62 protein-coding genes and 1 riboswitch (1 of these 63 running past the window's edge) are annotated in these 57,671 nt (G+C 37.3%); of the genes, 45 read left to right on the top strand and 17 right to left on the bottom strand.

Going from position 1 to position 57,671, the window contains the following annotated elements; genetic code table 11:
* The 3 genes from gatA to Q0W04_RS00950 form a co-directional block, all read left to right on the top strand.
* Nucleotides 1–584, top strand: partial view of an Asp-tRNA(Asn)/Glu-tRNA(Gln) amidotransferase subunit GatA gene (gene gatA / locus Q0W04_RS00960; RefSeq protein ID WP_298499052.1) — the final stretch only. Its footprint begins 787 nt before the window's first position; only the last 584 of its 1,371 coding nucleotides appear in the window; its start codon lies beyond the left edge, outside the window; it ends in the stop codon at nt 582–584.
* 73 nt (nt 585–657) lie between these two features.
* On the top strand, nt 658–2,151 hold the full coding sequence (locus Q0W04_RS00955) for an AAA family ATPase (protein ID WP_298499049.1): 1,494 nt from the start codon (nt 658–660) through the stop codon (nt 2,149–2,151).
* Nucleotides 2,152–2,565, top strand: a complete 414-nt coding sequence (locus Q0W04_RS00950; RefSeq protein WP_298499046.1) for a hypothetical protein — start codon at nt 2,152–2,154, stop codon at nt 2,563–2,565.
* On the opposite strand, the gene ribB is transcribed toward Q0W04_RS00950, so the two are convergent.
* The gene (ribB, locus tag Q0W04_RS00945) at nt 2,566–3,249 is read right to left on the bottom strand and encodes a 3,4-dihydroxy-2-butanone-4-phosphate synthase (RefSeq protein WP_298499043.1); all 684 of its coding nucleotides are present in this window, start codon (nt 3,247–3,249) and stop codon (nt 2,566–2,568) included.
* Nucleotides 3,250–3,299: 50 nt separating this feature from the next.
* Nucleotides 3,300–3,432, bottom strand: a riboswitch (FMN riboswitch).
* 191 nt (nt 3,433–3,623) lie between these two features.
* Here ribB and Q0W04_RS00940 point away from each other — a divergent pair.
* Together Q0W04_RS00940 and Q0W04_RS00935 are read left to right on the top strand one after the other, a co-directional pair.
* Nucleotides 3,624–3,842 (top strand): hypothetical protein, encoded by a 219-nt coding sequence (locus Q0W04_RS00940; RefSeq protein WP_298499040.1) that lies wholly within the window; start codon nt 3,624–3,626, stop codon nt 3,840–3,842.
* Between the two features lie 53 nt (nt 3,843–3,895).
* Nucleotides 3,896–4,084 carry a hypothetical protein gene (locus Q0W04_RS00935; RefSeq protein WP_298499037.1) on the top strand — a complete coding sequence of 63 codons (189 nt, stop codon included), beginning with the start codon at nt 3,896–3,898 and terminating at the stop codon, nt 4,082–4,084.
* On the opposite strand, the gene Q0W04_RS00930 is transcribed toward Q0W04_RS00935, so the two are convergent.
* From Q0W04_RS00930 to Q0W04_RS00915, 4 genes are all read right to left on the bottom strand, one after another.
* On the bottom strand, nt 4,081–4,455 hold the full coding sequence (locus Q0W04_RS00930) for a DUF120 domain-containing protein (protein WP_298499034.1): 375 nt from the start codon (nt 4,453–4,455) through the stop codon (nt 4,081–4,083). The genes Q0W04_RS00935 and Q0W04_RS00930 overlap by 4 nt on opposite strands.
* Before the next feature lie 130 nt (nt 4,456–4,585).
* Entirely contained in the window at nt 4,586–4,888 is a 303-nt protein-coding gene (locus tag Q0W04_RS00925; RefSeq protein WP_298499032.1) for a heat-shock protein, read from the bottom strand.
* Nucleotides 4,878–5,348 carry a hypothetical protein gene (locus Q0W04_RS00920; protein WP_298499030.1) on the bottom strand — a complete coding sequence of 157 codons (471 nt, stop codon included), beginning with the start codon at nt 5,346–5,348 and terminating at the stop codon, nt 4,878–4,880. The genes Q0W04_RS00925 and Q0W04_RS00920 overlap by 11 nt, the downstream gene beginning before the upstream one ends.
* Nucleotides 5,345–5,467, bottom strand: a complete 123-nt coding sequence (locus tag Q0W04_RS00915; RefSeq protein ID WP_298499027.1) for a hypothetical protein — start codon at nt 5,465–5,467, stop codon at nt 5,345–5,347. Before Q0W04_RS00915 ends, Q0W04_RS00920 begins: the two co-directional genes overlap by 4 nt.
* A gap of 183 nt (nt 5,468–5,650) precedes the next feature.
* Between Q0W04_RS00915 and tfrA the strand changes: the two genes are divergently transcribed.
* On the top strand, nt 5,651–7,294 hold the full coding sequence (gene tfrA / locus Q0W04_RS00910) for a fumarate reductase (CoM/CoB) subunit TfrA (protein ID WP_298499024.1): 1,644 nt from the start codon (nt 5,651–5,653) through the stop codon (nt 7,292–7,294).
* Here tfrA and Q0W04_RS00905 read toward each other — a convergent pair.
* Together Q0W04_RS00905 and Q0W04_RS00900 are read right to left on the bottom strand one after the other, a co-directional pair.
* Entirely contained in the window at nt 7,287–8,579 is a 1,293-nt protein-coding gene (locus tag Q0W04_RS00905) for an amidohydrolase family protein (protein ID WP_298499022.1), read from the bottom strand. The genes tfrA and Q0W04_RS00905 overlap by 8 nt on opposite strands.
* A gap of 42 nt (nt 8,580–8,621) precedes the next feature.
* The gene (locus tag Q0W04_RS00900) at nt 8,622–8,831 is read right to left on the bottom strand and encodes a histone family protein (RefSeq protein ID WP_298499020.1); all 210 of its coding nucleotides are present in this window, start codon (nt 8,829–8,831) and stop codon (nt 8,622–8,624) included.
* A 202-nt stretch (nt 8,832–9,033) separates the two neighbouring features.
* Between Q0W04_RS00900 and hisG the strand changes: the two genes are divergently transcribed.
* Nucleotides 9,034–9,894: an ATP phosphoribosyltransferase gene (hisG, locus tag Q0W04_RS00895; protein ID WP_298499018.1), complete on the top strand. Its 861-nt coding sequence runs from the start codon at nt 9,034–9,036 to the stop codon at nt 9,892–9,894.
* 10 nt (nt 9,895–9,904) lie between these two features.
* Nucleotides 9,905–10,840: an aspartate carbamoyltransferase gene (gene pyrB, locus Q0W04_RS00890; protein ID WP_298499015.1), complete on the top strand. Its 936-nt coding sequence runs from the start codon at nt 9,905–9,907 to the stop codon at nt 10,838–10,840.
* Here the strand turns inward: pyrB and Q0W04_RS00885 are convergent.
* Together Q0W04_RS00885 and Q0W04_RS00880 are read right to left on the bottom strand one after the other, a co-directional pair.
* Complete coding sequence (locus Q0W04_RS00885; RefSeq protein WP_298499012.1) at nt 10,833–12,002, bottom strand: Cdc6/Cdc18 family protein; 1,170 nt, start codon at nt 12,000–12,002, stop codon at nt 10,833–10,835. The genes pyrB and Q0W04_RS00885 overlap by 8 nt on opposite strands.
* A 636-nt stretch (nt 12,003–12,638) precedes the next feature.
* Complete coding sequence (locus Q0W04_RS00880; protein WP_298499009.1) at nt 12,639–13,112, bottom strand: DUF2299 family protein; 474 nt, start codon at nt 13,110–13,112, stop codon at nt 12,639–12,641.
* A 66-nt stretch (nt 13,113–13,178) separates the two neighbouring features.
* Between Q0W04_RS00880 and Q0W04_RS00875 the strand changes: the two genes are divergently transcribed.
* On the top strand, nt 13,179–14,204 hold the full coding sequence (locus tag Q0W04_RS00875; RefSeq protein ID WP_298499004.1) for a cobalamin biosynthesis protein: 1,026 nt from the start codon (nt 13,179–13,181) through the stop codon (nt 14,202–14,204).
* On the top strand, nt 14,201–15,217 hold the full coding sequence (locus Q0W04_RS00870) for a cobalt-precorrin 5A hydrolase (protein ID WP_298499001.1): 1,017 nt from the start codon (nt 14,201–14,203) through the stop codon (nt 15,215–15,217). The genes Q0W04_RS00875 and Q0W04_RS00870 overlap by 4 nt, the downstream gene beginning before the upstream one ends.
* Before the next feature lie 10 nt (nt 15,218–15,227).
* On the opposite strand, the gene Q0W04_RS00865 is transcribed toward Q0W04_RS00870, so the two are convergent.
* Entirely contained in the window at nt 15,228–15,476 is a 249-nt protein-coding gene (locus Q0W04_RS00865; protein ID WP_298498998.1) for a UPF0147 family protein, read from the bottom strand.
* A gap of 65 nt (nt 15,477–15,541) precedes the next feature.
* On the opposite strand from Q0W04_RS00865, the gene Q0W04_RS00860 reads away from it, so the two are divergent.
* Entirely contained in the window at nt 15,542–15,799 is a 258-nt protein-coding gene (locus Q0W04_RS00860; protein ID WP_298498994.1) for a hypothetical protein, read from the top strand.
* On the opposite strand, the gene Q0W04_RS00855 is transcribed toward Q0W04_RS00860, so the two are convergent.
* Nucleotides 15,796–16,383 (bottom strand): class II aldolase/adducin family protein, encoded by a 588-nt coding sequence (locus Q0W04_RS00855; protein WP_298498991.1) that lies wholly within the window; start codon nt 16,381–16,383, stop codon nt 15,796–15,798. The genes Q0W04_RS00860 and Q0W04_RS00855 overlap by 4 nt on opposite strands.
* A 9-nt stretch (nt 16,384–16,392) precedes the next feature.
* Entirely contained in the window at nt 16,393–18,090 is a 1,698-nt protein-coding gene (locus Q0W04_RS00850; protein WP_298498988.1) for a DNA-directed DNA polymerase II small subunit, read from the bottom strand.
* 171 nt (nt 18,091–18,261) lie between these two features.
* On the opposite strand from Q0W04_RS00850, the gene Q0W04_RS00845 reads away from it, so the two are divergent.
* The 4 genes from Q0W04_RS00845 to Q0W04_RS00830 are packed head-to-tail and all read left to right on the top strand — an operon-like array spanning nt 18,262 to nt 21,740.
* Nucleotides 18,262–18,759, top strand: coding sequence for a hypothetical protein (locus Q0W04_RS00845; RefSeq protein ID WP_298498985.1), 498 nt, complete (start codon nt 18,262–18,264; stop codon nt 18,757–18,759).
* A 9-nt stretch (nt 18,760–18,768) separates the two neighbouring features.
* The gene (cobJ, locus tag Q0W04_RS00840) at nt 18,769–19,842 is read left to right on the top strand and encodes a precorrin-3B C(17)-methyltransferase (protein WP_298498982.1); all 1,074 of its coding nucleotides are present in this window, start codon (nt 18,769–18,771) and stop codon (nt 19,840–19,842) included.
* Between the two features lie 10 nt (nt 19,843–19,852).
* On the top strand, nt 19,853–20,455 hold the full coding sequence (locus Q0W04_RS00835; RefSeq protein WP_298498979.1) for a potassium channel family protein: 603 nt from the start codon (nt 19,853–19,855) through the stop codon (nt 20,453–20,455).
* Nucleotides 20,456–20,486: 31 nt separating this feature from the next.
* Nucleotides 20,487–21,740 (top strand): magnesium transporter, encoded by a 1,254-nt coding sequence (locus tag Q0W04_RS00830; RefSeq protein WP_298498976.1) that lies wholly within the window; start codon nt 20,487–20,489, stop codon nt 21,738–21,740.
* Here Q0W04_RS00830 and Q0W04_RS00825 read toward each other — a convergent pair.
* Both Q0W04_RS00825 and Q0W04_RS00820 read right to left on the bottom strand, forming a co-directional pair.
* A complete protein-coding gene (locus tag Q0W04_RS00825; protein WP_298498973.1) occupies nt 21,737–22,603 on the bottom strand; it encodes a TadE/TadG family type IV pilus assembly protein in 867 nt (288 codons plus the stop codon). The genes Q0W04_RS00830 and Q0W04_RS00825 overlap by 4 nt on opposite strands.
* On the bottom strand, nt 22,593–23,540 hold the full coding sequence (locus Q0W04_RS00820) for a hypothetical protein (protein WP_298498970.1): 948 nt from the start codon (nt 23,538–23,540) through the stop codon (nt 22,593–22,595). The genes Q0W04_RS00825 and Q0W04_RS00820 overlap by 11 nt, the downstream gene beginning before the upstream one ends.
* A gap of 170 nt (nt 23,541–23,710) precedes the next feature.
* On the opposite strand from Q0W04_RS00820, the gene Q0W04_RS00815 reads away from it, so the two are divergent.
* From Q0W04_RS00815 to amrS, 5 genes are all read left to right on the top strand, one after another.
* Complete coding sequence (locus Q0W04_RS00815; RefSeq protein ID WP_298498967.1) at nt 23,711–24,109, top strand: Zn-ribbon domain-containing OB-fold protein; 399 nt, start codon at nt 23,711–23,713, stop codon at nt 24,107–24,109.
* Nucleotides 24,081–24,989: a sirohydrochlorin nickelochelatase gene (gene cfbA, locus Q0W04_RS00810; RefSeq protein ID WP_298498964.1), complete on the top strand. Its 909-nt coding sequence runs from the start codon at nt 24,081–24,083 to the stop codon at nt 24,987–24,989. Before Q0W04_RS00815 ends, cfbA (Q0W04_RS00810) begins: the two co-directional genes overlap by 29 nt.
* Nucleotides 24,990–25,083: 94 nt before the next feature.
* Nucleotides 25,084–25,578 (top strand): sirohydrochlorin nickelochelatase, encoded by a 495-nt coding sequence (cfbA, locus tag Q0W04_RS00805; RefSeq protein WP_298498962.1) that lies wholly within the window; start codon nt 25,084–25,086, stop codon nt 25,576–25,578.
* A gap of 74 nt (nt 25,579–25,652) precedes the next feature.
* Nucleotides 25,653–26,579, top strand: a complete 927-nt coding sequence (gene thiL / locus Q0W04_RS00800) for a thiamine-phosphate kinase (RefSeq protein ID WP_298498959.1) — start codon at nt 25,653–25,655, stop codon at nt 26,577–26,579.
* Nucleotides 26,566–27,438, top strand: coding sequence for an AmmeMemoRadiSam system radical SAM enzyme (gene amrS / locus Q0W04_RS00795; protein WP_298498956.1), 873 nt, complete (start codon nt 26,566–26,568; stop codon nt 27,436–27,438). Before thiL ends, amrS begins: the two co-directional genes overlap by 14 nt.
* On the opposite strand, the gene Q0W04_RS00790 is transcribed toward amrS, so the two are convergent.
* Complete coding sequence (locus tag Q0W04_RS00790) at nt 27,435–28,664, bottom strand: DUF2264 domain-containing protein (RefSeq protein ID WP_298498953.1); 1,230 nt, start codon at nt 28,662–28,664, stop codon at nt 27,435–27,437. The two genes, amrS and Q0W04_RS00790, sit on opposite strands and share 4 nt — an antisense overlap.
* Before the next feature lie 100 nt (nt 28,665–28,764).
* Between Q0W04_RS00790 and hacA the strand changes: the two genes are divergently transcribed.
* The 5 genes from hacA (at nt 28,765) to mmp11 (ending at nt 32,985) form a co-directional block, all read left to right on the top strand.
* A complete protein-coding gene (gene hacA / locus Q0W04_RS00785; RefSeq protein WP_298498948.1) occupies nt 28,765–30,009 on the top strand; it encodes a homoaconitase large subunit in 1,245 nt (414 codons plus the stop codon).
* A 4-nt stretch (nt 30,010–30,013) separates the two neighbouring features.
* Nucleotides 30,014–30,493: a 3-isopropylmalate dehydratase small subunit gene (locus Q0W04_RS00780; RefSeq protein ID WP_298498945.1), complete on the top strand. Its 480-nt coding sequence runs from the start codon at nt 30,014–30,016 to the stop codon at nt 30,491–30,493.
* Nucleotides 30,468–31,475 (top strand): isocitrate/isopropylmalate family dehydrogenase, encoded by a 1,008-nt coding sequence (locus Q0W04_RS00775; protein WP_298498941.1) that lies wholly within the window; start codon nt 30,468–30,470, stop codon nt 31,473–31,475. Before Q0W04_RS00780 ends, Q0W04_RS00775 begins: the two co-directional genes overlap by 26 nt.
* 147 nt (nt 31,476–31,622) lie before the next feature.
* Nucleotides 31,623–32,039, top strand: a complete 417-nt coding sequence (gene ribH / locus Q0W04_RS00770; protein ID WP_298498938.1) for a 6,7-dimethyl-8-ribityllumazine synthase — start codon at nt 31,623–31,625, stop codon at nt 32,037–32,039.
* A 7-nt stretch (nt 32,040–32,046) separates the two neighbouring features.
* The gene (gene mmp11, locus Q0W04_RS00765) at nt 32,047–32,985 is read left to right on the top strand and encodes a methanogenesis marker protein 11 (RefSeq protein WP_298498935.1); all 939 of its coding nucleotides are present in this window, start codon (nt 32,047–32,049) and stop codon (nt 32,983–32,985) included.
* A 542-nt stretch (nt 32,986–33,527) separates the two neighbouring features.
* On the opposite strand, the gene Q0W04_RS00760 is transcribed toward mmp11, so the two are convergent.
* Entirely contained in the window at nt 33,528–35,243 is a 1,716-nt protein-coding gene (locus tag Q0W04_RS00760) for a glycosyltransferase (protein ID WP_298498932.1), read from the bottom strand.
* Between the two features lie 153 nt (nt 35,244–35,396).
* Between Q0W04_RS00760 and Q0W04_RS00755 the strand changes: the two genes are divergently transcribed.
* The 3 genes from Q0W04_RS00755 to Q0W04_RS00745 all read left to right on the top strand — a co-directional run bounded on the left by Q0W04_RS00755 (nt 35,397) and on the right by Q0W04_RS00745 (nt 39,907).
* Nucleotides 35,397–37,544: a Tex family protein gene (locus tag Q0W04_RS00755; protein ID WP_298498929.1), complete on the top strand. Its 2,148-nt coding sequence runs from the start codon at nt 35,397–35,399 to the stop codon at nt 37,542–37,544.
* Between the two features lie 75 nt (nt 37,545–37,619).
* Nucleotides 37,620–38,645 carry a 5-(carboxyamino)imidazole ribonucleotide mutase gene (gene purE / locus Q0W04_RS00750; protein WP_298498926.1) on the top strand — a complete coding sequence of 342 codons (1,026 nt, stop codon included), beginning with the start codon at nt 37,620–37,622 and terminating at the stop codon, nt 38,643–38,645.
* An 8-nt stretch (nt 38,646–38,653) separates the two neighbouring features.
* Nucleotides 38,654–39,907 (top strand): UbiD family decarboxylase, encoded by a 1,254-nt coding sequence (locus tag Q0W04_RS00745; RefSeq protein WP_298498923.1) that lies wholly within the window; start codon nt 38,654–38,656, stop codon nt 39,905–39,907.
* Nucleotides 39,908–39,981: 74 nt separating this feature from the next.
* Here Q0W04_RS00745 and Q0W04_RS00740 read toward each other — a convergent pair whose 3' ends face one another.
* Nucleotides 39,982–41,220: a nucleotide sugar dehydrogenase gene (locus tag Q0W04_RS00740; protein ID WP_298498920.1), complete on the bottom strand. Its 1,239-nt coding sequence runs from the start codon at nt 41,218–41,220 to the stop codon at nt 39,982–39,984.
* A gap of 74 nt (nt 41,221–41,294) precedes the next feature.
* Here Q0W04_RS00740 and rfbD point away from each other — a divergent pair, with 74 nt between their 5' ends.
* The 17 genes from rfbD to Q0W04_RS00655 form a co-directional block, all read left to right on the top strand.
* Nucleotides 41,295–42,134 carry a dTDP-4-dehydrorhamnose reductase gene (gene rfbD, locus Q0W04_RS00735; protein ID WP_298498917.1) on the top strand — a complete coding sequence of 280 codons (840 nt, stop codon included), beginning with the start codon at nt 41,295–41,297 and terminating at the stop codon, nt 42,132–42,134.
* Entirely contained in the window at nt 42,131–42,577 is a 447-nt protein-coding gene (locus Q0W04_RS00730) for a ribonuclease domain-containing protein (RefSeq protein ID WP_298498914.1), read from the top strand. Before rfbD ends, Q0W04_RS00730 begins: the two co-directional genes overlap by 4 nt.
* A gap of 1 nt (nt 42,578) precedes the next feature.
* Nucleotides 42,579–42,809 (top strand): barstar family protein, encoded by a 231-nt coding sequence (locus Q0W04_RS00725; protein ID WP_298498911.1) that lies wholly within the window; start codon nt 42,579–42,581, stop codon nt 42,807–42,809.
* Between the two features lie 69 nt (nt 42,810–42,878).
* Complete coding sequence (gene rfbA / locus Q0W04_RS00720) at nt 42,879–43,745, top strand: glucose-1-phosphate thymidylyltransferase RfbA (protein WP_298498908.1); 867 nt, start codon at nt 42,879–42,881, stop codon at nt 43,743–43,745.
* A gap of 4 nt (nt 43,746–43,749) precedes the next feature.
* Nucleotides 43,750–44,310: a dTDP-4-dehydrorhamnose 3,5-epimerase gene (gene rfbC, locus Q0W04_RS00715; protein WP_298498905.1), complete on the top strand. Its 561-nt coding sequence runs from the start codon at nt 43,750–43,752 to the stop codon at nt 44,308–44,310.
* Between the two features lie 4 nt (nt 44,311–44,314).
* Nucleotides 44,315–45,322, top strand: coding sequence for a dTDP-glucose 4,6-dehydratase (rfbB, locus tag Q0W04_RS00710; protein ID WP_298498904.1), 1,008 nt, complete (start codon nt 44,315–44,317; stop codon nt 45,320–45,322).
* Nucleotides 45,323–45,553: 231 nt separating this feature from the next.
* Entirely contained in the window at nt 45,554–45,820 is a 267-nt protein-coding gene (locus Q0W04_RS00705) for a hypothetical protein (RefSeq protein WP_298498901.1), read from the top strand.
* Nucleotides 45,821–46,102 (top strand): hypothetical protein, encoded by a 282-nt coding sequence (locus Q0W04_RS00700; protein ID WP_298498898.1) that lies wholly within the window; start codon nt 45,821–45,823, stop codon nt 46,100–46,102.
* A 27-nt stretch (nt 46,103–46,129) separates the two neighbouring features.
* Nucleotides 46,130–47,218 carry a CDP-glycerol glycerophosphotransferase family protein gene (locus tag Q0W04_RS00695; protein WP_298498895.1) on the top strand — a complete coding sequence of 363 codons (1,089 nt, stop codon included), beginning with the start codon at nt 46,130–46,132 and terminating at the stop codon, nt 47,216–47,218.
* A gap of 1 nt (nt 47,219) precedes the next feature.
* Complete coding sequence (locus Q0W04_RS00690; RefSeq protein ID WP_298498890.1) at nt 47,220–48,179, top strand: glycosyltransferase family 2 protein; 960 nt, start codon at nt 47,220–47,222, stop codon at nt 48,177–48,179.
* Between the two features lies 1 nt (nt 48,180).
* The gene (locus Q0W04_RS00685) at nt 48,181–49,140 is read left to right on the top strand and encodes a glycosyltransferase family 2 protein (protein WP_298498887.1); all 960 of its coding nucleotides are present in this window, start codon (nt 48,181–48,183) and stop codon (nt 49,138–49,140) included.
* Nucleotides 49,141–49,143: 3 nt separating this feature from the next.
* Nucleotides 49,144–50,001, top strand: a complete 858-nt coding sequence (locus tag Q0W04_RS00680) for a glycosyltransferase family 2 protein (RefSeq protein WP_298498883.1) — start codon at nt 49,144–49,146, stop codon at nt 49,999–50,001.
* A 51-nt stretch (nt 50,002–50,052) separates the two neighbouring features.
* Nucleotides 50,053–51,456, top strand: a complete 1,404-nt coding sequence (locus tag Q0W04_RS00675; RefSeq protein ID WP_298498880.1) for an undecaprenyl-phosphate glucose phosphotransferase — start codon at nt 50,053–50,055, stop codon at nt 51,454–51,456.
* A 149-nt stretch (nt 51,457–51,605) separates the two neighbouring features.
* The gene (locus tag Q0W04_RS00670) at nt 51,606–54,269 is read left to right on the top strand and encodes an OB-fold nucleic acid binding domain-containing protein (protein ID WP_298498877.1); all 2,664 of its coding nucleotides are present in this window, start codon (nt 51,606–51,608) and stop codon (nt 54,267–54,269) included.
* A 22-nt stretch (nt 54,270–54,291) separates the two neighbouring features.
* The gene (gene radA, locus Q0W04_RS00665; RefSeq protein ID WP_292747759.1) at nt 54,292–55,227 is read left to right on the top strand and encodes a DNA repair and recombination protein RadA; all 936 of its coding nucleotides are present in this window, start codon (nt 54,292–54,294) and stop codon (nt 55,225–55,227) included.
* 55 nt (nt 55,228–55,282) lie between these two features.
* Complete coding sequence (locus Q0W04_RS00660; RefSeq protein ID WP_298498872.1) at nt 55,283–56,188, top strand: AEC family transporter; 906 nt, start codon at nt 55,283–55,285, stop codon at nt 56,186–56,188.
* 300 nt (nt 56,189–56,488) lie between these two features.
* A partial coding sequence (locus Q0W04_RS00655) for a CoB--CoM heterodisulfide reductase iron-sulfur subunit A family protein (RefSeq protein WP_298498865.1) occupies nt 56,489–57,671 on the top strand: 1,183 nt, incomplete at its 3' end.

Genomic DNA, 57,671 nt, shown 5'->3' with positions numbered 1-57,671 from the left:
TCATTGACGTTACTGATGAGGAAATCAACAAAACCGTGAATTTGGCAATAAACAAACTTGTTGAAGCTGGTGCTGAACTTGTTGAAGTAAGCTTTGACTACATCGACTTATGTTTACCTACATATTACCTGATTAACTACGTGGAATTCTTCTCAGCTACAAGAAAATATGACGGAAGGGAATACGGATCCAGAATTGAAGAGGTCTGTGGAGAAGAAGTATTGAGAAGAATCAAAACCGGTTCACATATTGCGGAAGCTGAATTCAGCGGAAAATACTACAAACAGGCTCTTAAAGCAAGATCCGTTATCAGAGGAGAAATTACCTCAATGCTTGAAAACGTTGATTTGATTGTAGGACCTACAGTTCCTAAGCTTCCTCACAAGATTGGAGAGGAAATCGAACCTATGGAAATGTATGCCTACGATGTATTGACTGTAATAGCTAACCTTGCAGGAATTCCGGCTGGAAGCATAAAAGCCGGTGAAGTTGAAGGCATTCCTGTAGGATTGCAGATTCAGGCAAAACCGCTGGATGACTTGAAAATTATCAAAGCAATGAGTGTTTTTGAAAACACTCAATAATTTTATTTTTTTTATCAAAAATTTTACACTTGAAATGCACCTTTAAATACTATATTAATGAGAGGTATTTTGTATGACAAAAATTGGACTTGCCTATATAAACGGATCAGTTCCCGGATTTGAAGATTTTGGAAACTTACCGACCGATATCGTTAAGGAAAACGGTTTGGTAAATGGAAACAAAGCATCAGATGAACTGGATGCATTAATCATTCCCGGCGGAACATTGATTGAGTCAAATGACATTAACATGGACCTCAACAGAGAAATCAAAAAAATGGCTCGTGACGGAAAACCGATTATCGGAATATGTGCAGGCTTTCAGCTGCTTTCAAACCAGATTGATATAGGAAGAAAATCCCCAGTGCCAATCGTCAAGGACGGCCTTGGACTGATTGATGTTAATTTCTCACCGTTGATAACAAGTGACAGGGTAAAGGCAAAGGTATATGACAACTCATTTCTGGTTAAAAATCAAACCGAAGACGTTACCGGTTTTCATACCCACACTTACGGCAAGGTTGAAGGGGATGCCAAACCTCTTTTCTATTCACAGGTTCAAAGGATGAACTATGGCGATACAAACAAAAAAGGCGATTACAACATCTTTTCCGGAGCATGCAACGACGACGAAAACGTTATCGGTACAATGATTCACGGCATTCTGGATGAAAATCCAGTTCTTGTAGACAATATAGTAGAACAAATAGATATACAGGACCTCGATGACATTTACAATAGAAATCTTGAAGTCAAAAAATATCTCGAAAGCGAAGTTGGAATCCATACAGGAATCAAAGTGCCTGCAGTTAAACCGATGGGAAAACCAAAATACCTGATGATTGGAAGTAACGGATCCGACTCAGGCAAAACCTTCATACTCACAGGATTGGCCGGAGCCCTAAGAAAAAGAGGCTATAAGGTTGCACTGCTTAAGGTAGGCCCTGATGTACGTGATATTATACCTGGACTTTACCTGACAAAAGGAAAAATGGAAGATTATGCATCAGTGAAAATCGGACACCTCGGTTGGGCCGACATCGAATCTACTGTCGCGAAACTCAACTCATCAGACTATGATATTGTACTTATCGAAGGGGTAATGAGTGTATTTACCGGTCTTTTAAACGAAAAAGTACCTTTTTCAGCAGCAGAAATAGCAATGTCATCAAACATTCCGATGATATTGGCTACAGGCGTCAACAAGGGTGGAATTGAATCCGCAGCGATAGATATCGTTGCACAGGCCAATATGCTTGAAAAATTCGGAATCTCTGTAGAAGGAATCTTGCTCAACAAGGTATACAATGACGATATATTCGACAATGTGGTTCCATACATCAAAAACAACACAAGTGTCGATAGAATATTAAAGCTTCCGAAACTTAAATCAGCCGACATGAGAGGATTCATTCCGGAAGTGGAAATAAGATATGAACTTTTCACCTCACATGCAATGGATCTTATTGAAAATAACTTAAATATCGATGAGATTATCAATATGGCCCGTGAAGTGGAATTTGAAAAAATATATTCCTTTGAGGAAATCAAAAGTAGGATGATATAAATGGCTCTTAATTTAAGTCCCGAAAAAGGCGTGAAACTTACAAAAAAGGATAGGGCGCATGTTCTAGTTAAAATGAAACAGGGTTGGAAAGCAACCTGCTTTATACCGGATTATGTTTTTGACGAAAATGGCGACATACAGATCGGATCTGATAAAAACCGCAGAATCGTTAGAATCGTCAAATTCAAGGACGACGGAATTCATATAGAAAAAGCGCTTAAAAACAAAAATTTAAGGGTTCCATGGATAAAAATCACTGAAATAAACAAATCAAAAGAAGTTAAGGATGGTTTGGAAATCAGAATGAATGATGGAAAATATGTCGCATTCAGCATTTACAATTCATACAAAATCCAACAGATTACCCAATTCATTGCAGAATATATTGTAGAAAAAAAGAATAATTTGAATTAATTATTCTTCTAAATATTTATTTATGACGTCTTCGCCTCTAAGCAGGACTAAACCGTTTTCTTCAGCGTATTTGCGAGCATCAGCGATTGATGTAGCTTTACCGGTTTCACCATCCATCATTTCACAGACTACACAAACCGGTGTAACGCCTGCAAGTTCACATAATGCAAGACCGATTTCAGTGTGTCCCTGTCTGTTTTTAACAAGTCCTTCTGCTCCTCTTAAAAGACATACGTGACCTGGAGACCTGAATGTTGCACCGAATTCATCGAATCTTTCTTCTTTCATCATCAATGCGGATTCGCTAATGGTCATTGCCCTGTCGACATCTGTAATTCCGGTAAAGGATTTCCTGTGGTTTACCCAAATTGAAAATGAGGATCTCTCATCATACGGAATATCGGTAGGTGCAAGTTTTGCAAGTTCAGGATATGTTTCAGTTGCCGCTTTCATGATATCAACCATAAAAGGCAAATGAATAGCTTCACAAAAATCAGCGTGTAAACAGTTGCAGATAAGACCGCCTGCATCATTTCTCATGGTTGCAACGGATTTAGGGGTTACAAATTCGGAAGCGATAATCATATCAACTTCGCCTTCCCTGTCATCGTCGTCAAAAACCAGAACGAATTCACCATTTCTAATAGCTTCTAGAGCTTTATCTAAGTTTGTTTCTTGATTCATAGTAACACTCCATATTTACTAGAACCCGGGCTAAAAATAACTGAATAACTATTTCTTCTCTTCCATCCGGACTATCACCGTCGGTTTTGGAATCTCACCAAATCAACACGTCTATGTGCTCGTGGACTTATTTTTAAAAAATCACCACCGGTGGGGAATTGCACCCCGCCCCCGAGAACGTATTATCAAATATATTTATCATGTATAAAATACTTTGTGGTAACCTTTGCTAGGGAAATATTGCCCTGATAGTAAAAAATTGCTTTGACTTTAAAAAATTGATTTAAGAGTGTAAAATTGTTTTTATAGGAAACTAAAAAGTTAAATAGATTTAAATATTATTTTAATATATATTTAATAAATTAGGTGGAAAAATGGGTGCAGTACACGATTATGGTGAAAGAAAAAGAGAAGAAGGCTATAAAGAAGGTTATAAAGAAGGTTATGAAATAGGTTACAAAATAGGATATAATTCATTTGCAACATATATGATTGAAAAAGGCGAATGTAATGAAGAAATACAAAAAGAAACAGGTTTACCTCTAGAGGAAATCAAAAAAATAAGAAAATATTTAAAACTATACAATAATTAGTTAATTTAAATTTTGCAAAAAGTAAGCAGCAATCTTATGCATTAGGTGGAAAAATGAACGCAGTATACGATTACGGACAAAGACAAAAAAAAGAAGGAAAAATTGAAGGGAAAAAAGAAATATGCGAAAAAATGGCTATATACATGATTAAAAATGGAGAAACCGATGAAAAAATACAAAAAGAAACAGAACTAACACCAGAAGAAATCAAAAAAATAAGAAATGAACAAAAAAACGTCTAAAACTCTAAAGATACGCTGTCACCATCTTTGAGGTTTAACTGATCTCTCAATTTATTTTCAGCAATAAACTCCAAATAATTCTCTTCATGTGTAGTTTTTGCTGGAAATACAATAGCTCCGGATACTTCATCGTTTAATTTAGCTTCAATGTATTTTACAGCTCCAAATTCTGTATCCGGCTTGATTAAATTTTCGCAATTGTTTTTAATTTCATTTATTTCATCCAAATATTCATCGCTTACAACAACATTCAATGTTCCGGGGTACGGAATAAAACCCAAATTTTTCTTAAACTCCTTTGTGTAAAAGTCCTGTGATAAAAAGTATGCTGCCTTTCCCAAACCGGTTGTAACTTCACCATCTATTTTCATGAAATAACCTCTAATTAAATTAAATGAATCATATCAACTAGTATAATAATTAATAATATCTTTGATTTAAATTAACTTCACAATATAAGTATAATTTTTACTATTAATTATCTACATCATCCAATTAAAACTATTCATTAACCAAAAACAATGGTTCAAATTTAGGATATTTTTCTAAAAAAATGTGAATTTCACTTTCCAATACTTCATCCAAACTTAAACCTGATTGTCCATTTTCAATTTTGTGTTTTAATAAACGATCAGAATATGTCTTTTTATTTTCCACATTTTTTCCCAAGTTAAATAATATTTCATTAGGTAAATTGCTTCTTATAACAAAAGGAATCCAATCATCTAACATAATCAAATCAGAATAAAAATCTTCTAATTTATCTTCACACAATGAATATTTTAAATTTCGTTTAAATTGCATTATATACATCCCCCATGATGATAATAATAGCCAATTTTTTTGAATAATTCTTATACAATGTTTTATATATTGTTCTAGTTGGTAAAATCCATTCGTTTAAATGTTGTGAATAATTACCTTTAATCATTAACTCTTCTATATACGCGCCATTGGTACCAATGGGCGCTAAAATTTTAATTAAAAAATCTCCAAAATCCAAATTTGAATTTGAATCAAAAGTTGTAGACAATGGAGTGTTAAAAATTCCAACTTCACCTTCATTAACAATGAAAAAATCATTGAAGACACGTCTAAATAAGATGGAGTTAACTTTAATGTTATCATATTTAGAAATACCTTTATTTAAAGTATTATGAAATGTTTCTAAATATTCATCAACATGATTATCCCTAGACCTTAAATAACTTAATAATGGAAAAGAATCTATACCCCACATTAAAAAAAAACTTTTTTTCCTCATTTGTTAAATTTGGAGGAATGGGATATAATTCCGCTAACATGTGCATAATATTTTTTATTCTTTATAAAATCTTTAGAATAATCATTAAAAGATTCTTCTAAATTTTCAATATCTAACATATTAATTAATTCCTAAGCTTTATTTAATAAAATTCAAAATAATATTTGTTAAAACAAATATTTAAAAATTATCTTGGCTATTAAAGCAATTTAACAGGATTAAAGCAATTTTGATATAAAAATAAAACTTATTAACAATTAAAAATAAATGTAATAATGAAAAAATTTTACAGGGTTATTGAAATGGAAATAAAAACTATCTCAACAGATGTATTGATTATCGGATCTGGAGGAGCAGGTTCAAGAGCAGCTATTGAAGTTGATGATGCAGGTTTAAAAGCTACTATTGTATCTAAAGGTCTTTCATTCAGGTCTGGCTGTACTGGAATGGCAGAAGGAGGATACAATGCTGTATTTAAAACCGTTGACAAGGACGATTCAATAGAAGCTCACAAAAAGGATACATTAAAAGGCGGAAGCTTTCTTAACGATGAAAAACTGGTTGAAATTCTTGTAAACGAATCACCAAAAAGACTGATTGACCTGGAAAACTTTGGTGCTCTTTTTGACAGACAGGAATCCGGTGAAATTGATCAAAGGCCATTTGGAGGTCAGACATACAGAAGAACCTGCTATCAGGGAGACAGAACAGGTGCTGAACTGTTGAATGCACTTAAAGAGGAGATAATCAGAAGAAATATCGAATGCATCGAAGAGGTAATGATTACATCACTTGTAACCGATGGAGATGAGGTTATCGGTGCAACAGGACTTGACCTTAAGGATTCAAGTCTAATCTATTTCAAGGCAAAATCAACCATCCTGGCCAGTGGAGGAGCCGGACAATTATTCCCTGTAACATCAAATACATTTCAAAAGAATGGAGATGGTTTTGCAATAGCCTATCGTGCAGGAGCCAGTCTGGTGGATATGGAACAGATACAGTTCCACCCAACAGGAATGGTGGCACCTGAATCCAAAAAGGGAGTTTTAGTAACCGAAGCCGTAAGAGCCGAAGGCGGAAAACTCATAAACAAGGATGGCGAAAGGTTCATGAGCAAATACGCTCCCGAAAAGATGGAACTTGCTACCCGTGATGTCGTTGCCCGTTCAATATATCAGGAAATCATTGAAGGGCGAGGAACAGAAAACGGCGGAGTCTATCTTGACATCTCCCACCTGGATGACGACTACATTGAAGAAAAGCTTGAAACTATGGTTCTTCAATTTGAAAATGTGGGAGTTGACATCAAGCACGGCCCTATAGAAGTTGCTCCAACAGCACATCATTTCATGGGCGGGTTAAAAATTGATACTGATGCATCAAGTTCTCTTAAAAACCTGTTTGGAGCAGGAGAAGTCTGTGGAGGAGTCCACGGAGCTAACCGTTTAGGCGGGAACGCTTTGGCTGATACTCAAGTATTTGGAAAAATCGCCGGTGAAAGTGCCAGTGCGGCTGCAAAAGACACCCAAATCAAAACCAACGATGAACAAGTTCAAAATGAAGCTTCAAGAATTGAAGGCCTAATCAAAAAAGGCACAATCAAACCTAAAGACTTCAAAAACAGAATCAAAAGTCTGATGTGGGAAAAGGTAGCTATTGTGCGTGAAGAAAAAACTTTAAATGAAGCACTAAAAGAACTTCAGGAAATGCAAAAAGAGCTTGGCAATCTGGATGTCAGCGACAAAAAGCAATACAATGGCGATTTGGTTACTGCCCTTGAAGTAATAAATATGGTTGAAATCTGTATTTTAACCGTGAAATCAGCTATTCTTAGAAGAGAAAGCAGAGGTGCGCACTTCAGGTCTGATTTTCCGGAAACTCTTGACGAATGGAAAAAGAGTATAATATTCAATAAAAATAAAATAGAATTTGAAGCTAGATAGCTTCTTTTAATTCTTTTATGGCCTGTCTGGCTTTATCATAAATTGCCTGTTCATCTAAAACAGTCAATTTCTTATTTTCCATCAATATTTTACCGTTGCAGATTGTAGTATCGACGTTTGAGCCGTTTGCTGAGTAAATTATATTGGAACTTAAATTGGTACTGTCTGGAACCATGTTGGCTGAATCGGTGTCGATTAAAATAATGTCCGCTTTTTTGCCGACTTCAATGGAACCGACCTCATCATCAATTCCCAAAGCTTCAGCACCCTTAATTGTAGCCATTTCTATTGCCTCATCTGAAGTCAGCACCTTAGGATCAAGTGTTGAAACCTTTTGAAGCAGACTTGCTGTTTTTAGCTCTTCAATCAAATCAAGATTATTGTTTGATGAAGCACCATCGGTACCTATTGAAACGCAAATGTCGTTTTCAATCAGTTTAGAAACAGGAGCTATTCCTGAAGCCAATTTCATGTTACTGCATGGGTTGTGTGAAATTTTAACATCGTTTTTCTTGATTATTTCAATTTCTTCATCACTTAACCATACACTGTGTGCAGCAACAACATCCGGACCTAAAAATCCTATTTTATCCAAATATTCAAAAGGCCTTAGTCCTTTTTCAGCTGAAATGTCATTGATTTCCTTTTGGGTTTCTGAAACGTGTATGTGGATTCCCATGTTGTATTCATCTGCAAGTTCACGGACTTTGATTAACAGTTCCTCTGAAGCTGTGTACGGTGAATGAGGACCGAAAAATACCTTGATTCTTCCATCTGCCATTCCGTTGCAGTTTTCAAATAAGGTCAAATTCTCCTTGATTTCCGCTTCCCTTTTTTCTGCGTCTCCAAAATCAATCATACCGTATGACAGTACTGCCCTTATGCCTGCTTCATCCACTGCACGGGCAACGTCTTCCATATAAAAGTACATGTCGGAAAATGTGGTTGTTCCGGACTTGATAAGTTCAACCGCTCCCAAAAGAGCACCGATATAACAATATTCGCCATTGAGGTTGGCTTCCATTGGCCATATGTGATCATTCAGCCAGCTGTCGAGACTCAAATCGTCAGCCAGTCCTCTGAACAATGTCATGGATAAATGTGTATGGGTATTTATAAATCCAGGAAGTAAGATTTTTCCTTTGGCATCGATGATTTTATCAACGCCACTTTCATCAATTTCATCGGAAATTTCACAAATAAGATCGTTTTTGATTAAAAGAGATTGTATTTTTTGTCTGTTTAAAATAAATGCATCTTTGATTAAAATAGTATTATCACTCATAATAACACCTTAAAAAAATAAAAAAAAGTTTAGCTAATAAACTTATTCTAAGTTTTTGATAGCTAATTTAATATCTTCTGGTTTAATAGTTTTACGTTTTGCGATTTTAGCAACATTGTTTGCTTCTTTAGCTACTTCACGAGCAACTTCTTCTAAGTATGCAGCTAATTCAGCTTTTGCATCTTCGCTAACTCTTTCAGCACCAGATTCTTTGATAATTCTTGCGATAGGAGCTTTTGGTATTTCAGACATATTTTCACCTCACAATAATTTTTCAAACTTATTATTAATGCTGTTAATAATAAGCTAAATAGATTATTATATGACTTAATATTTAAATATTTTGCAAAAATCAAGTATCTGGTAAAAATAAGAACTTTAATTATTAATTAGTTAAATTTAATATTATAGACTTTACAATATATTATCAAAAATAAAAATTCGAGTAGATATGATGAAAATAAAAATTGCAATTCCTTCAAAAGGAAGAATAAGTGAACCTTCAATAAACATCCTGGAAAAGGCAGGTTTAGGATTAATCGATAAAAGCAACAGAAAATTGATTTCCAAAACATTTAATGATGATATTGAAGTAATGTTTGCAAGAGCATCAGATATTCCTGAATTTGTAAACGATGGAGTTGCAGATATGGGAATAACAGGTGTTGACTTGATTCAGGAAAACGAAGCGGATGTAGCGGAAATGCTGGACTTAAGGTTCGGACAGACAAAGCTTGTCCTTGCCGCTCCGGAAGAATCAAACATCAATTGCGTTGAAGACATTACAGAAGATATGAAAGTGGCCACCGAATTTCCCGCACTTACAAAAAAATACCTGGATGAAAAGGGTCTTGATTTAAAGATTGTCAAACTGAGCGGGTCTACAGAAGCAGCCCCATTTATCGGAATAGCCGATTTGATAACAGATTTGACAAGTACCGGAACCACACTGAAAATGAATCATCTTGAAATAATTGACGTGATTCTGGAAAGTACAATAAAACTCATTGCCAACAAAGACAGCTTAAAGACAAAAAATGAATTGATTGAAGCGGTAAGTACAAGTATAAAGGGTGTGCTTGACGCCGAAAGGAAAAAGCTTGTAACAATGAACGTCAAAAAGGAAAATCTGGATAAAGTTAAAGAAGTCCTGCCTTCAATGGGCGGTCTGACAGTTTCAGAAGTACTGTCCGAAGAAAAGACCGTTGCCGTTCAGGCAGTGATTGATGAAAAACAGGTATTTGAACTGGTTAACGATTTAAGAAATGCAGGAGCAAAGGATATTCTTGTAATTCCTATTGAAAGAATAATTTAAAATTTAAGGGTTGATTAGAATTTTTAAACTGAAAAATATAATATCCATAAAAGATTTTGAAAGAGAAGACATCGAATATATTCTCGATGAAGCATCAAAGCTCGAAGACATTGCCAAATCAAAAGAGGTTTCAGAAGAACTTAAGGGAAAACTTCTTGGTTTAATGTTTTTTGAACCTTCCACAAGAACAAGAATGTCATTTGAAACAGCAATGAAACGTTTGGGAGGAGAATGTATAGGATTTGAAAGCAGCGGATCCAGTTCCGTTTCCAAAGGTGAAAGTATTGCAGATACCGCTAAAATGTTTGAAGGCTACAGTGACGCTCTTGTAATAAGGCATGAACTGGAAGGGGTTTCAAAATTCATTTCAGACATTGTTGACGTTCCTGTAATAAATGCAGGTGACGGTGCCGGCCAGCACCCTACACAGACACTGCTTGATTTGTACACAATCAAAAAGGAAATCGGTGAAATTGACAATCTGAAAATAGCTCTGATTGGTGATTTGAAATTTGGACGTACAGTACACTCCCTTTCAAACGCATTGGGAATGTTTAAAAATGTCAAGATATATCTGGTTTCACCTCCTGAGCTTAAAATGCCTCAGGAAGTCCTTCACGACATCAACAAAACAAAAGTTACATGGGAAGAGTCTGATTCAATCGAAAAGATAATCGACGATGTTAATGTCCTGTATGTAACAAGAATTCAAAAAGAGCGCTTTGGAGATATTGACGATTATCTAAAAATAAAAGGTGCATATATAGTCAATAAAAAGATGCTTGAAGGCAAGGACTTGATTGTAATGCATCCATTGCCTAGAATAGATGAAATTGCCACAGACGTTGACAACACAAAATACAACAAGTATTTCACACAGGCAGCGAATGCCGTTCCCGTCAGAATGGCAATACTTAAAACATTGATAAAAAACAACCCTAAATAGAGAAAAGGGTTGTTTCAAGTAATGTTTCATCACATTGAAGTTTAATTATATTTGTTCTTCCCTTTCCACGACCTCTTGAAACGGTGTTTGTAGAAATAATACCTAACAGTTCCAGTTCATTGATAAAGTCAAATATTCTTCTGTAGGTAACTGAATCCTTTTTGGATATTTCCTTATATTCATCATATAATTTACCTGAAGATATTTCTTCACCTTCTTTTGTTAAGTTTAAAATAGCCTCTAAAACCCTTTGCTGTTGGAGAGGCAGTGTGGAAATTATTTCTATAACCTTATTGTGCTCTATTTTATCTTTTGCCTTTCTAACATGATCGCTTGTAACCTTTTCTGAATCCTCATCAAAAGCCAATTCACCTGCATTTTTCAACAAATCAAGTGCGTATCTTGCATCACCCTCTTCCTTGGCTGCCATTGCAGAACATAGAGGAATCACATCATCATCCAAAACCCCTTCATTGAATGACAATTCTGCCCTTTCAGCGAGGATATCTGAGAGCTGATCTGCACCATAAGGAGGAAATACAATTTCCTTATCGTTTAGGCTGCTGGTTACCCTTGACTTGATTAGATTTTTAAAGTCAAGATAGTTACTGATTGACAATACTGAAACGTTGTCTGTTCTGGTCAGGGTGTATAGGATTCCATCTCCATCCTTGTCAAGCAATATGTCAATTTCATCCAGAATAACTATCAAATGCAGTCTGCGTCCAAATGCATTGGTTCTGAAGATGTCCCTGAATGTATTAACAACTTCCCCTTTGGTCCATCCACGGTTTGGAACGTCACGTCCCAGTTTATTACACAGCTGGGCAAGAACCTGGTACTCTGTAGTATAGTCAGTGCATCTGATATATTCAACTTTAACGAAAACATTTTTCTTTTGAGAAATCTCAATGAGCTGTTCACGTGCGAACTTTGATGCTGCAGTCTTTCCTGTTCCTGTCTTACCATAAAGGGTAACGTTGGAAGGAGTTACATTGTTTAATACATCAACCCAATACTTTGCAATCTGTCTGATTTGATCTTCCCTGTGAACCAGCTTGTCGGGAAGGAACCTGTGATCCAATGGGCGCTTATCCTTAAATATACTCTTTGAAACCAAGTCGCCCCAGTCATTTTCTAAATCTTCAAAAACATTTGACATAAATACACCACACAATAATATTAATAAAAATAATTAGGTATAATTTCCAGTGTTAATAATATTATTGACCTGATAAATAAAGGTTTGTATTACAATATTGATTAAAGTTAATAAAATTGTGGGAAAATGAAAAAATTAAATTGATTAAAATCATTTAAAACAAATATAAATCTATAAAATTAATATATTTTAAATTAATATTAATATAAATCTTTAAATTTTGAAATAAAATCAAAATATCGATTTAAATTTAAAACATGAAATATTACTATTTCAAATATAAGATAACAATTTCAAGTGTAAATATCTGATATAGACAATGAAAATAAGGCCTCAGATGGCTCTATCAGACATTTTTAAAAAAAAATTATCATGATTTGTAATTGAGACAGAGAGGTCAGTTTCAAGTGTAAACAATTTCTTCCAAAAGCCAAAAATCAAGACATGAATTTCAAGTGTAACATTGGCGTGAATTTGACATGCAAATGTAAAAAATATGAAAACCGAAAATAAGGTGGTGAAATCAAAAAATAGAGAAAAAACAGAGAGATAAATTTCAAGTGTTTACAGTTGAAATATACCCCTTCAGTCTTAATATACCTTCGCAGGCGTTATACTTGAAATGCACCTCTCCCTCTATACGAACATGTCATTTTCATTTTGGGATAAATTGACATTTACGAATTTCTGATCAATAAGCCAAATGCAGTGTAATTTTGATTTGAAAACTCTTTTCAGGGTTCTTATTAACATGTCCTTGGTTAGGCCATCTTCAAATATCTGTTCGGTAATTATAAACTGCTGTAATATGTCCTGGTTAATCTGAAGTTCAAAATCAACAAGGAAATTATTCAATCCAAAATTCAATTCCATTAAAAAATCCTTATTGGTTTTTTTATCAGCTCTTTTCATCAAATCAAGATGTTGCGGAGCTACCTGTGTTGCACATGCAATTACAATACAGTCTTTTTCTTTTGGTTTTACAACATCCATTATATTATCCTTTGGAAACTCGACAATATAGTGAAAATCAGCATTTTCATCATATTTCATCTCTAACAACAAATCTTCGTCAAGTAACCATTTTTCTACGTTTTCTTCGATATTCATAATATCATCATCTAAAAAATTATTAATAATAAATTATTTATTTTTTTATTATATATAATATAAATTATGATTGAATATAATATAATTTTATTTAAATTAGAAGACATTATTTATTTTAAATTGTATTTATTTATTATATTCACTCTGTTGTTTTCACTTGCAATCGATGTCATATACGGTGAACTTCCAACCAGGATTCATCCTGTGGTGATTATCGGTTCGATTATAAATTTTTTTAAAGGCATTTTCATCGGCATTAAAAACAGATTGTCAGGGCTGCTGCTTGTTGTATGCACAATGTGTGTAATAAGTATTATAATGTATGTTTTATATTTCATTTCTTCTCTAAATGTTGTTGTTCTGTTTGTTATATTCACAGTACTATTGTCATCGACATTTTCGGTAAACATGCTACTTAAAACAGCCATGGACGTTAAGGATGATCTTGATGTGAGTCTTGAAAAGGCAAGAAAATCAGTATCATATCTTGTCAGCAGAAGCACTGATGAGCTGACGGAAAGCTTTATTGTTTCTGCTGTAATTGAAAGCATGACTGAAAACATAACAGATTCATACGTTGCTCCGATATTTTATTTTGCCATATTTGCCTGTGTTATTATGATTCATCCAATTGATAATCAGCTTTATTTTCTGCTTTTGATACCAATGATTTACAGGATGTTCAATACACTTGATGCAATGGTTGGCTATAAAACAGATGAACTTAAAGACATTGGTTATGTTCCGGCAAAACTTGATGATGTTTTAAATTATGTTCCTTCAAGGATTGCCGGCATTTATGTTGTTGTTGCAGCATATCTTCTTAAATTGGATAGTAAAAACAGCTATCACATAATGAGGCGTGATGCAAGAAACTGCCCTTCTCCAAACTCAGGATATACAATGGCGACAACAGCCGGTGCGCTCAACATTCAGCTGATAAAAAAGGATACTTATATTTTGGGTGATGCAAATAAAACTATAAATAAGGATGACATTACAAATGCCGTCAGTCTGTCCAGATTAACTATTATATTATTTACATTGACTGTTCTATTATTATTGACATTATTAATATATGTGATATTATGAAGATTGCAATCGTTTCAGTTTCAGATAAAGGATTCGAATTGGCAAATTGCCTAAAGGAAAAGTTGGATGAAGATTCAACAATAATCAAAACTGATTTGTATCATAAGGATGTTAAAAGGAATCTTAAAATAGCATTTTATGAATATGATGCAGTAGTTGCCATTATGGCTTCAGGAATTCTAATCAGAACTATTGCACCAATAATCCGCTCAAAGATTACAGATCCTGCTGTTATAAACATTGATGATAGGGGCAATTTTGTAATATCAACACTGTCAGGCCATTTGGGCGGTGCCAATAAACTGACCAACAAGATTGCCGATTTAATCGGTGCGCAACCGGTAATAACAACATCCAGTGATGTAAACTCCAAATTGGGAATAGATGTCCTTGCAGGGGATTTGTATTTGACTATCGACAATACCAAGGAGATACTGTTTTTCAACAAGGCAATTTTGGATGAAAGAAAAATCACATTGACTTTAAATCCCGATAAAAATTACGATTATCTGTTTGAATATCTAAACAGAAATACACTTGAAATGGATGTTTCAATTCAGAAATCTGTAAAAGTCAGTGCAGATGAAATACATGTCAGTCTTGATGACCATAAAATTGTTCTAAAGGAAAAAAAACTGGTTGTGGGAATAGGATGCAGACGTGGAAAGGAATGTGAAAAGATATTGTACGGTCTTGAAAAATCAATTAAAGATTTAAACATTCACAAATCAAGAATCAATCTTTTATCTTCTGCTGAAATAAAAAAGGATGAAAAGGGAATTCTTGAACTGTCAGAAAAATTGGATATTCCCGTTGAATTTGTCAGCATAGATAAGCTAAAGCTGTTTGAATCAAAAGATGTTCAAAAATCTGAATTTGTAAAATCAAAGTTTGGAATTTATGGTGTCTGCGAGCCTTCAGCTTTGATTATGGCAGGCTTTGATTCTAAACTGATTTATAAAAAGACTTCTTATGATGGCGTTACAATATCGATGGCTATTTCAAAAAATTAAAAAAGTAAAATTAGATGGATTCTAATTTTGATAAAACTTCCCAAATTAAAGTTCTTGCGTGAACTGGAATATTTGGATCGTTACTGATTTCGTCTAATTTTCCTAATACAGTACTTATTCTAACAGACTGATCTTGTTCTTCATCTTTTAATAAGTCACTGGACTCACTTGCTGCTTCTCGAATGTTACGAGGTACAGTATTGTTTTCTTTAATATATTCAAGTATTTCACAAACTTCATCTATTGTTTGATTGCTCATAATACTCCCTCCAAAAAATTATTAAAAATAAGTCAAATTAGTATTATAGAATATATTTGTTCGTAATGTCTTTAAATATTTTGTGGTATTTTTTGGTAAAAACAGAAAAAATCAGTAGAAAAATTTATATTAAGTTTATAATAGAATTATTAACCATGTCAGATATAAGCAAAACAACTATAAATTTACCAGTGGACTTGAAAAAAGAATTAAAAAAAATGGCTATCGATGAGGATACTTCTTTATCAGGATTAATCATAAAAATGATTGAAGAAGGTATGGCTAGCAGAAATAAAAGTAATGTTATTTCAGATGAAGATTAGATACTATCTTCAACTGAATTTAACATATAAGTTATAAACTGTGTTTTAGCAGATTCTTCAACGAATACTGCCAGAGATTCAGCTTCTTTTAAGTTTTCACTAATACAAATCACACCATGATTTTTTAAAACCAGCACATCACCGGATTTCAAACCTTCACTGGCCTTAACTGCAAGTTCATCAGTTCCGGGCTTTTCATATTCTATATCCGGAAGATATGGATTTTTGATTTCTCCAAAACCTTCAAGCCTTCTGATTCTTTTGTTTGAAAATGCAAATCCTGTAGCATATGGAGAATGTGTATGAACTATTCCGTTAACGTCAGGTCTTTTTTTATAGATTTCAAGGTGCATGTTCACTTCTGAGGATGGTTTTCCTTTTGTAAGCACATTTCCATCAATATCAACCAAAACAATGTGTTCTTCATCAAGATTTGCCAATGACTTTAACGTTGGGGTTATTCCAATTATATCTCCGTTTTCCCCCTTGAATCTTGCACTGATATTTCCGGCCTTTCCTGAAACCAGTCCTTTATCGTAAATGTTGTTTGCGACATTGATTATTTCATGGATGTTTTTTTTCATAAGATACCTCTATAAGAATTTAAAGTGTTTATATTTTCCTTTATGAATTACAGGAACTTCTGCAGGTGTAGGTTCAATGTTATAGATTTTTTGGAACTCTGTCTGAGTCTGGAAAGTACCTGAATTGATTAAATGAATTCCATTGAATCTTCTGTAGGTGTTAATGTGAACGTGTCCGGTATGGAATATGTCGGGCACTTCGTCAATGACAAGATAATCTTCAAGCTCAGAAGCCAGTGGTGTTCTTTCACCATAAATAGGTGCCAAGTGCCTTTTTTTAAGCAGTTCTTCCATCAGCAAATCATTTCTCTCGTGTGTGAACTGTTTGACAGCCATTACCAGATCGTCGAAACTACGGCCGTGGTATATCAGCACGTTAATGCCGTCAAGGGAAACCACACCCGGATTTGAAATGAATTCAACGTTGTCCAGTTCGTATAATGCCTTTGCGTATTCCTCAGGAACTGCAGGCTGAGGTTCCGCTACTCTGGATGCATCGTGGTTTCCGGGAGCGATAATGATTTTGATGTCGCTTCTGATGTTTCCTAAAAATCTTGCGGCCTCATTGTACTGTTGGGTAATGTCCTTGATGGCCAGTTCCTTTTCCTGGTTCGGATATACACCAATTCCGTCTACAATATCTCCACCGATAATGAGATATTTGACGTCTTCGGCAACCCTTCTTTGGTTTTCATCACCGTATTCACAGTTGATCCAATCGATAAATCTTGAAAATGCATCCTCAAGGAATGTCAGGCTTCCTATGTGAACATCAGACAAGAATACTATTCCAAAGTCCATTTCCTTTTCCGGAACCCTTAAGACACCTGGATTGATTATTTGCTGGCCGAAAGCAAAGTGTCTGTCATCACTTTTGTTTGCAATAACACCGATTACTTCGTCTTTTACTAACTTTTCGGCTTCTGCAAAGAGATCTTCATTGTTTTGAGAGAACAATACTGAAATTGTTCCGGTATCATCTTCAAATTCCACAATTTTATGGCCGTTTTTACTTGTCCTGATTTCACGAACCATCAAAATCAGGCTTAAGCTGTCCTGGGAATCATCGATATCTGCAATTTTTGTATAGTTTCTAAGTTCAGGCCTTTTTGAAAGGATATTCGCCAGTTTTTCATATCTGCTTTTGAAATATGTAATCAGGTTTTCAAGCTCACCGCTTGTATATGATTTTTTACTTGTATCCTGAATGATTTTAAAGTCATATTCAACGTTTGTTTTCTGCAAATTACGTTTGAACTGAATCTTTTCATCCTTGACGGTTTCTGATGCTTCAACAATTTCCTGATTGATGTGTTTTTCAGGCTTGTCGGAGTCCTTTTTCAAATTGTCAATTGAAATTGGTTTTTCTGTTTTTGGTTGTGGTGTTTTTTCAACTTTAGGCTCTATTTTTTCTTCATTTATTTTTGGTTTTTCAGCTTCAGGCTCTGCTTTTTTTTCACTTTTAACTTCAGTAATTGTTTTCTGTGTTGTTGTTTCTGTTTTGACTACATTACCTGTAATTTCATCAACGGTTTGGCCACTGACTGAAACCAAATCCTTTGATGAAAATTTATCACCCTTTAACTTAACTATCAATGAAGATGCAAAATCTAGAGGATTTTCTGCATTGATAACTTTATCATATGCTTCAGGTGATAGGTTTATTCCTTTTTTTGCAAATTTTAATAGAATTTTATTAGTTGACATATTAATTTAAATTTTAATTTTCTATGTTAATAAACTTTGAGAATTTGATTTTAAATTTTGAATTTGACCCTGTAATATTGATTTATAGTTATATTTATTATATATTAAAAATAGATTTTAAAATAATATAGTAAATTGTTATTGAATAACAAGTGTAATGATTGTGATAAAATGGCAAATAGGATAGTTAGAATAATTTTAATTGTTGTATTATTTATTGTATTTTTTGAATTGGGTCTTTTCGGTTCATATACTATTGTAACAGCTGAAGCACCTAATATTCAGGGATTAATAGATATGCAGATTTCAAAAATAACAAGCTTTTTCAGTCCCGAAACTGTAAATAATGTTTTGATTAAAGATCCAACTCCTATTACTATTTCTAATAAAAAGGACGTAGCTCTGAAAATGGAGGAGCTGTCGAAGGTTGATGGTGTTAATTATGAATCCATTAACGTAACCACCTATGAAGACACTGACAATGAGAAATTCAACGTAACAATTACCGCTTTGGGTTATGCGTCACCGAATTCAACTTCAGGTCAGATAGTCATTAGTCAGGATCCGTCATACAAGATTATAGCTAATGGTGTCGCTTCGTACAAGAGCGGTGGAATTATGGTCGACAAGGACTCCATAACTATAAACTCGGTTTTAAAACTATATTAGGATGATAATATGATTAATGTAATAGGAATTGGCCAGAATAGAGAAAACATGACTTTGGGAGCTGTAAAAGCTATTGAAGAATCAGATGTTATTATCGGATACAAGAAGTATATTAATCAGATAGAAGATTTGGTGGCCGATAAGGAAATTGTTAAAAAGGGTATGGGCGATGAAATAGCAAGAGCTGAATTTGCTATCGAAAAAAGCCTTGAGGGAAAGACTGTTTCACTGATAAGTTCCGGAGACCCTGGAGTATTCGGAATGGCAAACGTGCTTTATCAGATTTTAAGCAAATATGAAGATGTGGAAGTCAAGGTCTATCCTGGAGTTTCAGCATTGAATTATGCTTCATGTAAACTTGGAGCTCCTTTAAACGATTTTGCAGCCATCAGCCTGAGCAATATATTGACACCACTGTCAGAAATAGAAAAGAAACTGAAATATGCTCTTGAAGCCAATTTGATTGTGGCTATCTATAATCCAATAAGCAAAACCAGAAAAGAGCCTTTCAGAAGGTTTAAGCAATGCGTCACTGACATTAAAGGTGAAGATGCATTGATAGGTATTGTTGACAGTACATATGAGCCTGCAAAAGAGACAATCGTTAAAGTTAAGGATTTAACAGAAGACATTGTCAACATGTCCTGTACATTAATCGTCGGAAATGACCTGACTTACGTTCAAGACGGAAAGCTTGTAACTCCAAGAGGATATGTAATAAGGTCTAAAATCCATCCTTTATCACAGAATCATTATGAGAAATTCCTGAACGGTGAAGTAGTACACGGTCCTAACCGTGAATGTGATTTTTATCCGTGTCACTATGAAGGTCAATACTGTGATTTCTGCTATTGTCCGTTTTATCCATGCGGTGACTCTTCAACCGGCGGGAATTGGATTAAAGGTAAAAACGTTTGGAACTGTAAGGAGTGTATGTGGTTACACGAAAAGGAAAGTGTCGAATGTTTAAGAGAACCTTTGGAAAATATTTTAGAAGATGTTGAAGATTTAAAAACAAAGAAAAAAACTTTATTGAAGCTTAGAAGAGCTTGTTTATTGAAAAATAATCCAAATGATCTTTAGGTGAATTTAATTGTCAATCAAAAATTTATTAATTGAAATGAAAAACATGTCGGAACTGATGGTTGATTTGGCTTATTCCGCTATCTTATTTAACAGTAAGGCGGCAGCCGAAGAGGTTCTTACATTGGAAAATGAAGTCAATGCAATGAATTATGAAATCAAAAAGGAATCGCTGGTTGCAGCACGATCATATGAAGATGCTGAAAAATTGACAGCATTGCTTGAAATTGCAGAAGCTGCAGAAAGTATTGCAAATGCAGCAAAAGATTTAGCCGATTTGGTAATTACCGGTTTTAAACCACATCCTGTATTCAAGATGGTAATGGAAGAATCTGATAAAAGCATTGTAAGAGTTGTTGTAGATGAAAAATCAGATTTGGCCAATAACAGTTTAGGAGAGCTATTGTTGGTTAACCGTACAGGTATGAGGGTAATTGCAATCAGAAGAGGAACTTCCTGGATTTACGGTCCGGATAAAAATACAACCATTTTACCGAATGATACATTAATTTTAAAAGGTACAGAAGCTGGTGCTGATTTGCTTGAAAAGCTTGCAGCAGCAACCTGTTCTCTGGAAGACATTCCAGATGAATTAGAAGATGAAGATGACTGAGTGATAAAAATGATTATGGGTAGTGATATTTGTGAAGGAGTTAAGCCTGCAGAAGAGGATTCGCAGTTCACTATCCGAGTTTTATCTATATAACAGCAGCGTCATAAAAGAAGGATTGATTGCTCTTTTAATCTGCGCTGTCGGAGATTTGTTCGCCGGTATAATTTTAGGCAGAATGACCTTTTTCCTTGAAACATTTCCGGGTCTTTTGGTAATTATCCCTGGAGCTATCGGAATGAGAGGAAACATTTTCGGTTCATTCGCTTCAAGACTTTCAACCAATCTGCACATCGGTATAATATCTCCCGAATTTGAGTTTTCAGACGAATTGAATTATAACATATTCTCTTCATTTGTTTTAACACTTGTTTTATCCATATTCTTGGCTATCGTAGCGAAGGTTTTATGTATGCTTTTGCATCAGCCTTCAATGTCACTGATAGATTTCATACTGATTTGTGTTATTGCCGGAATCATTTCAAACTTGATTATGCTTCCGATAACAATGCTTGTCTCATTTAAAAGTTTTGAGCATGGATGGGACCCGGACAACATCACAAGCCCGATTATTGCTGCATTCGGCGATTTGTTTACCCTGCCGGCAATCATCGTATCAATATTCATACTTAATTTTATAAACTTTGATTTCATAGTGAAGGATATAGTTTTGGCCGCAATTGTAATAGCAGTTGTAATCAGTTTCATTTACTGTTACAGACTGTCATATGAGACAAAAACAATCATAAAGCAATCCATTCCTGTTTTGCTTTTATGTTCCTTTTTGGGAGGTTCCGCAGGAGCTATCCTAAACAGTTCGGTTGAAACATTGCTTACCAATCCGAGTCTTTTAACATTGCTTCCTCTATTTTCAGGAGAAAGCGGCAGTTTAATAAGTATTTTAGGTGCAAGACTGTCTTCAGGTCTACACTCCGGTTTGATTGAACCGCTCAACAGGCCTAACTTATATGCCATTGATAATTTTGTAATCTGTTTTGTCATTGCGATTGTAGTTTTCCCGATGATTGGAATTTTAGCAGAAACATCATCTGTAATACTTAAGACAGCAGGCGTCGGATTTTTAAACATCTCCCTTATAAGTACAATATCAGGTCTGATTCTGGTTACCGTAATGGTATTTCTGGTCTATTACGTATCAACAATTTCATATAACCATAATTTGGACCCGGACAATATTGTAATACCGATTTCCACAAGCATTACAGATTCAATTTCAAGTTTGATATTAATATCAATTTCATTGCTTGTTTTAGGCGCCTTAATCTAATACCATGCCTTCAATATCAGATTGCAGTCATTCACCCTAAAATAATCATAGCTGAGCTTTGATTTGTCAAATGTTTTTGGAACACAAACCAGCAATGCCTTTGCATGGGGCTTGTCGAAATGGATGAAAACTACTGCACTCGTATCATCATAGAAGCTGATTTCGGTGTTTAGATATATCCTATCCGAACTTGGGCTTTGCCAAGGTCTTGCCTTAACGACCCGGGTAGTGTCGATTACATATTTTACATCGTTTTTTTCCTGCTTGTCAATAAGCAAATAGTAATCCGAAGCACGCAGATTGCCGGGAAAGACTTTAAAATAGTTGCAGCTGTGTGTATCCTGTTTGTGTTTGTGATTGCATTTGCCTGCATTTTGGAAGGTTTTTATTACATATTTGTTGTAAAAATCACATTTTACAAGTCTGTTTACACTGAATACCTCACAATTTTCCTTATCGTTTCCTATTTTTACACTTGAAATACTACTCTCCCGAGGAATCAGTTCCATTGATGTTTTTATTTTGGAATCGAACATTTTTTCATCGACAAGCTTTTTGTAGTTTTTGGAAAGCGCCAGGAACTTAAAGTATGAAACGCTGTTTGGAATGGTTTCACCACCTTCATTAATGATTGCCAGTCCCGGCATTCCCTTTTTATTTTTCTGCCAGTTGTCAGGCACTCCCGGATTGTTTATAAGGTTGTCTATGGCTTCTGTGATTAGCACTTCAGTGTTTTCGCTTTCGGATGCCGTAATTGCCTTTTGGGTCATGATGTCTGAGAAGTTCAGCACAGCACCTGCAATTATCAAAATCACAATAAGCACAAGCCCTATTTCAATTGAAATGTTTCCCCTACTGTCCATCATCTTCACCTCCAAGTCCGTATTTTTTTCTGTGGGAACTGTCGAGAATCAGGCTGTCAAAATCATATTTATTGAGTTTTTCACCGTTGTAATGGTCATGAAATACCACATGGTCCGAACATGACACCGACCCGTTCGTAAGTGGGGTATGCGTTTGGATAAACACTTCCATTCCGTAATGCGGACAAACTGCCTTTCCCTCAAGCCTGCAGAGATAACAGCTTCCGTCTGCACTTTCATGAAAATAGCCATTTTTCAGACAGTCCTTAAGGACGCCGGGATCTCCGTGATGGATATAAGGGTCGTATGGACATTTCTTTATGAATTGAGGTGTTGTTGCAAAGGCATATGAAAACGGTGATTCGAGGTTTCTCAGTTTCAGATATCTTGTAAGGGCGTTTTTGTAGTTGAGCTTGTCTCCCTGCTTATATATTCCCGATGCTACCGACAGTTTGGCAACGGGCAGGGGGTCCTTGAGCCCTTCAATTGATGCGTTCTTTTCAACGATTTTGGAGTACCTGTTGTTGTTCTTTTCAATGTTTAGCTTTACTTTGAACAATATTTTCCATGGACTGTCGGTGTTTTCAACTGACAATACCTCAGAAGATATCTTCATGTCATATTTCTCTTCAAATTTTTCGTTTTCCTTATCCAACTTTTTTTCCAGATTCTTTTTGATTTCGCCTCTGCTGTCTGACAGCTTGTATGTATGGTAGACCCACTCGGTCGCATCATTGATTGACGAGCGGCCCAGAACCTCCAGGTTTCTTGTGTAGTCATCAATAACATATTTGAAATTATCGTTTTCGCTGGAGTCTATATTTTCATTTTCAATATAATTTATTGCCGTAAATACAAAAATAGCCATCAGCAGCAATGTTGTTATCAGAATAACTGTTGTTCCAAGTATTAGATTTCCATTTGAATCGATTTTCATTATTAAAAATATGGTGAAAAATGATAAATTTATTGTCGAAGTGCGACTTTATGATTTTACACAAATATGTATTAAAAATCTTGAAAATTCTTAAAATTAGTAATAAAAAAAATACTTATTTATATTATCATTTAGATATTATACATATTGAAAATATATGGAGGATTTACATGTCAGATACTGTTAGAACATGGCGTCATATACAACAGAGATACAATCTTATTGGTTCTAAATGTACTACCTGTGGAGAGTTATTCTTCCCATCCCGTGTAGTTTGTCCTAACTGCAGAAGAAAAGGTAATCTTGAACCATTCCAATTCAGTGGAAAAGGTAAAATTCACACATTTTCAATAATCAGATCAGCTCCTGACGATTTCAAGAAATCAGCACCATATGCTGTTGCTGTTATCGAACTCGAAGAAGGTGCAAAATTAACATCCCAGCTTGTTGACTGTGATGTTGATGACATTGAAATTGGTGATGATGTAGAAATGGTATTCAGAAGAATTAGAGAGGATGGAAAAGACGGAGTAATCTCCTATGGATACAAATTCAAAGTTATCAAATAATACTGCCGTTATTTTAGTTAGTCACGGAAGTACTCTACCTTATGCTGAAGAAGTATTCACACAAATCAAAGAAAAATTCATCAAGGCAACAGGTTTGGCTACCGAAATTGGTTACATGAAGGTTTCAGAGCCTACCATAGCCGGTGCAGTTGAAATACTTAAAGATGAAGTTGATGATTTGGATAGAATCATTGCACTTCCTGTATTTTTGGCTCCGGGGATTCACACAAACATTGATATACCGCAATTGCTTGGTTTGGAGCCTTTGGAAGAAGATCCAAGATGTCCTGATGGAAATTATCCGCCGGAACATTACCTGTCAATAGCCGATGATGTGGATTTTGACGGTGAAATCGAACTGTTGGAATCAATTGGACCTCGTGATGAACTTTTGGATATCATAGATAAAAGAATCGGGGAGGCTTTATCCGAATCCAAATTGGATGAGGATGCAAAAACCGGAATCCTGCTTGTCACTCACGGCTCAAGGCTAAATTACAATAAGGAATTTGCCACAGAGTTATATAATAAATTTGAGAAAACCTGTGATTTACCGTCAAGTTTCGGGTTTATGGAATTATGTGGTCCTAGCATTCCAGAATCCATCAATAAACTTGTGGATGAAAACGATTTGGAAAGATTGGTTGTCGTTCCGGTATTCATTGCACCTGGAATGCATACAACTCATGACATTCCGCACATCCTTGGATTTCTGGAAGCTCATGAACATGAACATTCACATGACCATGGCCACGACCATGATCACTCACACGACCTGACTCCTGTCGAGTTTGACGGTGAAATATTATATCCGCAGCCTATCAAGGCCGATGACATTCTGATAGATATTTTAGCTAAAATGGTAGATGAAAAATTATAATTTTTCATATTTTTTTTGAAAAATTTTTTTTTCAAGATAACTTAAATGAATTTAACTTACAACTTAATTATTAATCATTAAAGGATGATAAATCATGACTGAAAAAACTGGAATCTTACTTTTAAGCCACGGTTCAAGACTGGACGATGGTGAAGAAGTAATTAAAGCTTATAAAGAAATGTATGAAGAAGAATTTCCTGAAATTCCTGTAGAATACGGATTTATGGAAATCAGAAAACCGGGTATTCCTGAAACAATCAAAAAATTATCTGAAGAAAACGATTTGGACAAAATTGTCGTTGTTCCTGTATTTGTAGCTCACGGGCTTCACACAAAAAGGGACATTCCACAACTTTTAGGAATTGAAAGCGATTTTGATGAAGAATCCGTTTCCGGTCATCACCACCACCATCATGACCATGGACATGACCACGACCATGACCACGATCACGGACATCATCATCACCACCATCATGACCACGATGAAGAGGAAGTTCACTTTGATGGCGAAATCGTCCTGACCGACCCGTTAGGAATCGATACACGTTTATACGAAATCATTAAAGACAGAGTTTCAGATAATTTATAGTTTCTGAAACCTTTTTTTACCTTTTTTTTCAAATTTCTTAAACTATATTTATTTTAAGATAGATACTATAACTCATGAATTTAAAAGTATCGGATGTCGGTGAAAAGGAGCTAGTCAGATACATCATTTCAGCTTCAAACGATATCGTTGCAGATGATACGGCTATTTCCAAGTTGGATGGCACCAATTTGATTTCAACCTGCGACATGCTGATTCAGTCAAGGCATTTTCCCGAAAACATGTCATATTTTGAAATGGGGTTCAAATCCGTAACCGTCAATGTCAGTGACCTTGCGGCAATGGGAGCCAGTCCGCTGGGATTTTTACTGTCGATTGCAATACCGAAGGATTTGCCAATCGATGATTTTAAGCAAATAATAGATGGTGTGCTTGGCGCATGCAGTTTCTATTCCATTCCGCTGATTGGAGGCGATACAAATGAGGCATCCGAAATCATAATTTCCGGAACCGCACTGGGATTGTGCGACAAACCGTTGCTTAAAAATAGCTATTCTATCGGCGATTTGGTTGTCATTACAGGAGATATAGGTCATGCCGCTTTGGGATTCAACTTAAAGACCCAGGACAATATCTATTCCAAAAAGTCTTTAAAGCCAATAGCAAGACTTAAAGAGGGAATCATGATAAAAGAGGCCAATGCCACATCAGCAACTGACATTACCGACGGTCTTGCAAGCGAACTATATGAAATCAAAAAAGATGGCTTCGGTTTTATGATTTATGAGGAAATGCTTAATATTTCAGATGAATTTAAGCGGATGGCCAGACAACTGAATCTGGACTATCTTGATTTGATTTTACACGTGGGTGAGGATTTTGAATTGCTTTTTACAATCGCTAAAGAGGATTTGGAAAAATTGGATATGGATTATATAGTAATTGGTGAGGTAAACTCTTCGGATAAGGTGGAACTTACCTTACAAAACGATATTGTCATTGAAATTGAAAACAGGGGTTATGAGCATTATGTTAGTGAATAGCAATCTTTACAAGAAAAGCTCCAAATCACAGAAAGTCAGATGTGAGATATGCGCCAATTACTGCAAGATTTCTGACGGCAGTTTTGGAGTATGCAGACAGCACAAAAACATCAATGGCGAATTGCATGATGAAAGCTATGGCATAGTCTCATCATTGAGTCCGGATCCGATTGAAAAAAAGCCTCTCCATCATTTCATGCCCGGCACATTTACATACTCGATTGGTGGTTTTGGGTGTAACATGACATGTTTGCACTGCCAGAACTATATGATATCTCATGAGTATGACAAACTTTCAAGAGGCATTAAAATACTTCCAGAAACGATTGTGGAAAATGCAGTCAAGTATAATTGCAAATCCATTGCTTGGACCTATAATGAACCTACGATACACTTACCTTTCAGCAAAAAAACTTCCCTTCTTGCACGCCAAAGGGGCCTGAAGGTAATCTATGTCAGCAACGGTTATTTTTCAAGGCAGTCCATCGAAGAGGTTCTAACATTCGTCGATGCATTCAACATAGACTTGAAGTCAATGTCTCAGGAATTTTATAAAAAGGTCTGCGGTGCTGATTTGGATATCGTTCTGGATAATTTGAAAAGAATTTATCTTGAAGGAAAGCATCTTGAAATTACAAACCTGATTATCAACAATCACAATGATTCGAGCGAAGAAATAGAACAGTTATGTGACTTTGTTGTCGATGAATTGGGTCCGGAAGTTCCGCTTCATTTCACAAGGGCGTTTCCATATTATAAAATGAATGATATTTCTCCAACTTATGAATCAACTCTTTTTGAAGCGAGAAATATTGCAATAAAAAAAGGAATAGAATATATCCACTTGGGAAATATCTAAAAGTCAATTGACTGGTCTTTCTGGATTGGATTACCGTTCCATGCCTGAAGGCTGCTCCACTCTGCAAACGGTGAAGTCCAGAAAGGATCACTTTCCTGAAGTCCCAAAGCTAAAAATACTGAACAGCATAGGTACAGACTTCCTGTGTTAATGTCGCTTTCTGAAATATCTATTTGTGAACCGTTCAAACCGACAATCAACCATCCTGCACTGTTGAAGTTGGTATTGTCTCCAAACTGCTTTTTCAATATTTTTGTCAATGCGCATCTTACCTGAGCGGGATTTATGTTTCTAGGCAATATTCTCAATAACGCTGCCTGTGAAAGCAGGTGGAAAATGCCGCAACGGTATGAAAGGCAACTTCCTAATAGAGGATATGTACCTTCCGGTGAAATTACCCTTTCAAGTTCGGAAGCCAATCTTGATGATCTCATCAGTTGCACATCCAGGAATTCACCTTCTGCAATTCCATATTTTCTCATGACCTTTAAAATGTCGTTTAGCATAGGGTGAATGACGATACTGTTGAAGTATCCCATTGTAAAGTCTTCTCCATCAGAGTAGATTCCGTCTCCAATATAAAATTCATCTCTGAATCTGCTGATTCCATAACTTAAACGCTCTTTGTCACATTCTCCTGTGAATTCCAAAAGAGCAGCTTCAATCATGGATGTAAATAACAGCCAGTGATTTTCATAGGGTGCTATAACCCTTGTATTTTTAAGTTCACGGATGATTCGAGCCTGGTCATCCATTTGTAAATTGAGCCAGATTTCATTTTTGGCCCTGAGTAATCCTTGAGCAAAAAGAGCAACGTCAACCAGAGACTGTTTAGGTTCCACAACAAAAATGTAATCGTTATGATTCGGATTGACCGCATTTGAAATAGCCTTTAACGTTAATCTTATGTATTTTTCACGAAGTATGCCTTCCTCTGAACTGTCAGGTCCGAGTTCCAGCCAGGATGATATTCCATTGAATACACGTGCAAACGCTTCAAGGTATGAAAACTTCTGTCCTTCAAGACTGGTTGATTCATAAGGCATGTTTTTTCTCAATGAACCTTTTGCAAGGTTGGTTAAAACCGGTAAGGTTATTTTTCGCATCATTGAAATCCAATATTCTCTATCTTCAATGACTGTTGTGGTTTCTTCAATTACAGGCTCTTCTTTTTTCCTAAATCTTTTTAAAATTGAATTACTCATGACATATATTTTGTTATACATTATATATAAACATTAAAAAATCAATTTTCACTTAAAAATAAAACGAACTTATATATTTTATAAAATATAAATAATTATCATTATTAAGAGGTTTAAAATTATGCCAACCATGTCTGAAAAAATATTAGCAAAGGCATCCGGAAAGGATGAAGTTGAAGCCGGAGACATAGTTATTGCAAACATTGACGTTGCAATGACACACGACTTGACCGGACCGCTTTCAGTGGAATCATTTGAAAAGATTGGTGCTGAAAAGGTTTGGGATCCATCGAAAATTGTCATTCCGTTTGACCATCAGGTTCCTGCAGATTCTATAGACTCCGCTAATAACCATCTGATTATGAGAAGGTTTGTAAAGCAGCAGGGCATTGAAAATTTTTATGATGTCAATGCAGGGGTCTGTCATCAGATACTTCCGGAATTGGGTCATGTCGTGCCCGGAGAAGTTATTGTAGGTGCCGATTCACATACATGTACTCATGGAGCTTTAGGAGCTTTTGCCACCGGTATAGGTTCAACCGATATGGCAATGGTATTTGCAGAGGGTAATTTATGGTTTAAGGTACCCGAAACAAACAGATTTGAAATAACCGGAAAACTGAAGGAAAATGTTTATGCAAAGGATGTTATCCTGCATATAATCGGTAGTATCGGCGCTGACGGTTCAACATATAAGGCCTGCGAATTTGCCGGAAAAACCGTTTCAGACATGAGCGTGTCAGATAGGATGGTTTTATGTAACATGGCAATTGAAATGGGTGGAAAAACAGGATTGGTGGAGCCTGACAGGAAAACAATCGAGTATGTTGAAAGCCGCTCTTCAAAACCGTACAATGTTTATAAAACCGATTTGGATTCCCCATCTCTTAATATAATTGATATTGATGTATCTGATTTGGAGCCACAAGTGGCCTGTCCTCATCATGTGGATAACGTAAAGCCGGTCAGTGAAGTTGACAAGCAGATTGACCAGGTGTTCATCGGGTCATGTACCAATGGAAGATTAAGTGACCTTAGAGACGCCGCAAAGATATTGAAAGGCAAAAAGATAGCTAAGGATACCAGAATGCTTGTCATTCCAGCTTCAAAAGAGGTTTATTCAAAGGCATTGGATGAAGGACTAATCAGAATATTTGTTGATGCAGGAGCGCTTGTATCCGCTCCTTGCTGTGGTCCGTGTCTGGGAGGACATACAGGAATTATCGGGCCTGGTGAAGTAAGCCTTTCAACTTCTAACAGAAACTTTAAAGGAAGACAGGGCTCACCGGATGGTGAAGTCTATCTCTCTTCAGCGGCCGTAGCTGCGGCTTCAGCCATTGAAGGAAGAATAGTGGCACCGGAGTGATATTGTGAAAGGAACTGCGTGGAAATTTGGAAATGATATTGATACGGACATTATTGTTCCGGGAAGATATTTGATTTACACTGATGAAGAACGGCTGTCCAAACATTGCATGGAAGGTCTGGATGCGGATTTTCACAAAAAGTGCAAAAAGGGAGATTTCATTGTAGCCGGAAAAAATTTCGGATGCGGATCTTCTAGAGAACATGCTCCAATAGCGCTTAAGGGCGTTGGAGTTGCTGCCGTAATTGCGGAATCCTTTGCAAGAATTTTCTATAGGAATGCCACCAATGTAGGCGTTCCCCTTCTTGAAGCTCCCGGAATTACAGGTCTTGTTGAAGACGGCGAAGAAATTGAAGTTGACATGGAAAAGGGAATTATAACCAATAATAATGGAGATTCAATTGAATTTAAAAAATTGCCTCCATTCATGTTGGAGATTCTAGAACAGGGTGGTTTGATTGAGTACCTCAAAAACAAAAGATAAATATCAGATAGCTATTGTTCCGGGCGACGGAATCGGAAAGGAAGTTATGGAAGCTACAATTCATGTTCTTGACAGCCTGGGCATTGATTTTGATTATGTCTATGGCGAGGCCGGAGACGAATGCCTTGAAAGGACAGGTACTGCACTTCCGCAAAAAACCCTTGAAATCATTCGCAGCTGTGACGCATGCCTTTTTGGTGCGGCAGGCGAAACCGCAGCTGATGTAATCGTTAAGATACGTCAGGAAATGAAGATGTTTGCAAACCTAAGGCCTGTTAAATCTTATCCAAATACAAATGCGCTGTTTGACAATATCGATTTCATGATTGTGCGTGAAAATACCGAAGGAATGTATATTGCAGATGAAGAGGAATATACAGATGAAGGCGCAGTTGCAAGACGTATCATAACAAGAAAAGCAGAAGAACGCATAATCGATTACGCATTTAATTATGCAGTAGAAAACAACAAATCCAAAGTTACTGCAGTTCATAAAGCTAATGTATTGAAGAAAAGTGACGGTTTGTTTAAGGACATTTTCTATGAAGTTGCAAAAAGATATCCGGACATTGCAACCGAGGACTTTTATGTCGATGCAACGGCGATGTATCTTATTACACAGCCTCAAAACTTTGAAGTCATCGTAACAACAAACCTTTTCGGAGACATCCTCTCAGATGAGGGTGCCGGTCTTGTAGGCGGTTTGGGACTGATTCCATCTGCCAATATAGGTCATGATGCAGCATTGTTTGAACCTGTTCACGGTTCTGCACCGGACATTGCAGGAAAGGGCATCGCAAATCCTATAGCAATGATGCTGTCTGCTGTAATGATGCTTAAATACATTGGTGAAGGCGAAGCCTCAGACAGGTTTGAAGAGGCTATTTTAAAAGTACTGAATGACGCTAATATTTTAACCGGTGATTTGGGAGGTTCCGCTACAACAATGGAACTTGCCGAAGCGGTTAAAAATAATCTATAAAAAAATAATGGAGTAAAAAAATATGAATTTCAAAAAATTGAGTAGAATGCAATTGGCTGCACTTTTTATCATATTCATTATGGTAGTAAGTGGGGTAGCAGGATTCTTACTGATTATATTCGGATAAACTAAAAAGAGGTAGATAAAATGGCAAAATATGAAATAGCAGCAGTGGTTGCTGAATTTAATTATGATATTACACAAATGATGTTGGAATTAGCTCAGGCTGAAGCTAAAAACAGAGGATGCGAAATCACTAAAGTGGTAGCTGTACCAGGCGTATTTGACATGCCTCTTGTAATCAAGAAATTATTGCAGAAAGACGAATATGATGCAATCATTACCTTAGGTGCCGTAATTGAAGGTGCAACAGACCACGACCAAATTGTAGCACAACACGCTTCCCGTAAAATCGCTGATTTAGCACTTGAATACGACACTCCTGTAGCACTCGGTATCACCGGTCCTGGAATGACAAGAATGGATGCTCACAGACGTGTCAAAAACGCAAAAAGTGCAGTTGAAGCAGCAATCAAAATGTGTGACAGATTAAAAGAAATTTAGTGATTAGATGGAAATCTTAAAACCTGACGAATTAAGAGAAAAATTTCAAGATCCGTGGATTGCACCATACCAGAAGGTTCTCACCATGGTGGATGGTGACAAGGTTGAAATCGTAGAATACCATCCGTGCATTTCAGGATCCCATTGGTTGCTGAACCAATACAGAAACAATTCAGAATTAATCGATTCAGCTTACCGTGATGGAAACAAGCATGTCTATTCCTGTCATGTCGGAAGCGCTCCCCTTGACTTGAAGGCCAGTTTCAACGCTGCAGGGATTGACGAAATCATCGTCGACGGCGATGAAGTTAAGGTAACTCATGCAGGTCTTGCCGGAGCGGGTGTCGGTGCCGGAATGTGCAGAGGAATGGGTGAAGGCGTTAAGTATGTTGAGCTTATTCAAGTCGGAGGCGGTTCAAAAGCCGGTAAGGCAACCGTTGTAACACCTAAACTTGAAAAGGTCGTCATTGGTGTAGATGACACTGACACCAAGGATGCCGGCGCTACCTGGACCATGGCACATAATTTGGGCGTTGAACTTGCAGGTGAAGGTTTTGAATACCTTGACCACATTATTGTTCAGCTATATCCGCACAATCCTCACAAGACTCAAAACTGCGTTTCAATTGCATTGACATTTGCAGTTGAAGAATCCAAAAAGCAGGAATTGATTGATAGGGTTATTGAAATTCTTAAAAGGGACACTTTATCTGATAAGACAGCCATAGCCATTTTGGAAGGCCTTGATATTCCTGAAAAATTAAGGGAATATTCAATCGCTACAAAATCAGGCATGATGGATGTTGAAACTGCTGAAAGTGTTGCAGAAGAATTGGGTATTCCTTTGATTGCCGTAACAGGCGAACAGGGAAAAGTTGGAGCTTTGGCAGCTTTAGGTCTTTATGATGATGTTGAAGAAGCTGTAAAAGCATATGACAAAAAATAATCTAAGATATTTTCTTAGATTCTTACTATTTTTTTTAAAATAAGTTTTTTTTAATAATGAAGAAAGGATTTTAATGTATATCCTTTCTATATTATTAAATGGAAATATAAATCCATTTTAATATTCGCCGATGTATATTAGTAGTTTTTTTTAGTATTTAAATTTTTTTAAATATCTTCAATGTAATACTTTTTATAAAATAAGTAATAACATATATTCATTTGAACTATAAAAATTCATTTAATAAATGTTGGAGATGTGAAAACATGGAAATATTCGTCGAATTAAATCTCCATTGGAGGGAAGTTATGGCTCCAGTACTCCTTGATGGCCTTATTTTTTTAGTCATCTCGTACCATTGGTCAATTTGGGCCTTACTTAGTAAGTAAGTCTGGTGAGATAATTGTTCACTCGAAAGCAAAAATAGGTTATAGTTTTCAAGGTGAGGGTTTTTCAAAAACAAAATCCTGTGAAGTGGAATTTTAATGCGGACATATTTTGTCTAGTTTGAATGATTTCTAGGGTGGGTGTTTACTCACCTTCTAAACTTCTTCAATATATAAATTTAAGAAATTGCCTTGCTCGGATCTTACAAATTGCTTTATTGAGGTATTGTTTCTGTCTACAAATACAATTTTGATTTCATGGCCATTGTAGGTAAATTCGCTGTCGCTGAATGTATGGTTTGTGCATGTAACTGATTTTACTACCACGTCATTGACTGTAATGTCATATGTGGAGCCGTCTCTGAATATTCCAAATGAGGTGGTGACAGATTCATTGTCGATAAACACTTCAAAGTTGCATCCCTCCTTGTCCCTTGAGGATACTGTGAATTTCTCTATTGCGGTAATGTTGCCGCTTTCATAATGGTGGAGCACTCCAACGCCTTCAAATACCTCTTTCAAACGGCTGTTTTGAATCACGGCATCTGTTTCCACATTCAATTCTTTTTTAGCATCAAGCGGTAATCTTATGATGTCCTGGTCGCCCGGACGTGTGCTGTTGATGGTATAGGCTTTACCATCAATTACCATGGTATCGTTTACCTTGATACCCAGCGTCATCATGGCGTCTTCAGGCATCCTTATCTGGTCTGATTCATTTTCGATTGCAGTATCTATGGTGAACGGACCTCTTGCGGTAATTGAATTTTCCCTTGGGGAGTCATCCGCATAGATAATCAGGTTTCTTGAGTTCGGTTCAACTGAAATCACACCATTTTCGAAATGGGCTGCACCGATGAATGTTGAAATCATCAAAAGCAATATGATAATGGATATAATCATTGGAAAGTGGATTTTGATAAATGATCTTATTAGGCTTCCCTTCGGTGTCTTTCTAAACATGACAATGGATTTCACAATGACTCTGATGATGTAGTAGATAGCTATTATCATTCCGATGATGCTTATTATAACGGCAAGAACCAGCGGAACAAATTTGACAAAGAATATTATAAACAGTCCGAGAATCACCAGTGACAATCCTACGATAGCCATTCTGATATAGTATCCGATATCGTCAATCATTGTAACCCTGCCGTACTTGTTGGCACGGCTGATTATGGTTCTTACAACTTCGTTTGCCATTATGTTTAAATCGGCAAGAGGGGACATGTCATGCTGAATCGCACCGATGTCCACTTCCATTATAGAGATTCCCAAAACGTCAGCGTCGATAACGATACCTACATCGACACCGTAGTCCATTTCAAAATTAATTTTCTTCAGTACTTCCTTACGTGCCGCAAACTGACCGCTCAATGGCTGTTCGAATGAAATTTCCGGGAAGAAAAAGTTCAGTAAAGGTTTTGCGGTAAGTTCGGTTACGCGTCCACTTTCACGGGCAAATTTAGTTTTTGTAATTTCAGCTTTGCCTTCAAGGATAGGCCTTATCATAGCTTCAACCTTTTTGGAAGTGAGGTTGTAAATGTCAGCATCGATAAATGCTATGATATCACATTCCGCTTCCTTAAAACCAGTGTTTAAAGCTTCACCTTTTCCCTTGTTGGTTTCGTGATTAATTACAATGGCACCAGCTTTTGTTGCTTCGGCTTCGGTATTGTCGCTTGATCCATCATTAACGACGATGATTTCATCTACAAACGACACTTTATTGACCACTTCAACAACTTTAGAAACTGTATCCTCTTCATTGTATGCAGGTATGATTACCGAAACCTTCTGATATTTTTTTGGCTTTTCAGTTTTTATGCCTGCAAGTAGAAATGCAAGAAGTACAATAAACCAATACACTAAATTCACCGTTATTATTTTAATTATTTATAAATTTATCCTTTAAGTAATATAAATAGTATTGTCATTTTGGGGCTTTTTTGTTAGAATAATAAATTTTAAATTATTTGCAAGTCAATAATGAACTATATTTAGAAATAGGACTGTAATTTGATGATAGCTCAAACACTTGAAAAGGAATTAGATTTAGCCGATTGGCAAGTAAAAAAAGTAATTAACTTAATTGATGATGGAAATACAATACCGTTCATTGCCCGTTATAGAAAGGACGTTACAGGGTCTTTGAATGATGAAACCTTAAGGAAATTTGATGAAAGGTTGAAATATCTTAGAAATCTTGAAAACAAAAAGCAGAAGGTCATAAAAAGAATTGACGAGCTTGGAAGTTTGGACGATGATTTGAAAAAAAGGATATTGAACGCCTCCACCCTGGTTGAACTTGAGGATTTGTACCGTCCCTTCAAGTCTAAAAAACAGACAAGAGCCACCAAGGCAAGAGAAAAGGGCCTTCAGCCTCTGGCCGACATCATACTTGGCCAGGAAGTTACCCAACCGGTTGAAAAAATAGCCGAATCATATATCAGCGATGAGGTGAAAACTACAGATGAAGCTATTCAGGGTGCTCAAGACATCATTGCCGAGGTGATTTCAGATAATTCTGATTTTAGGGGAAAAATTAGAAAAAACACTTTTTTTACAGGCCAGATTGAGACAAAAGTTAAGGATAAGGAAATATCAAAAGAATACGATACCTATTACAATTATGCAGAAGACATTAAAAGGATTCCTCCCCACAGGATATTGGCCATCAACAGGGCTGAAAAGGAAGGAGTAATCAGGGCCAAAATCACCTGCGACATTGATGAGGTACTTAAATACCTCTCAAGACACACATTAAAAAACATTTCCAATATTCCCGAAAAGATTGAATACAACCGCCACACCACTCCAATAATAAAGGATTCAATTGAAGATTCCTACAAGAGGCTTATTGCACCTGCGGTTGAAAGGGAGCTTAGGAACTATTTGACCGAGAAGGCTGAAGAAAAGTCAATTGAAGTGTTTGCCCAAAACCTGAATCAGGTCCTTATGGAATCTCCCCTGGTCGGCAAAACCATTTTGGGATGGGACCCGGCATTCAGAACAGGCTGCAAGCTGGCCATCATTGACGAGACAGGAAAGGTATTGGATACCGCTCTCATTTATCCTACCGAACCTCAAAAAAAGGTCAAACAGTCCATCAAAACTGTCCGTGATTTGATTGACAGATACGACATTAATGTCATAGCCATCGGAAACGGAACAGCTTCCAGGGAATCCGAAGAAATTGTAGCTCAAATTATCAAGGGAACCGATGTGGAATATATCATCGTTAATGAAGCCGGCGCATCAGTTTATTCAGCTTCCGAGCTTGCCGATGAGGAGTTTCCGGATTTCTCAGAAGGTGAGAGAAGCGCAGTTTCAATTGCAAGAAGACTTCAGGATCCCCTTGCCGAGCTTGTAAAGATTGACCCAAAATCAATTGGCGTCGGTCAGTATCAGCATGACATGAACCAGAAGCAGCTTACACAATCCCTTGACGGCGTTGTTGAAAAGGTAGTAAATGAAGTGGGTGTGGACTTGAATACCGCATCATACAGTCTGCTTAACCATGTTTCAGGAATAGGAAAGACAACCGCCCAAAATATCGTTGAATACAGAGATGAAAACGGAAGTTTTACAAACAGAAAAGAGCTTTTGAAGGTTAAAAAGTTAGGTAAAAAGACCTTTGAGCAATGTGCAGGTTTTGTAAAGATTGACAATCCGGACTATCCTTTGGACAATACTACAATCCATCCCGAATCCTATGAAGTCACCAAAAAACTGCTTAAAAGCCTTAATTATTCACTTGATGATGTTGGCTCTTCCAATTTGAAACTCGATAATCTGGATTTGGAATCCATTTCACAGGAGCTTGACGTTGGAATAGAAACACTTAAAGACATTATATCCGAGCTGAAAAAACCGGGCCGTGACCCTCGTGAAGACATGCCGAAACCGATACTTAGAAAGAACGTATTGTCGATTGAAGATTTGGAAATCGGAATGATAATGCAGGGAACAGTCAGAAACATTGTTGATTTCGGTGCGTTTGTTGATATTGGTGTTCATCAGGACGGTTTGGTCCACATATCACAGCTGGTTGAAAATCAGTATGTAAAACACCCTCTTGATATTGTCAGTGTCGGTGAAATTGTGGACGTTAAAGTATTGGATGTTGATTTGGCAAGAAACAGGATTCAACTGTCAATGATTATCTGATGAGGCAAATATTCAAATTTATTAATAACTTTTGATAAAATAATTATATTCATAATTTGTTTTAGAAGGGATTAAATGACACCAAAAATAATGATAATTCTTGGAAGCGGTTCGGATATTGCTGTTGCAGAAAAGGCAATGGACGTTTTAGATAAACTTGAAATACCATATAGCTTGAAAATAGCATCTGCCCACAGAACACCGAATCTTATCCGTGAACTTGTTTCTCAAGCCAGTGATGCTGGAATTGAAGTTTTCATTGGTATTGCAGGACTTGCAGCTCACTTGCCGGGAGCTATTGCAGCTTATACTCCAAGGCCTGTTATTGGGGTTCCGGTTGATGTAAAGACAGGTGGAATTGATGCTCTGCAGTCTGTTGTTCAGATGCCGTATCCGTCTCCTATCGCAACTGTTGGAATAGATAGGGGAGATAATGCCGCAATACTCGCCGCTCAGTTTATAGCCATTCATGATGAGGAAGTACGTAGAAAGATAATTGATTTGAGATGGACTTATGCCGAAAAGGTCTATACAAGCAATGAGGAAATTGTTCAAAAGATTGACAGGCCGTATATCCAAAACGATTTTTTAAGAATTAAAAATCTTGAAGTCAATGGGGTTAAGATTGATGAGGATGCGGAAATATCATGTAAAAACGAAGATGCTGAAGTGGTAGTAATCGTTGGAAGGCAAACCGACCTGCCGACAGCCAAGAAGGTTACAGTAATTCTTGACAGGCTTAAGATTTCCCATGATACAAAGGTAGTCTGTCCGATCAGGTCAAATAAAAAGTTCACAAATTATGTAAAGTGCATGAAGAAAGCCAAAATATTTATTGGAATCAGTTCCAACTCCTCACAGGTTACAGGAGGAATTGTAGGCATTACAGACAGGCCGGTAATTGGCGTTCCATGTACAAATGAAAACGGTGATGATTATATGCTTACAACAGTAAGTATGCCGCCGGGCGTTCCTGTTGCAACCGTGGGAATCAACAACGGTAAAAATGCGGCTGTTCTGGCCGGTGAAATTCTTGCTATTAAAGATCCGAATATTACAGAACTTTTAGATAAATTGAAAGACAAGAAAATTAACTTATAGGCGATACTATGAAAATTGATGACAATAACATAATTGAAATTACAGAAGAGCTTTCAGATGAGTTTGAAGTTGCAAAGGTTTTAAGGCAATATCCAAAAGACACTGTAATAGTAAAAAACGTTAAGGGATTTGACATGCCGGTAATTTCAGGCATCTGCAATACAAGGGAAAAGATAGCCAAATCAATCAATTGCGAAGTTTCACAGATTACCCAAAAAATTATCGATGCCATGGAAAAGCCTATAAAAGTCGATAAGTTCACTGATTTTTCAGATTATGAAACTTTGGATGTTGATTTAAGCAAAATTCCAATTTTAACTCATTACAAAAGGGACGGCGGAGCATACATCACTGCAGGCGTTGTCTTTGCACGTGACCCTGAAACAGGTATCCAGAATGCATCAATTCACAGAATGATGGTTTTGGATGACAAAAGGCTTGTTATCAGAATAGTTCCAAGAAACCTTTATACCTATTTCCAGAGGGCTCAAAAGCTGGGCGAGGATTTGGAAATTGCAATAGCCATAGGAATGGATCCTGCAATTCTGCTTGCAAGCACAACCTCAATTCCAATTGATTATGATGAAATGGATGTGGCCAATGCATTCAAGAACGGAAACCTTGAGCTAATTAAATGCGGCGATTTGAATGTCCCTCAGGCCGATATCATTCTTGAAGGTAAGATATCAGTAACCGAAACAGTGCCTGAAGGTCCTTTCGTTGACCTCACAGATACCTATGACATAATCCGTGACCAGCCGATTATAAACCTTGAGACCATGCATATTAAAAAGGATGCGGTTTATCATGCAATCATTCCGGCCGGATTTGAACATAAACTCCTGCAGGGCCTTCCACAAGAGCCAAGAATATTTAAGGCTGTTAAAAATGCAGTTCCTACAGTTGAAAATGTTGTTCTAACCGAAGGCGGATGCTGCTGGTTGCACGCAGTTGTCTCCATTAGAAAACAGACCGAAGGAGACGGAAAAAATGCGATAATGGCTGCATTGTCTGCACACCCTTCACTTAAGCATTGTGTGGTAGTCGACACCGACGTCAATGTTTTCGATGCCGAAGATGTTGAATATGCAATATCAACACGTGTGAAAGGTGACAGGGATATAATGATTGTTCCTAATGTAAGGGGTTCATCTCTTGATCCGGTCGCTGAAAGTGATGGAACAACTACAAAAATAGGTGTGGATGCAACCAAATCTTTAAAAACCTTAGAAAAATTCGAAAGAGTAAGTTTCGGTGAATGAAACTACTCCATTTTTTTAATTTTAACCGGTTCAAAATGTATATAACCGGTCAATATCTTTTTTTAATTTAGCAATTAAATTGTATACAAATTGCCGTAATTGTATAGGGTGACATCATCGGGAACTCTATGGATTATGTTTTTGGTATCGAAAATTATTGGATTTTCCATCTTTTCACTGATCAGCTCATAATCCGGATGCTTGAACTCCTTATGGTCACATAGGATAAGAATCAGATCTGCGCCGTCTATTGCATCGGCAAAGCATACGAAATTGTCCCTTTCAAGGTGAGGGTCGTGAATGGCTATTTCATATCCGTCGCTTTCAAGCTCTGATATGATTGCATAGGCAGGACTTTCCCTGTCATCACCGGTATTTCCCTTATATGAGACTCCTAAAACAGCAATCTTTCCATCAGGAATGATTTTTCTTACGTATTCGCATACAAATGCCGGCATTGAGTTGTTTGTATCACGCGCAAGCTTGATGATTTTTGCTGTTTCAGGCGCTTTTGCATAAATGAAGTACGGATCTATTGCAAGGCAATGTCCTCCGACACCAGGTCCCGGTGAGTGAAGATTAACTCTCGGATGTTTATTAGCCATTTTAATTACATCCAGTGCATTGACGCCAATTTCAGCGCAGATTTTTGCAAGCTCATTTGCAAGTGCAATATTGACATCCCTGAATGTGTTTTCCATACATTTTGACAGCTCTGCGGTTTTCGCTTCGGTAAGCATCAGATATCCTTCGACAAATTGGCCATATACCTCACTTGCCTTGACGCTGCATTCAGGTGTCACTCCACCGATAATTCTATCATTGTGGACCAGTTCCTCAAGGATTCTTCCCGGAAGCACCCTTTCAGGACAATGGGCAAGATACAAGTCCTCTCCGATGGTAAATCCTGCCTTTTCAAAAATAGGCTTGATTACCTCATCTGTTGACATTGGAGCTATTGTGGACTCGATGATGACTGTGTTTCCCTTTTCAAGAAGGGGAACGATTGTCTCGCATGCGGTAATCACATAGCTTAAATCGCAGCTGTAGTTTTCAACTATGTATGGTGTCGGAACGGTAATGATAAAAGCGTCAGCCTTTTCTGGAGTCAGGGAAGCCTTGTATGTATTTTTTTTAACTGATTTTTTAATGATGTCAGCTATTCCCGGTTCTTCGATATGGATAATTCCTTTATTTAGATTGTTAACCATTTCTTCACTGATATCCACTCCAACAACTTCGCAGTGGCTTCTTGAAAACAGAGCGGCTGTTGGAAGTCCGATATAACCTTGACCCATAATGCATACTTTCATATTAACAACTCCGACTTTTAAATATTAAATATAATATATATTAAACCATATTATTAAACTTTTAAGGGATAATTATGAAGATTTTAATTACAGGATCCAACGGAATGTTGGGCCATGACCTGGAGGATGTCTTAAAGGACACACATGAATTGATTTTAACAACTTCAAAGACCTTAGACATTACCGATAAGGATAAGACAATAGATTTCATTGTGGAAAACAAACCCGATGTCGTGATTAACTGCGCAGCATACACCGATGTGGACGGCTGTGAAACCAATCAGGAATTGGCCTATGCAGTAAACGGCGACGGTGTAAGGAATTTGGCACTGGGATGCAGGCAGATTGACTGTCCTCTTGTGCATATAAGTACGGATTATGTGTTTGACGGAACCGCAAGAGATCCGATTGAAGAGGATGGTGAAATAGGTCCGATAAGCGTTTACGGTAAAAGCAAACTTAAAGGCGAGCAGGCCATTCAGGAAATCCTCGACAAGTATTATATTCTGAGGACAGCATGGCTATACGGAATCAACGGCAAGAATTTCCCGAAAACAATGCTTGAGCTGGCAAAAAATCACTCTGAAATTACAGTTGTTTATGATGAGGTGGGAACACCGACCTACACTCCCGATTTGGCTTATGGAATTTCCCAGATTATCGAAACTGACTATTATGGAATTTATCATCTCACCAACTCCGGAAGCTGTTCATGGTGCGAGTTTGCAAAATACATTTTCGAGATTGCAGGGGCTGATGTCAGGGTGATTCCCGTAACAGCATCGGAATTTTCAAGACCTGCACCAAGGCCAAGCTATTCCGTGCTTAAAAACAAAAGATGGATTGAAAACGGATTTGAACCTTTAAGGGATTATAGGGAAGCTATCAAGGAATATATCGAGCTGATTAAATGAACAAAAAAATTGTATTTGTCGCTGCACTTATCGTTGCTCTTTTTACAATCGGATGTGTAAGTGCAGGATTTTTTGATTTTTTAAATTTTGGCGGAGATTCTGATGTTCATGTAACTGAAGACGGCCAATATTGTACAGTGGATGAGGTTGCAGCCTATATCAAGGAATTTCACAAGCTTCCAAGCAATTATATAACTAAAAAGGAAGCTCAGGAACTTGGATGGCATGGCGGACCGCTTAAGGATTATGCTCCCGGAAAAAGCATTGGCGGAGATACATTCACCAACCGTCAGCACGTTCTTCCCGACAGTGATGCAAAATACATTGAATGTGACATTAACGCCAATGGAACTGCCCGTGGGGCCGAAAGGATAGTGTATAATACAGGAAACTATAAGGTTTACTACACTTCAGACCACTATAAGACTTTCAAAGAGGTCTAAAATGAGATTGGATGGGAAATTAATTCAAGAGAAAGGCCATGATTATCTGATGGATGCTTTGGACTTTCCTGATTATTATGGTAAAAATTTGGATGCCCTTTATGATTGCTTATGTGAAATGGACCTGGAAATTGAAATTGTAAATGCCGGGCTTGTCGATAAGGACATCATTGACACATTTAAGGATGCCGCCGCAGAAAATGATTTTTTAAAATTGAAGATGTTTCCCTAATGGAAACTTTTCATTTTTGTAGTTATTTTAATTAATAATGAAAAATAAAATCTTATTTTAGTGATTGTTATGAAGGGTATAGTACTTGCAGGCGGTTCTGGAACTCGTCTTTATCCAATTACAAAGGCAGTTTCAAAACAGTTATTGCCTTTATATGATAAGCCAATGATTTATTATCCAATTTCAGTACTGATGCTTGCTGGAATTAGGGAAATACTGATTATATCCACTCCACGTGACTTGCCGGCATATAAGGAATTGCTTGGGGATGGAAGTAGCTTTGGTGTAAACTTATCTTATGAAGTGCAGGATAATCCTAACGGACTTGCAGAGGCATTCATCATCGGTGAGGAGTTCATCGGCGGTGATAATGTTGCCTTGATTTTGGGAGATAACATATTCCACGGTCACAGATTCACAGAAATACTTGAAAGGGCTAAAGACCTCGAGGAGGGTGCTGTAATATTCGGATATTACACCAACAATCCCGAAAGCTTTGGCGTAGTCGAGTTTGACAGTGAGTGGAATGTTCTGTCTATTGAAGAAAAACCGGACAATCCAAAATCAAACTATGTCGTACCCGGTCTTTATTTTTATGACAATGATGTAATTGAAATCGCCCGCAACGTCAAACCTTCCGACAGGGGCGAAGTTGAAATTACATCCGTCAATGAAGAGTACCTTAAGCGTGGAAAGCTCAAAGTCGAACTCCTGGGAAGGGGTATGGCCTGGCTTGATACAGGTACTCATGAAGGACTCCTTGAGGCTTCAAACTTTATAGAAACTATTCAGAAAAGACAGGGACTCTACATTGCCTGTCTTGAAGAGATAGCTTATCTTAAGGGTTATATAACCGATGAGGAGTTATTGAAAACCGCAAAAGAGCTTGAAAAAACTGATTATGGACAATACTTATTTAATCTAGTTAAAAAGTGATCTTATGGGAAAGTTTAAATTTACACAATTGGACATTGAAGGAATGTTTATTGTTGAACCTACTGTTTTTGAGGACAATAGGGGATACTTCATGGAATCTTATAACGAAAACGACTTTAAGCAGGCTGGCTATGATTTGACCTTTGTTCAGGATAATCAGTCAAAATCATCAAAAGGGGTCTTGAGAGGTCTCCACCTCCAGGTCAACTACCCGCAGGGAAAGCTTGTTAGAGTCATCAGAGGTAAAGTGTTCGACGTTGGAGTTGATTTAAGAGCAAATTCACCTACTTACGGCAAATGGGCTGGGGCAATATTGTCTGAAGATAATAAAAAGCAGCTCTATATTCCTCCGAAATTTGCCCATGGGTTTGTTGTTTTGTCAGATGAAGCTGAATTCCAGTACAAATGCACAGAATTCTACCATGGAGAAGATGAAAGCGGAATAATGTGGAATGATGAAGATATTGGTATTGACTGGCCGATTGATGACATTGATGAGATAATACTGTCCGATAAGGACAAGCAGTGGAAAAGCCTGAAGGAATCCCAAATCAAATACGAGTGATAGAATGACAAAGATATTAGTTACCGGTGGGGCAGGATTTATCGGAAGCAATTTCGTAAGGTATATGGTCAACAGATACTGCGAATATGAAATCATCAACCTCGATGCCCTTACTTACTGCGGAAACCTTGAAAACCTTAAGGATATTGAAGACAAGGACAATTACTCATTTGTAAAGGGAGATATCAGGGACAAATCCGTTGTTGATGACCTTGTTCGCCAATGCGATTATGTAATCAATTTTGCAGCTGAAAGTCACGTTGACAGAAGCATAGAGGATCCGGAGATTTTCATCAAGTCAAACGTTTTGGGAACACAGATTCTTCTCAACGCCTCAAAGGAATTCGGCGTTGAAAAGTACATCCAGATTTCAACCGATGAGGTTTATGGAACCCTTGGAAAAACTGGCTACTTTAGCGAAACCACTCCTCTACAGCCAAACAGTCCATATTCAGCTTCAAAGGCAGGTGGGGATTTGATTACAAGGGCATACAGCGAAACCTTTGATTTGCCTATTAACATTACACGATGTTCCAACAATTACGGACCTTACCAGTTTCCAGAAAAGCTGATTCCTCTTATGATTTCAAATGCTCTTGAGGATAAGAAGCTGCCGATTTACGGTGACGGCAAAAACATCCGGGACTGGCTTCATGTACATGACCACTGCCGTGCCATTGACCTGGTTTTGCATGAAGGAGAGCTTGGAGAGGTCTACAATATCGGCGGAAACAATGAAAAGGAAAACATCTACATTGTCAAGTTAATTTTGGAGGAGCTGGGCAAACCCGAATCATTGATAGAATTTGTTACAGACAGATTGGGTCATGACAGGCGCTATGCCATTGATTCAACAAAAATACAAAACGACCTGGGCTGGACTCCTAGCTATACATTTGAAAAGGGCATTAAGGAGACAATCCAATGGTACCTTGACAATCAGGATTGGACCGACCAGGTTAAAAGTGGGGATTATCAGAAATATTATGAAAAAATGTATTCAAACAGATAATTTTTACACTTGAAAACTACCTCTTTTTTTTATAAATTTTTTTGTATTTTTTTCTTATCTGTATACAAATTAATCAGTAATTTGACGAGTTGCTTATAATTCCATTCATTTTTTACCTAAGCATTATTATATAATTAAAGATAGTTTTATATATTATTATTCGTTAATGAATATTGTAGATTATTTTTCGGAAAATGTGTTTTTCCGAATTTATGGGAAATGGTGATTTGGATGTTGGAGCAATATTTACCTTTTGTCGGTTTAATTATATTTGGGAATATTGAAAACCTTGTTCTTTCCTCACAGGGAGTTGTAGCAGGGGTCAATCCAGTAAAATTAGGTATTGCAAGTATTATTTGTGTTAGTATTTGGCTGTGTATCGGAACCTTTGGAACTCAGCTTCTTATCAATTATGTTGATTTTATTGATTTCATCGGCGGATTTGCAATATTTGTTTTAGGTTTACAAGCAATGATTGAGTCTGTAAGGGGTGAATAGATGACTTCTGAAATTAAGCAGTTTTCTGTATTACTGATTTTTGGAAACATTGAAAACCTTATTTTGGCAGCTCAGGGAGTTGCAGCACATGTTAATCCGCTGGGTTTGGCAATATTAAGTTTGATTGCTGTTGTCTGCTGGCTTTCAATCGGTACTTTCGGAACAAAGATAGCCATGAAGTACGCAAGATACATCAATTTCATCGGAGGCCTTGCAATATTCATATTAGGTATTCAGGCCATGATGGAGTCTATTCCTGGAATTTTATCATTTTTCCATTAAATTTAATTTTCCCTTTCATTGATATTTATGAAATATGTCAAGCATAGAATATATGGGGCTTTATTCAGTTTGTTTAAAGTGTTTCCCATTAAAAAAAACAAGATAACGTTTATTATTGATTCAAAACAGTCCTTTAAGGGTAATCTGGACTACATTAAAAAGGAATTTGAAAAAAGGGGAAATTTTGAATTTGACTTTTTTTATAAGGATAAAATCTCTTTAATGTCCTTTAAAAGTTTGGCCACTTCCAGATATGTGTTTTTAAACGATAACTTTTTCCCATTGGCTTTCATGAATTTTAAAGACGATACCATCGTTACCCAGCTTTGGCATGCTCCGGGTGCCTTTAAAAAGTTCGGTGCTTCAAGCGAGGTTGAAAGCAGGCAGATTCTTCAAAAGGCAAGTAAAAACACTGATTTTCTGATTGTTTCTTCAAAAAATATCATTGACTATTACTCCGAAGCATTTCAGATTCCAAAAGATAAAATCAGACCTTTGGGCCTTCCAAGGGCAGACTATTACTTTGAAAACCATGATGTCGAAGCCATCAAATCCCGCTTCTGCAAAAGATATAATGTTTCACCCGATAAAAAAATCATTCTCTATGCCCCGACATTCAGGGATGAGGAGAAATTCAACAATGTCTTCGACTATCTTGACTTGGACAGCTTCAACGATGCTCTGGGCGAGGAATATGTTTTGGCTCTGCGCCTGCATCCCAAAATCAAAAATTTCTATTCAGATGACATTTCATCAATCGGTGATTACGTCGACTGCAGCGATTATCCCTCAGAGCAGGAACTGCTTTTAATCACAGACATTCTAATCACTGATTATTCATCAATAATGATAGAGTTTGCAATGCTTGGCAGGCCTGTCGTATTTTTCACATATGATTTCGACAGCTATCTGAGAGAAGAACGGGGATTTTATTTTGATTTCGAATCCACGGTTCCCGGACCTATAGTTAATGATTCAAGTCAGCTGATTGATGTGATTGTAAATGGTGATTTTAAAAAGGACAAATTGTCCGGTTTTGTAAGGACACAGTTTGATGAGATTGACGGTAAATCTTCTGCAAGAGTAGTTGATTTTCTTTTAAATTGTGAGGGTTAAAATGAAGAATTATAAGGTTAGCGTTATCATTCCGGTTTATAACTGCGGTGAATATATAGGCAACACTCTCAATTCAGTTATCAATCAGGATTTTGACGGCTATGAAATCATCGTCATTGACGACGGGTCAACCGACAACAGCCTTGAGGTAATAAATTCGACATTGAAGGACTGCGGCGTTTCCTATAAGATAATTCATCAGGAAAATGCAGGCGTAAGCGTTGCAAGAAATCATGGAATCGAGGTTTCATCAGGAGATTATCTTGTTTTTGTCGACGGGGATGATCTTGTATCGCCGAATCATCTCTCTGAACTCTACACAGGCGAACATGAATTCAGCCTGATACAATTCGTAAAAAAGGATGACGATATCCTTTCCGCTCCAAATCACTTTGAAGGCGAGATAATTTCAACCGACGATTTCATAAAAAAGGAATTGAACATGGAAATCCTTTTCAACTTTTTCCAGCTGATGTACAAATCAGACATAATCAAGCAAAACAACATCAGATTCACTCCCGGCGTGGTCTACGGTGAAGACACGGAATTCGCACTCAAGGCCCTGATTTACGGTGACAGGATTCACATAAGCAATGAGGTAACATACTATTATATCCAGCGTTCTGATTCTGCCATAAGGACAACGGAATACAGGCGTTTTGACATAGTTCCAATCTTTGAAAACCTGGCGGATTTCTACAGAATCCATGGAAAAAATGACCTGGCAAACATGATTGTGACATCCAGAATCCCCAGAGCCATTTTCGGAAACATGAACTACTTTTTCTATAGCTGCTACGGCTTTGACGATGTGATGTATGTAATGAAGAAAAGGGACTTGCTGACTAAACTGTCAAGGTTCAGGGGAGATGCCAAATTCAGCCTTAAGGTAAAGCTATTTTTATTACATCCAAAATTATATTATAAACTGTGGTTCAAATTCAAAAATTCAATTGATTAATATGAAAGTTTCTGTTGTAACGCCAAACTATAATGGGGAAAGGTTTTTGAAGGCCTTCTTCGAATCTCTAAACGATGACAGCGAATTCATCGGGGAAGTAATCATCATAGATAACGGATCTGATGACAACAGCAGACAGTATATCAAAAACAATACATTCGATTTTCCGGTAATATTAATTGAAAATAATGAAAATCTCGGCTTTGCCCCTGCAGTCAATCAGGGAATTTCGAAGGCGAAATACGACTATATTTTCTCCTTAAACAACGACACTGAAATCAAAAAGGGTTCAATCGCACACATGGTCAGTCTTATTTCAGGCGGCGACGACATATTTTCGGTACAGGCCAAGATGCTTCAGTATAAAAACAAGAGGCTCATTGATGATGTGGGCGATGAGTACAATCTTCTTGGCTGGACTAAAAAGACAGGCGAAAACCACGACTCAGAGGAGTACAGCGAGGTTCGTGAAATATTTTCAAGCTGTGCTGGAGCTGCGCTTTACAGAAAATCCGTCCTTGAGGAGCTTGGAGGATTTGACGACAACTTCTTTGCCTATATGGAGGATGTCGATTTGGCGTTAAGGTCAAAAATCAACGGATATCGCAATCTGTTATGTCCGCAGGCTATTGTATATCATATTGGAAGCGCCACAAGCGGAAGCAGATACAATGAGTTCAAGGTGAAGCTGGCGGCCAGAAACAATGTCTGGGTTGTCTACAAAAACATTCCGATTCCATTTAAAATCACCAATTTCATATTTCTGTTTTTCGGATTTCTGTTCAAGTACCTGTTCTTTTTAAGGAAAGGTTTCGGTTCCCTTTATCTTGAAGGAATAAGGGAAGGCCTCTCCGGCAGGGATAAAATCACCAAAACAAAATTCAAATCCGAAAATACAGTTAATTATTTAAAAATGGAATATAGATTAATTATTAACACTATTAAATTCTTGAAAAGGTAGAACATGAATCTTTCAATCGTTATTGTAAACTATCGGACATTTGACATGACAAGGGATACGGTCAATTCAATTCTTGAATATTCCTATCCGTTTACATATGAGGTCATTGTCGTCGATAACGCTTCAGGCGATGACAGCCTTGAGAGACTGGAGGACTGTTTTAAGGATAAGGTAACGTTCATTGCCTCCAGCGAAAACAACGGTTTTGCCTCAGGAAACAACCAGGCCTTAAAACGTGTCAGTGGAGATTACGTTTTGCTTTTGAATTCAGATACCGTCGTGTGGGAAAATACACTTGAAAGCATATATGATTATATGGAAAGCCATGGCGATGTTGGCGCATGCGGATGCAGGGTTCTTCTTGAAAGCGGTGAGCTTGACAAGGCATGCAAAAGAACATTTCCAAACGTTAAAAACTCCTTTTTCAGGCTTTTCCACATTCCGACAAAAAGCAAGGACGACAACTATAACCTGACAGACCTTCCGGACGGGGAAGTCTATGAAATTGACTGCCTTACCGGAGCGTTCATGTTTATCCGAAAAGAGGCCTTGGATGAGGTCGGCCTTTTGGATGAAAGCTTTTTCATGTACGGGGAGGACATTGACCTGTGCTATAGAATCAAGCACGCCGGATGGAAAATAGTCTACTATGGAAAGTCATCCATCACTCATTTTAAGGGTGCAAGCAGCAAGAAGCAGAAAAACAAGCTGATTTATGAATTTTATCATGCCATGTATATCTATTACAAAAAGCACCATGCCGGCGAATCATCATTCATTGTAAATATTGTTGTATATCTTGGAATGGCAGTTTTATGCTGTTTAAAGCTGTTTTTAAATTTGTTTAAAAACAAAAGTTAAATAAGATATTATACTAATATTATAATTAAAACTGGTTTTTTGGTAATTGCTATGATAAAGGAAAATCAAAGACTATTGAACATAATATTGGTATTGCTAGACGTTCTGGTAGTGATGCTGTCACTTATATGTTCATTCTGGCTGAGGTTCGATACAACCATTTTCGGCCCTATAGGTGGCCATTTGGGATTTTTCAGCTATCTTTTATTTTTCGTGTTTGCAGTAATTCCCACTTATATAATTTTGTATTTCGCTTTCGGACTGTACAAGCCCCGCAGAACATACAAAAACATTTTCTCTGAGGCAACTCAAATAATCAAGGTTAATATTGTTGCATTTTTCGTTCTGGTTTCTATTCTGTTTATAATCAACCAGCCTAACTTTTCAAGAATCATGCTTTTCCTCATGGCAATAATCGGAACGTTTCTTGGAATCATCGAAAGGTTCGTTGTCAGAAGTTTTCTAAGAAAAATCAGAATAAACAACAGAAACCTCAAGCACATCCTCATTGTCGGGGACAATGAACTGGCCTTTGAGTTTGCCCGCAAAATCAAGGCAAACCCTTATCTCGGGTTTTCAGTAAGTGGAGTTTTAGGAAGATCAGAGCACATAGGCAATGAAATTGCAGGAACCAAGGTAATAGGCGGATTTAAGGATTTGGATAATCTTTTGGAAAACCATGATTTCGACAGGGTTGTTCTGGCTATTCCGCTGAAATACTATTATAAAATCAACGAGCTTGTGGAAAGCTGTGAAAAGGTCGGTATCAAGGCGGAAATCATTCCTGACTACATCAGATATTTCCCTGCACAGCCTTCAGTGGACATGATTGAAGACATTCCAATCATTAACATTCGCTATGTGCCGCTGGATGACGATTTCAACAAGTTTCTCAAGTACTGCTCCGACTATCTCATATCCATAATCGCCATTATCATCACATCCCCAATCATGATAGTCACCGCAATAGCTATCAAGCTGACATCAAGGGGACCTATAATATTCAAGCAGGAAAGGATAGGCCATCACGGCAAGCCGTTTATGATGTACAAGTTCCGCAGTATGAGGGTTCAGGATCCGGGTGAAGAGAAATCGGAATGGACCACAAAAGACGATCCCCGTAAAACAAGGGTCGGGAATTTCATCAGAAAAACCAGTATTGATGAATTGCCTCAATTTTTCAATGTCTTGAAAGGGGACATGAGTGTTGTAGGCCCAAGGCCTGAGAGACCTTACTTCGTTGACCAGTTCAAAAAGACAATTCCGAAATACATGGTCAAGCATCAGGTAAGGCCGGGCATAACCGGTTGGGCTCAGATACATGGATGCCGTGGAGATACATCCATCCATAAACGTATAGAATATGATATAGAGTATGTAGAAAACTGGCACATGGGTTTGGACCTTGCTATAATGATTAAAACAGCTTTAAAGAAAAATCCGAACGCATATTAGCGGTGCACATTTGCACATATGCACACTTTGACTACATTTATAATGAATTTTTTTTATATAAAATATTACTCTTCAAATGCTCTGTCTCTAAGACTTTATATAGAGTTTGAATATAAAATAATAATTAACTTTTCTATGAGGGGTTTGGTATGCAAGAAGAAATTTTACAATTATACGAAAAAATCAAAGATCAACTTTCTGAAGAAGAGTTCAACGCTGAAATAGAAAAATTACGTGAAAATTACGGTGATGTGGGATTTATGAATGATATGGACCTCGCACGCATGATTTTAGAAAATTATGGTGTCGAAGTTCCAGAAGTAGTTTCCGCACATGAAGATGAAGAAGCACCGGTCGAAACAGCCGAGGACGATTCAACAGAAAATGACGATGACACAGACGATTCCGAACCAGGTTTTGTCATGACTGAAGAGCTTCAGGAAAGATACGACAAGATTAAAGATCAGATAACCGAAGAGGAATTTTTCGCACGCATGCAGGAATTCAAAGATCAAAACGCTCATGCATCATTCATGGGTGATGTGACATTTGCAGATATGGTTGTCGGTGAATACAGAACCGAAGAGGTTGAAGTCGTTTCAGAAAAACCTGAATTTTCAAACAAGACAATAAGCGATTTGGAAGACGGCAGCAAAGACGTTTCAGTCACCGGTAGGGTAGTGTCAATTTCCAACAAAAAATCATTCAAGACCCGTAAGGGAGCTGAAGGTGAACTCTGCAATGTGGAGCTTCAGGACAATACAGGTTCAATGAGATGCACATTCTGGACCCAGAACATGCCTCTTTTAAAGAAATTCAACGAAGGAGACATCATTCAGATTAAGAATGTGGACATTAAAGACGGTTTTTCAGGCCTTGAAGCAACCTTAAGGCCAAGGTCATCAATCGTTCACATGGAAGAGGACACATCAAAGTTCCCTGCATATGAAGAGGAAATCACAGACATTGCAGACATCGAGCCTGACACCAAAGTCAACATCATTGCAAGAATCCTCAGGATTCCTACCATAAGAAGTTATGAGAAAAACGGAAAACAGGGAAAAGTAGCTTCCCTTGAACTTCAGGATGCAACAGGCAAGATTACCTACACCCTATGGAACAAGAATGTTGAACTTATTGAAAGTTTAGGATTGGAAGACGGAGATACCGTTAAAATCCTTTCAGCACAATCCCGTGAAAGATTGGACAGGGACGGAATGTCTGAAATATCACTGACCCATTGGGACGGAAGAATCATCAAGGGCGACTTTGAAGTTCCTGAAATCCAACAGGAATTTACCCCAATCGGAGATTTGAGCGAACAGAAGGACGTTTCAATCAAGGGTGTTGTTGTCAGACTCCAGGACATTAAAACATTCCTGAGAAAAAAAGACAATACTGAAGGAAGGCTTAGAAACTTCGATGTTGGTGACAATACAGGTTCAATCAGGGTTACCGTTTGGGGCGATGACACTGCATTGCCGATTAACAAGGGCGACATCGTAAAGATCATAGGCGGTGACGTTCGCTTTGACGATTACACAGAAAGCGGTTATTCCATGAACACAGGCTTCAACACTCAAATTTCAATCAATCCGAATAATCTGACAGACGAGGAATTGGATGCATTTGAAGCAATAAGAGAACAGTTAAGGCCTGTTCCAATCGGAAGTATTTCCGAAATCGACGATGACGGCAAGGAAGTTGACATCATAGGAAGAATCCTTTCAATAAACGACATCAATGAATTCCAAAGGGATGACGGCACTGTCGGAATCGTTCGCTCAGTCATGTTTGCAGATGAATCAGGCAAGGTCCAACTGTCATTCTGGAATGAAAGGGCTCGTGAAGAGTTCGTTGTAGGAGACGCATACCAAATCGAAAATGCAAGAACCAGACTTGGAATGATGAGCGTTGATTTAAACATCGGTGGAGGATCAAGAGTAATTAAATTATCCGAAGAAGAGGCATCAGCAAGGTTTATCCCTGAGCTGTCCACACTTGAAAAGACAATCTACAATCCTAAAAAGATTGAGGATTTGGATGAGGATGAAGAGGACACAATCATCATCGGAAGAATTATTGAAATCAACGACGTACGTGAGTTTGACAGGGACACAGGTGATGTCGGGCATGTCAGAAATATTGAAATAGCCGATGACACAGGCACAATCAGGGTTGCGCTATGGGATAAGGACGCTACCAAGGAAAGGGAAATAGGAGATGGAATCAAGCTCCAGAACCCTCGTTTGGCTTTGAACATGGACAATCGTTTGGAAGCTAATGTATCAAGGGCAACTACAATTCTTGAGCCTAGCGAAAGCGAGCTTGCAAAATTGCCTTCAATAGATGAGCTGATGGAAGCAATATTTGCTCCAAAATCCATTGAATCCCTGCTTGAAGATGATACCAATGTATGTGTCACAGGTACAATCATAGATGTAAGCACCGAAAGGGTAATCCTTAAGAAATGTCCTAACTGCAGATCAAATGTCGAAGAGACAATCGACGAGTATATCTGCGACAACTGCGGACACACATTCGATGAACCGGATTATCTTTTGATGGTTCCTACAAGAATCGAGGATGATACAGGAGATATTCAGGTTACATTCTTTGATAAATTGGCCGAAGAGCTTATCGGAATGAAAAAAGAGGAAATTATTAGTCTTATTGATGACGGTTACGGTATTGAAGACAAGCTTCAGGACCTCAACGGTCTGACCGTCGAAATTATTGCTAATGTCAGTTTTGATGAATTCAATGAAGAAAATAGGTTAAGTCCTAAAAAAATCTTAAACAAATATTTTTAAATAAACAAAAGGAATGATTATTATGGTAGAATTAGCAGATTTGCCAGGTGTTGGTGAAAAAACAGCAGAAAAATTAAGAGACGCAGGTTTCGCTGATATGATGAGATTAGCTACTGCTACTCCAAAGGAATTGTCAGTTAAAGCAGAAATCGGTGAAGGTGTTGCTGAAAAGGTTATTGAAGCAGCTCGTAGGGCTGAAAACATCGACTTTGAAACCGCTTTGGAAGTTGATGAAAGAAGAAAGGATGTTGGCCACATTACCGTCGGCAGCCAGGAGTTCAACGACTTGATCGGCGGCGGAATAGAAACCCAGTCAATCACTGAAGTGTTCGGTGAATTCGGATCCGGTAAAAGTCAGATTTCCCATGAATTGGCTGTAACTGTCCAATTGCCTGAAGAACTCGGAGGACTTGACGGCGAATGCGTATTTGTAGATACCGAAAACACTTTCCGTCCGGAAAGGGTAAGACAGATTGCTGAAGGTTTCGATTTGGATGTCGAACAGGTACTGAGCAGAATCCATGTTGCACGTGCATTCAACTCCGCTCACCAAATTCTCATGGTCGACAAGATCAATGAACTTATCCAAAACGGCGCCAACATTAAACTGGTAATTGTCGATTCTCTTATGGCTCACTTCAGGGCAGAATATGTTGGAAGGGAGTCTTTGGCTGTAAGACAACAGAAATTAAACCAGCATTTACATTCACTCCAACAGATTGCAAACACCTACAATGTTGCAGTATTTTTAACAAACCAGGTACAGGCAAAACCTGATTCCTTCTTTGGAAGCCCTACAAAAGCTATCGGTGGTCACGTTTTAGGTCACGCTTCAACATATAGGATTTGGCTCAAAAAAGGACTTGCAGGCAAAAGAATTGCACGTTTGGTCGATTCTCCACACTTGCCTGAAGGTGAATGTGTATTTAAAATTACTAGCGAAGGTATCGTTAGCTAATTTTAACCCTTTTCTTTTTTTTAATTTTATATATTATTGAAATCTAACTATTTCTATGAACGCAATTGAAACCACTATCCTATCTATTGTTTTGATGATAGCTTTGGGATATTTTCTCAAAAGAATCGATTTTCTCTCCCAAAACGACATTGATCCATTCAATAAGATAGTGATGTATATTCTATTGCCGTGCATGATTTTCAATGCATTATATAATGCAGATTTATCATTAATTCCCAAATTGGGAATATTGCCTTTCATCGTTTTGGCTTCCTCAATAGCGACAGGCATAATTTCCTATTTCATTTTAAGGCGAATGGGTCTTGAAGAAAAAAAGTTGTGGTCGGTTCTTGTTACCGTAATGATAGCCAATACGGGGTTCATGGGATATCCGGTCACTTTAGGAATTTTTGGCCAGAGCGGTTTTTTAAGGGCGATATTTTGTGATATTGCTACATTGGCGATATTTCTGATTTTGTCATTTGTCCTCATGTTGAAATTCGGAGGAAACGTTAGGACAGCTTTTAGAAAGGTTGCACTTTTCCCTTCACTTTGGGCTGTTGTTTTGGGGTTACTTTTTAATTTTCTTGGTATTCCTGTCGGGGACGTTTTAGCCAGCACTGTCAATTATCTTGGCCAGGGTGCAATTCCGCTTATTATGGTTGCACTGGGCCTTTCGATTGACTTTTCTGCGATACCCAGAAGCAAATCCATGATTGCATTTACATCCGTTATGAAATTGGCGTTTTTCCCGTTTGTTGCCTTTTTGGTTGCAGGGTTTCTGGGCCTTACAGGTCTTGAACATACAGTAAGCATTGTGGAGGCTGCAATGCCGTCTGGAATGATGTCTCTTCTTTTGGCAATCACCTATGAGCTTGACTATGAACTGACCTCCGACTGCATATTAATCAACACTGTAATCTCTTTGATTACACTACCTGCAATTATCATGATTTTGTAATAAAAATTTCCAATTTTTAACATAACCTAAATTAATTATTTTATCAGATACGAATGTTAAATATTTGTTTTAAATAATTAGCCTTGTTTATTCTTTTTTTAAGCTATAAAGCTATTTTAATCAATATTTTTTTTCATCATATATAAACTTTACTCTAATATTTCATAAGAAACCTTTAAATATGTGTATTTACTACATTAGTATATCTAATACTATGTAAAATTTTACTGACTGTTTTTAAAAATTGCAATTTTTTATATATATTAGATATTTTTCACGACTTGTACAAGGTGAATTAATATGGCAGAAGAAATAAATAATAACGAAGAATTAAGGATCGGTGTTTACGTCTGTCACTGTGGTGTAAACGTAGGTGGAGTCGTAGACTGTCCAGATGTAGCAGAATATGCTAAGACCTTACCAAATGTAGTCCACGCAACTGACTACAAGTACATGTGTTCCGACCCAGGTCAAGCAATGATTCAAGAAGACATTAAAGAGAAAAACTTAAACAGAATTGTTGTAGCAGCTTGTTCCCCTCGTCTTCACGAACCTACTTTCCGTAGATGTGTAGAAGAAGCTGGATTAAACAAATTCTTATTTGAATTTGCTAACTTAAGAGAACAAGACTCCTGGGTACACATGGACTTACCTGAAGAAGCAACTGCCAAAGCAAAAGACTTAACACGTATGGCTGTTGCTAAAGCTAGATTACTCGAACCATTAGAAGCTACCAAAGTAGCAGTAGATAACAAAGCATTAGTTATCGGTGGTGGAGTAGCTGGTATCCAAACCGCTTTAGACTTAGGTGACATGGGCTTCAAAACCTACATGGTAGAAAGAAACCCAACCATTGGTGGAAGTATGGGACAATTAGATAAAACATTCCCTACTCTCGACTGTTCAATGTGTATTTTAGCACCTAAAATGGTAGACTGTTCCAAACACGAAAACATCGAATTAATCTCTTACGCAGAAGTAACTGAAGTAGACGGATACATCGGAAACTTCAAAGTAACTGTAGAGAAAAAAGCTAGATACGTAGATGAAGATTTATGTACTGGATGTGGAGCTTGTCAAGAAGCTTGTCCTATTGAAATACCTAACTACTACGACGAAGGTGTAGGTATGGTAAAAGCAGCATACATCCCATTCCCTCAAGCTGTACCATTATGCGCTACTATCGATAAAGACTACTGTATCGAATGTAACTTATGTGTACAGGCATGTGGTCCAGATGCTATTGATCACAACCAAGAAGCATCTATCATCGAATTGGAAGTTGGTACTATTGTAGCTGCAATCGGTTACGACCCATTCGACCCATCCGGAATTTACCAATACGGATACGGACGTTTCTCAAACGTAATTACCGCTATGGAAATTGAAAGAATGATTAACGCATCAGGTCCTACCGGTGGTCACGTAATCAAACCTTCCGACGGTATCGAACCTAAACGTGTTGCATTCATCCACTGTGTAG

The sequence above is a fragment of the uncultured Methanobrevibacter sp. genome, from assembly GCF_947170395.1.
Lineage (GTDB): Archaea > Methanobacteriota > Methanobacteria > Methanobacteriales > Methanobacteriaceae > Methanocatella.
This window is presented reverse-complemented; position numbering and strand designations above follow the sequence as displayed.

Bases quoted from the DNA above. Each gene is read 5' to 3' on its own strand.
- Q0W04_RS00860 (WP_298498994.1), top strand. From the start codon at position 15,542: ATGTCTTTAAATATTTTGTGGTATTTTTTGGTAAAAACAGAAAAAATC.
- Q0W04_RS00790 (WP_298498953.1), bottom strand. From the start codon at position 28,664: ATGTATAACAAAATATATGTCATGAGTAATTCAATTTTAAAAAGATTT.
- Q0W04_RS00730 (WP_298498914.1), top strand. From the start codon at position 42,131: ATGAACAAAAAAATTGTATTTGTCGCTGCACTTATCGTTGCTCTTTTT.
- Q0W04_RS00915 (WP_298499027.1), bottom strand. From the start codon at position 5,467: ATGTTAGATATTGAAAATTTAGAAGAATCTTTTAATGATTATTCTAAA.
- Q0W04_RS00950 (WP_298499046.1), top strand. From the start codon at position 2,152: ATGGCTCTTAATTTAAGTCCCGAAAAAGGCGTGAAACTTACAAAAAAG.
- thiL (WP_298498959.1), top strand. From the start codon at position 25,653: ATGAATTTAAAAGTATCGGATGTCGGTGAAAAGGAGCTAGTCAGATAC.
- Q0W04_RS00680 (WP_298498883.1), top strand. From the start codon at position 49,144: ATGAATCTTTCAATCGTTATTGTAAACTATCGGACATTTGACATGACA.
- hisG (WP_298499018.1), top strand. From the start codon at position 9,034: ATGAAAATAAAAATTGCAATTCCTTCAAAAGGAAGAATAAGTGAACCT.
- Q0W04_RS00940 (WP_298499040.1), top strand. From the start codon at position 3,624: ATGGGTGCAGTACACGATTATGGTGAAAGAAAAAGAGAAGAAGGCTAT.
- Q0W04_RS00755 (WP_298498929.1), top strand. From the start codon at position 35,397: ATGATAGCTCAAACACTTGAAAAGGAATTAGATTTAGCCGATTGGCAA.
- Q0W04_RS00885 (WP_298499012.1), bottom strand. From the start codon at position 12,002: ATGTCAAATGTTTTTGAAGATTTAGAAAATGACTGGGGCGACTTGGTT.
- Q0W04_RS00865 (WP_298498998.1), bottom strand. From the start codon at position 15,476: ATGAGCAATCAAACAATAGATGAAGTTTGTGAAATACTTGAATATATT.
- Q0W04_RS00875 (WP_298499004.1), top strand. From the start codon at position 13,179: ATGATTGAATATAATATAATTTTATTTAAATTAGAAGACATTATTTAT.
- Q0W04_RS00905 (WP_298499022.1), bottom strand. From the start codon at position 8,579: ATGAGTGATAATACTATTTTAATCAAAGATGCATTTATTTTAAACAGA.
- Q0W04_RS00815 (WP_298498967.1), top strand. From the start codon at position 23,711: ATGTCAGATACTGTTAGAACATGGCGTCATATACAACAGAGATACAAT.
- Q0W04_RS00660 (WP_298498872.1), top strand. From the start codon at position 55,283: ATGAACGCAATTGAAACCACTATCCTATCTATTGTTTTGATGATAGCT.
- Q0W04_RS00820 (WP_298498970.1), bottom strand. From the start codon at position 23,540: ATGAAAATCGATTCAAATGGAAATCTAATACTTGGAACAACAGTTATT.
- Q0W04_RS00670 (WP_298498877.1), top strand. From the start codon at position 51,606: ATGCAAGAAGAAATTTTACAATTATACGAAAAAATCAAAGATCAACTT.
- tfrA (WP_298499024.1), top strand. From the start codon at position 5,651: ATGGAAATAAAAACTATCTCAACAGATGTATTGATTATCGGATCTGGA.
- Q0W04_RS00740 (WP_298498920.1), bottom strand. From the start codon at position 41,220: ATGAAAGTATGCATTATGGGTCAAGGTTATATCGGACTTCCAACAGCC.
- Q0W04_RS00850 (WP_298498988.1), bottom strand. From the start codon at position 18,090: ATGTCAACTAATAAAATTCTATTAAAATTTGCAAAAAAAGGAATAAAC.
- Q0W04_RS00955 (WP_298499049.1), top strand. From the start codon at position 658: ATGACAAAAATTGGACTTGCCTATATAAACGGATCAGTTCCCGGATTT.
- Q0W04_RS00900 (WP_298499020.1), bottom strand. From the start codon at position 8,831: ATGTCTGAAATACCAAAAGCTCCTATCGCAAGAATTATCAAAGAATCT.
- Q0W04_RS00675 (WP_298498880.1), top strand. From the start codon at position 50,053: ATGATAAAGGAAAATCAAAGACTATTGAACATAATATTGGTATTGCTA.
- hacA (WP_298498948.1), top strand. From the start codon at position 28,765: ATGCCAACCATGTCTGAAAAAATATTAGCAAAGGCATCCGGAAAGGAT.
- Q0W04_RS00700 (WP_298498898.1), top strand. From the start codon at position 45,821: ATGACTTCTGAAATTAAGCAGTTTTCTGTATTACTGATTTTTGGAAAC.
- Q0W04_RS00745 (WP_298498923.1), top strand. From the start codon at position 38,654: ATGAAAATTGATGACAATAACATAATTGAAATTACAGAAGAGCTTTCA.
- Q0W04_RS00880 (WP_298499009.1), bottom strand. From the start codon at position 13,112: ATGAATATCGAAGAAAACGTAGAAAAATGGTTACTTGACGAAGATTTG.
- Q0W04_RS00920 (WP_298499030.1), bottom strand. From the start codon at position 5,348: ATGAGGAAAAAAAGTTTTTTTTTAATGTGGGGTATAGATTCTTTTCCA.
- cfbA (WP_298498962.1), top strand. From the start codon at position 25,084: ATGACTGAAAAAACTGGAATCTTACTTTTAAGCCACGGTTCAAGACTG.
- Q0W04_RS00855 (WP_298498991.1), bottom strand. From the start codon at position 16,383: ATGAAAAAAAACATCCATGAAATAATCAATGTCGCAAACAACATTTAC.
- Q0W04_RS00725 (WP_298498911.1), top strand. From the start codon at position 42,579: ATGAGATTGGATGGGAAATTAATTCAAGAGAAAGGCCATGATTATCTG.
- Q0W04_RS00935 (WP_298499037.1), top strand. From the start codon at position 3,896: ATGAACGCAGTATACGATTACGGACAAAGACAAAAAAAAGAAGGAAAA.
- ribH (WP_298498938.1), top strand. From the start codon at position 31,623: ATGGCAAAATATGAAATAGCAGCAGTGGTTGCTGAATTTAATTATGAT.
- radA (WP_292747759.1), top strand. From the start codon at position 54,292: ATGGTAGAATTAGCAGATTTGCCAGGTGTTGGTGAAAAAACAGCAGAA.
- rfbA (WP_298498908.1), top strand. From the start codon at position 42,879: ATGAAGGGTATAGTACTTGCAGGCGGTTCTGGAACTCGTCTTTATCCA.
- Q0W04_RS00705 (WP_298498901.1), top strand. From the start codon at position 45,554: ATGTTGGAGCAATATTTACCTTTTGTCGGTTTAATTATATTTGGGAAT.
- rfbD (WP_298498917.1), top strand. From the start codon at position 41,295: ATGAAGATTTTAATTACAGGATCCAACGGAATGTTGGGCCATGACCTG.
- Q0W04_RS00870 (WP_298499001.1), top strand. From the start codon at position 14,201: ATGAAGATTGCAATCGTTTCAGTTTCAGATAAAGGATTCGAATTGGCA.
- Q0W04_RS00925 (WP_298499032.1), bottom strand. From the start codon at position 4,888: ATGCAATTTAAACGAAATTTAAAATATTCATTGTGTGAAGATAAATTA.
- purE (WP_298498926.1), top strand. From the start codon at position 37,620: ATGACACCAAAAATAATGATAATTCTTGGAAGCGGTTCGGATATTGCT.
- mmp11 (WP_298498935.1), top strand. From the start codon at position 32,047: ATGGAAATCTTAAAACCTGACGAATTAAGAGAAAAATTTCAAGATCCG.
- rfbB (WP_298498904.1), top strand. From the start codon at position 44,315: ATGACAAAGATATTAGTTACCGGTGGGGCAGGATTTATCGGAAGCAAT.
- amrS (WP_298498956.1), top strand. From the start codon at position 26,566: ATGTTAGTGAATAGCAATCTTTACAAGAAAAGCTCCAAATCACAGAAA.
- Q0W04_RS00845 (WP_298498985.1), top strand. From the start codon at position 18,262: ATGGCAAATAGGATAGTTAGAATAATTTTAATTGTTGTATTATTTATT.
- rfbC (WP_298498905.1), top strand. From the start codon at position 43,750: ATGGGAAAGTTTAAATTTACACAATTGGACATTGAAGGAATGTTTATT.
- Q0W04_RS00930 (WP_298499034.1), bottom strand. From the start codon at position 4,455: ATGAAAATAGATGGTGAAGTTACAACCGGTTTGGGAAAGGCAGCATAC.
- ribB (WP_298499043.1), bottom strand. From the start codon at position 3,249: ATGAATCAAGAAACAAACTTAGATAAAGCTCTAGAAGCTATTAGAAAT.
- Q0W04_RS00690 (WP_298498890.1), top strand. From the start codon at position 47,220: ATGAAGAATTATAAGGTTAGCGTTATCATTCCGGTTTATAACTGCGGT.
- Q0W04_RS00695 (WP_298498895.1), top strand. From the start codon at position 46,130: ATGAAATATGTCAAGCATAGAATATATGGGGCTTTATTCAGTTTGTTT.
- cobJ (WP_298498982.1), top strand. From the start codon at position 18,769: ATGATTAATGTAATAGGAATTGGCCAGAATAGAGAAAACATGACTTTG.
- cfbA (WP_298498964.1), top strand. From the start codon at position 24,081: ATGGATACAAATTCAAAGTTATCAAATAATACTGCCGTTATTTTAGTT.
- Q0W04_RS00825 (WP_298498973.1), bottom strand. From the start codon at position 22,603: ATGGACAGTAGGGGAAACATTTCAATTGAAATAGGGCTTGTGCTTATT.
- Q0W04_RS00685 (WP_298498887.1), top strand. From the start codon at position 48,181: ATGAAAGTTTCTGTTGTAACGCCAAACTATAATGGGGAAAGGTTTTTG.